The sequence below is a fragment of the Glutamicibacter sp. GQ173 genome, from assembly GCF_059759215.1.
The window spans coordinates 115,343-172,453 of record NZ_JCAXDT010000005.1 but is presented as its reverse complement, the minus strand read 5'-3'; the positions used below and the strand labels follow the sequence as shown (position 1 = coordinate 172,453).

Below are 57,111 nucleotides of genomic sequence, written 5' to 3'. Positions count from 1 at the left end.
GTGATCAGAAGAATCTGACTATCACCAAAGATGTGATGGCCAGCTACGAAAGGGATTATGACTGGTCTGTTGAGAAGCAGGTAGACCAGAGCCAATTCACCGTGGCCGGAGATGGCTCGGTCACCGCGCACTACACGGTGCAAGCCACCGCTGGAGACGCGCAGGATTCGTCCAAGCAGGTTTCGGGAAGCATCACCATTTCCAACCCGAATACCCAGGTGGGTGAATTGACCGGTACGGTCACTGACTTGGTATCCATCCCGTCGGCCAGCTGCACCATACTCGGTGCTGACGCCGATGAATCCATGGACGGCTTCCAGGTAGTGCTCGCAGACGGGCAAAGCATCGTGCTTGATTACGAGTGCTCGATACCGGCAGGTACCGATATCAGCTCGGTCTACGACAACACGGCTACCGTGACCTGGGGCCAGGAACGCCAGGCCCAGGATGTTGTGGAGTTCGAATTCGAGCAGGTCAAGCTCACCGATGACAGCGTTGAGGTCATCGATGACAAGACTGTACCCGGTGAAGAAGTTTCGCTGGGCACCGCCACCGTCCAGAATTCGCCGGTGACCTTCGAATACGATGTTCAGCTCCAGGGCGTGGCCGGCACTTGTACCGACTACACGAACACTGCCGTGGTCAACGAAGCAACGGAGCAAGGGGAAGAAAACACCGCAACCGCCACCACCACGGTGTGTGCCGGAGCGGATATGGACATCTCCAAGAACGTTGTCACCTCCTTCGACCGATCCTACATCTGGGGACTTGAAAAGGAACTGCTTTCCGGCGAACCGCTGGCGGCAAATCCGCAAACCGGCGAGGTCACTGCCGATTACCGGGTCACCGTTACTCCTGAAAGCCATGAAGATGGCAATTGGGCAATGAGCGGCGAGATCACGGTCAGCAACCCTAATGACTGGCAAGACGCGCCAGTCACGGTGCAGGATTTTGCTGATGTGGGCGGGGAAGTAGCCTGCACCATCACTTCGGTCCAGGGTGAAGCCGTAGCTGACATGTCTACGGAAGAGCCAGGATTCCAAACCGTGATACCAGCCGGAACCCAGTGGGTCATGACCTATTCATGCACCTTCGAGTCCCAGCCGGCATATGACGGCCACAACACCGCAACGGTGGACTGGGATGCCCAGGCGCTGAATACCATCAACGGTGATGACTCGGCCACGGTTGAAATCACCGAGGACGACTGGTCCCAGACACCGCTGAACGACACTGTCACCATAACCGACAGCCGCCACGAATTTGATCCTGAGTGGACGGTCATTGTTGAAGATGGAGTCCAAAGCCGGGACTACTCGGTGACTTGGACCGTAGACGAGGCGGGAACCTGCCAAGTCTTTGAAAACGTCGCCACCCTCACCGGTGATGACGGATTCACCGCCACGGACAATGAACTTGCCCAGGCCTGCCGCGAGGCAGCCCTTCAAATCAGCAAGAGCGTTGAGGCCAGCTACGACCGCACCCATCAGTGGACGATTGAGAAGTCACTGGCTGAAGGCCAGGACGACAAGGTCACCGTTGATGGCGAGGGGGCTGCGCCGATTGATTACGTGATCAACGTGGAAAACACTGGATACGAGGATTCGGGATGGATGTTGGACGGAGTCATCACGATCACCAACCCGAACCAGTACACCAGCATCGATGCCACAGTCCAGGACACCGTGGATCTGGACGGCATCATCTGCACCACGTCGCAGCCGGCGGTCACCATACCGGCCAACGGCAGCATAGACGTTGGATACAGCTGTGATGTCTCTGCCGGGGTGGATTCTTCCTCCTACAGCGGCGGCACCAACACCGCAACAGTCAGCTGGGGCGATGAAAGGGAGTCCAGCACGCAGGTGCCTATCGAGTTCGCGCTTGATGTCGAAACCGATCGGGAAGTGGGCATCTGGGACGACAAATCGAACCCTGACGAGCCGGTGCTATTGCGGAACGTCAGTGTGGATGACTCGCCAGTCACCATCGAGTACACCGTGGAGCATGAGGCACCTGCCGGCCAATGCGCCAGCTATACCAATACTGCGTGGGTCGATATCCAAGCAGGTGAGGATCCACGGGATGAAGTCACCGTAGAATTGTGTGGCTTGCTTGATTTGATGGTGACCAAGGATGCTGAAGCCAGCTTCGACAGGACCTACTTGTGGGACCTCGCGAAGAAGGTGGACCGCACGGAAGTCACGGTAGCTGAAGACGGAACTGCGGACTTCTCCTACACCGTGTCGGCGGTGCCAAAGGGCGTAGAAGATTCTGCGCACGAGGTCCACGGCATGATCACCCTGATCAACCCGAACCGGTTTGAATCAGCCTCCACGGTGGCAACCGTGGCTGATGAAATCAGCATCGATGGAGTCACCTGTACCATCCAGGCCGAGGACAGCGACCCGCAAACCGAAGGATTGCAGGTTCCGCTTCCGGTAGGCCAGGACGGCGATGGCGCCACAGTTCAGCTTCCATATAGCTGCACCGGAGAACCGCAAGAACTCTCCGGCAGCAATACGGTCACTGCCACCTGGGGCGAAGATTCCACAGTTGCCGCAACGGTTCCCGTTGACTACCTGTTGGATGAAGAAACCAACAAGCAGGTCACCGTCATGGATGACAAGACCAACCCTGATGAGCCAGTGATCCTGGGCGAAGCAATCTGGAATGCCGAGGGCACTCCAATTGATTTCGACTACACCCTGCGTCACCAGGCACAGGCTGGCACATGTACCGAGTTCACCAACACCGCGGTGATCGAGCAAACCGGTGCCGATGACTCCACAACGGTCACCCTCTGCGGACAGATGGCCCTGGGACTGGAAAAGACCGCCGAGGCTTTGGTGGATCTGGACTACGAATGGGACGTCGTGAAGCAGCTGGATCAAAGCCGCCTCGAATACAACGAGGACGGAACGCTCAACGCCCACTACAGCGTGGAAGCACGCAACACTGGGGTAGCCGAAAAGAACTTGCGGCTATCTGGAACAGTCCTGGCTTCGAATCCAAATGATTTTGATTCCATCACTGCTACGTTGGCTGATCAGGCCAATACCGCCGGCGTCACCTGCAGGATTGACGCAAAGGATGCCGATGAAGCCGCAGCTGGCCTGCAAGTTGTCATCAATGCCGGAGAAAACTTGGGGGCCCGGTATGAATGCGACCTGGCCAGCTGGCTGACCACCGAGGCCTTTGAAGGAGCCGTCAATACCGTGACGGCAACCTTTGAAGGACGAGAAGTCAGCGCTGAAGCATCGATTGATTTCGAAACTGATGAAATCACCGATGAGACAGTCACCGTCACCGACGACATGATGAACCCAGACGGAGAGCCGAAGGTTCTCGGCGAAGTTCATGTCCTGCAGTCGCCACAACAATTCGACTACGAACTCTCGGTCGAACCCGAGGAAGGAACATGCACGGTCTACACCAATACCGCAGCTGTCCACGAGGACACGGATGGCAACGGCAGAGACGAATCAAGTGTTGATTTGCAGGTGTGCATCGAGCAGGGCCTGATGGTGGCCAAGAGCGCCAATGCCCAGTATCTGCGAGACTACGATTGGTCAGTTCTCAAAGACGCCAAGCAGACGCAGTTCAAGGTCGAAGCCGATGGACATGCCAAAGCCGACTACACGGTTGAGGCCAAGCTGGAGGGATATGAGGATCAAGAATTCACCGTTAGCGGCGAGATTACCGTAGCGAATCCGAACGACTTCAAGGACACCGAAGTCCTTGTGGAAGACAAGATCTCGCTGGAATCGTCCACCTGCACCGTTGAGGGTTTGAACGACGGCAAGCTGACCATCCCAGCTGGGGAAACTATCACCTTGCACTACAGCTGCTCGTTCGACGAGCCTGTAGCTGAAGCCGACTACACCGGCCAAGAGAACAAGGTGAATATCAGCTGGAGCGATGAGAATGGGGATGCTCAGTCGGTCAGCGCCACTGCACCGCTGGACTTCAAAGCCGCTGAAGTCCAGGACGAGAAGGTAACCGTCCTCGACGATTACGCCAACCCGGATCACGCAAGGGAACTGGGCACCGTAACCGCCGATGAGAAGAGCAAGAAGTTCACGTACACCATGGACCTGGCCGGTGTCGCCGGCAAGTGCCAGACGTGGACCAATACCGCCACCGTTGAAGAATCCGCATCGCAAGATGAGAACAACTCGGATTCCGTGGACGTGGAGGTTTGCTCCGAAGCACCACAGGGTGCACCTCCGGCTCCGCCGGCACCACCTGCAGCACCGCCAGCCCGGCCATCGCCATTGGCCGCAACGGGCATGGATGAAGGACTGTTGTGGCTGGTTGGTTCAGCTTCGATGGTCATCATCGCGGGGGCATTGATGTTGCTCCGCTACCGCCGCAGGACGCACTAGCCTTCGGTAAATACAGCGAATGCCGGGTCAGCCACAAGGCTGACCCGGCATTCGCTGTGTGCTGGTCGTGTCTCGATGTCAGCCGTGTTCACACAATTTCGACATCTCGCAATAGCCAGGTGATGGATTAGTTATTGCCAGTTTGCTCATACGGTCGAAAACACGCCGAAAGAATTGACGAAGGGTACCTTAGAACCGTCGAGAAGTTCTCAAAAGAAATATAGGCAGAAGCTGATGCCAGTGGCAAAGAATCAAGGAAATTAGGACTCGAGCTTTTCCATAGGTTCGGCACTTTCTGGGCAGTTAGTGATTAGAGGATCAGAGCTCTTTTCTTCGGAAGGAAGATTCATAGCACTGGCAAGGATGTTACCTAGCCGCTTAGCCCCGTCTAAAGCTTCACCTTCAGAAGCCCACGAGTCGAATGAGAATACAAGGTTCTGATCCTTAGTGATAATTTCAAGTTTAGGTCCCCTTTTGCTCCGGTCCGAATAGCGAACATAACGGATGTCGGACAGCGGAGTGCGCTGCTCGATTTTGCCTTCTTTGATGAGATCACTTTGATCGGCTACAAAGAAGAAGCTGTCAGTAATTCCCAGATAGACATTGTTCGAGAGTAATCTTTCCTGATTCGCGTCCGCGATGGCCAGCAAGCGCGTTTGTTCAGGGAATGTCCATGTCAGGATATTTACCAAACCATCGGGCATGAGATCCTTGAATACGGTAATCACTGGCGACAATATTTTCCGTTGAGAACGCGATTGATTGCGCAATTCCGACACTGCCGATGCTAGAGCGTCAGCTATGGCTAGGGAGTTTTCGATGTCCTTACGCTTTGCAGTGAAAGGAAGACTTCGGGCGGCGGGCAATGCGGCAAGTAGGCGGATCTGGCCTTCGACATCTGCCAGTAGATTGGATATGTCCCGCATTGCTTCGGAATGCTCACTTTTAGTTGTATCGACATGGTGAGCGAGCAACCTTTCGTTTGCTATAGAACCCTGTGTGTCTTGACTAATGAGGATGCCTCGAAGAACTTGAAATCTATACCAAGCAAATTCGGCCATCAGCATGCCATGCGCGTCGGCGAGTATCTGGTCGAAATTTTGTTGGACATAGATTCTTCTGGATTTGCTATCGCTATCTAGATGCGTGAGATGTTTTTTCACATACCCAACGAAAGTTGCCTGACAATTGAGCAAGTCCGCTTTGCGCGATGCTAGTGGCTCGAAGATGTGTTGGTTTACCGTTCCAGCGGCTTCTGCCTCTTGCAGGGCTTGAAAGGTAGTTTCATAAAGTGAATTTAGGGTGTTCCATTGGTCTTCGTGGCTGGCCTTTAGCACCTCGCGGGTTAGCGAGATATTGACATCGACTTTTCTGGCGATTGATGCAAGTCGCATCTGTATTGCGAGAAGTACTGCTGCGGGGGCTAGAAGTGGGCCCAGAGATGCCGCCTGTGCTCCAGCGATGGGAAGGAAGCGCGCTTGCGCGACGACTATTCCGTTGTTATTGACGATGGATCCTAAGCTTTGGCCGGCGGACTGCATTAGAGAATGCCCGGGTTGATTCAGAATCGATAATGATTCAGGAGCCAGCCGAACTAGACCTTGCAATTGAGGTAAATGATCAAAGCCCATCGCGGTGATGCCACCTGCAGCGGTAAGCGCCGAGAAGCGATCCACTAGAATTTGGTTCGCATCGTTACCAAGTGGTGCTCGACCTAATAGTTCGAGGCCTTTGGGCGTATGGTCTGCGAAAAGCATTGCGTAACCATCGCCCAAGTCCAGCAACGCGATGTCCGATGCCTGCGAGGCAAGTTCCGAACTGGAATTCAGTTCTTGGTCCAACGCTGAAAAGTCTGCTTCTTCTGCATCTTTACTAGTCATTTAAACGACTTTCTAGGTGAACGGTTCTTAGCGCAAAATGGACATTGTTAAATCAGTCCTTGCGGGCCTGACCATGACATCAATAGTCTATCCGTCATTATTGAACAAGCGTCTTCTCGTATTTTGACGCTGGATACTGCACGTCACTAATTTCAATTCGGGGTAATGCTCGTCATTGATGCTGGAGATTTCATCCATCATTGGTTGAACCGACGGATTAATAACTTAGAAAAAGCGAATGCCGGGCCAGCCACAAGGCTGACCCGGCATTCGCTGTGTGCTGGGTATTCCAGCGGGGACTTAACTAGGCTTGAGCGCCAGCCCGTGCCGCGGCGGCTTCGCGCTCGTCGGCTTCGCGCAGTGCGCGTTCCACGCGGTCAACGTCGCGGACCGCGCCCTTGTCTGCGGACAAGGCCATGGCTGCATAGGCACGCAGCGCAGGGGAGACCACGCGCTCGCGGCTTGAAGGGCGGTAGCCGGTGGTCGCGATCAAGCGCTCGCGGCGTTCGGCCAAGACCTCTTCGGAGACGTTCAGGGTCAGCTCGCGGGTCGGGATGTCGATGGAGATGGTATCCCCGTCTTCCACCAACGCGATCATGCCGCCGGAGGCTGCCTCGGGCGAGACATGTCCGATGGACAGGCCCGAGGTGCCGCCGGAGAATCGTCCGTCGGTGATCAGCGCGCACGACTTGCCCAGTCCGCGTCCCTTGAGGAACGACGTCGGGTAGAGCATTTCCTGCATGCCCGGACCGCCCTTGGGACCCTCATAGCGGATGACAACAACGTCGCCTTCCTTGACCTGCTTGTTCAGGATCTTCTCCACTGCTTCATCCTGTGATTCGCAGACCACTGCCGGGCCGGTGAAAGTCCAGATCGATGGGTCCACGCCTGCGGTCTTCACCACGGCGCCGTCCACGGCGATGTTGCCGCGCAGCACGGCCAGGCCGCCGTCCTTGGAGTAGGCGTGCTCGACTGAACGGATGCAGCCGGCTTCCGAGTCGGTGTCCAGCGTTTCCCACTGGGCCGACTGCGAGAAGGCGGTGGAAGAACGCACTCCGCCTGGGCCAGCATGCCACAGGGCGCGGGATTCTTCGCTAGCGCTGCCGCCGCGGATATCCCATTCGTCGAGCCATTCGCCCATGGTGGCGGCGTGCACGGTGTGGACGGTTTCATCCAGCAGTCCGCCGCGGCGCAATTCGCCGAGGATGGCAGGAATGCCACCGGCACGGTGGACATCTTCCATGTAGTAGATCTTGCCGCCTCCGGCAGCGTTGGGAGCTACCTTGGCCAGGCATGGAACACGGCGGGAGACCGCATCGATTTCATCCAGGCCGAAGTCCACTTCGGCCTCGCGGGCCGCGGCCAGCAGGTGCAGGATGGTGTTGGTGGAACCGCCCATGGCGATATCCAGGGCCATGGCGTTGCCGAAGGCTTCGACGGTGGCGATGCTGCGTGGCAGCACCGAATTGTCGTTCTCGCCGTAGTAGCGGTTGGCGATGTCCACCACCACCTTGCCGGCGTTTTGGTACAGGTCCTTGCGGGCAGTGTGGGTGGCCAGCGTGGAACCGTTGCCTGGCAGCGACAGGCCCATGGCTTCGGTCAGGCAGTTCATCGAGTTCGCGGTGAACATGCCGGAGCAGGAGCCGCAGGTCGGGCAGGCCGATTCCTCGATGCGCAGCAGGTCTGCGTCCGAGACGTTTTCGTTCACTGCTTCGGAGATTGCATCCACCAGGTCCAAGGTGCGCACGGTGCCATCGACCAAGGTGGCGCGGCCGGCTTCCATCGGACCACCGGAGACGAAGACGGTCGGGATGTTCAGGCGCAGAGCGGCCATGAGCATGCCCGGGGTGATCTTGTCGCAGTTGGAGATGCAGATCAGCGCGTCGGCGCAATGGGCGTTGACCATGTATTCCACGGAGTCTGCAATGAGATCGCGGGAGGGCAGCGAGTAGAGCATGCCGCCATGGCCCATGGCGATGCCATCATCGACGGCGATGGTGTTGAATTCGCGGGGGATGCCGCCGGCAGCCTCGATGGCTTCGGAAACAATGCGGCCTACCGGCTGCAGGTGGGTGTGCCCGGGAACGAACTCGGTGAAGCTGTTGGCCACGGCGATGATTGGCTTGCGGCCAAGATCTGCGCCATTAACGCCGGCTGCGCGGAACAGTGCGCGGGCGCCGGCCATATTGCGGCCATGGGTAACGGTGTGTGAACGAAGTGTGGTCATTCTAAAATCTCACCACAATTTTGTTCCCAAACCCAGACGGTGACGATACTAGTAGTACTACTACCATGATATTGAGGTTTGGTTATGAACGCAGGTCAGCGCCGTCGCGAAGAATTGGCGGCATTCCTCAAGGACCGCCGTGCACGTGCCGACAGGGCATCGCACGGATTGCCGGAGGTTGGCCGAAGCCGGGTGCGCGGTTTGCGCCGCGAAGAAGTAGCCACCCTAGCCGGGGTTTCTGCCACCTGGTACACATGGCTGGAACAGGCCCGGGATATCAACCCCTCGCGCCAGGTGATGCAGTCGCTGGCGCGCCTTTTCCGCCTGAGCGCCATAGAAACCAGCTATCTCGTGTCATTGGCCGGGCACGGCGAAGTGGCACCGGAAGAATCCAGTGCCATGACCCCTGCCTTGCAGCGTCTCCTGGATGTGATGGATTTCCCGGCTTTCCTGCTCTCCGCCGACTGGGCCATCATCGGCTGGAACGCCGAATACGCCCAGCTGTATCCGCGGATCAGCACCGTGGAAGCCGAGGACCGAAACTTGCTGTGGCTGGTCTTCACCGATGCGCAGCTGCGCGAAATGCTTCCCGACTGGGAGAAGCAGAGCCGCGGATTTGTCGGCAGCTTCCGCGCCGAAACAAGAGGATGGCTCAGCCCCTCGGGAGAAACGGGAATTGTCGCGAGAGTCTCGGCAGCCTCAACACAGTTCGCAGCCATTTGGAATGAACGGGATGTCGCGGGCTTCCAAACAGGGGAGCGGCTCTTCCGCCATCCCATTAAAGGCCTGACCAAATACGAGCAGCACAATCTGACGCCAGCCGAAGCGCCGGACCTGACGCTACTGATGTACACACCACTTTAGGAACACTAAACTCGTTGCCAGTAGATAAATATAGGGCCGTGTCGCATAGATCATGACTCCAAGGAAGTAAGAATGACGCAAGTGCAAAAATTTATCAATAGTTTTCCAGCAGATGATCGCGGTACTCTTGAAAAGCTGCTATCGCGTCTGGAAATCATTGGGCTAAGTCAGCTCCAAGATGATCTTGTCGAAGCTCTTGTGCAACATATCTCATTAGAGAATAATTCTAAAATGAAATTTGTCATTGATCCTATTATCGGATCCGATGATCTGAAAGTATGGCATGCGGTAAATAAAGGCAGCTATTCGGTCGGAAAACTGCCAAAAAACCATAAAGAAATAAAGCTCTACTGTCATGCGCAACCTTCTACGATATTTCACGACGGATCAGGATCTGAACATTTTTCAGCCGTGGTACGTCGAGAAGTCAAAGCGCGACTAACTGTCGAGCAAAAAAATCGCGTCCTAGTGAACCCACTTGAAATCGATTCTTCCGCGGACCTGAACTTTATTTGTCTTGTAGACAACACCGCCTCGGGCACTCAGGTCATTAGATACATTACGCAACTAATAAACAGTTGGAAATTTATTCACCCGTTTCCTGGCCTGAGGAAGCTTACTCCGAAAATCACAATCATAGTCTGGGGTGCAACCAGACATGCCATTGAGAGAATAAACGATGAGTACAAGACAACCCCAGAGGGAATCAAAGTAGAATTAAAGTATTTAAATTACATTTATACATGTAGTGATTTTCAAGACGATAAACTTCGTCAAGAAGTCAAGGATTTCAATCAGAAATATTCAATTGTAAGTGACGATAGTAAATACTCTGCGATAGCCTCGCTCACGGTTTTTGAAGGTCACTCTTGTCCGAATAATTTACCGAACTTCCTATATAAAGATAGGTCTAAATATGAATTAGCGCTTTTTGAGAATCGCTATGTTGGTTCTCGGGTCGCATTCCAAATTCGGAAAAAATATTCTGATCAAAAAAAACCGGAACTCAAGGATTTGCACGAGGCAAGATTTCGTGCAAATGGATTTTTGAATGCGTGGCTTATTGCTAATTCGACCGGTAATCAGTTTATTAAATATCTATGTCTTCTTGCCGTGCGAGATGACGTTGAAGTTGCTATGGCAATGTTGACCGTTACTTACTCGGAAAAACTTATCATTTCAGCCGAATCTGTACGCCTAGATTATGTTGACTCCGAAGGAGGTATAACTTCGCGAGGCTTGCAAGCGATTCGTGGGTTCGAACGGTCAAATAGGAGAACAATTCGCCATTCTCATTGGGGAGGCTCATCGAAGATAATTGCATCTGAAGAGATATTATATTATCCTACAAGTATAGATGGGGTGGCGGTCCAACCTGGAATTACGTAATATTATTGCGTACACAAGGAACCAAGTTTACTTGGTTTCTACCTAGCATCAACGTTGTTAGTTGTCCGAAATTTAGTTCGGCGGCCCGTCCACGATGCAACACCTCGAAGTTAATATCACTATCACCGCTAGCAAGATCAAAAAGATCTGGCCGCCGATAGGAGTTCAATGGCAGGCGGATTGCCACCTCATCTGTACCTCGAGGGTCTTAAAAGTCGGAATGAACAATGGATCTCGGATGAGCAGATTGTTAATTTGCATCATCGTATAAGTGAGATTAATAGAAAATGCCGATCATCTAATGTTGTGCCGCTTTATACCTTGGCGCATCTTGCGATGCATTGTGATATCCCTTCCTATCTTTTAGATACACTGACAACATCCGTGGATACGAATTACAAAACATTCGAAATTCACAGACGATCCAAAAATAAGCCACCACGAATAATATCTGAGCCCAGTAGTCTTTTGAAAATGGTCCAGAGTCGGATTCTCCGCATAGCGTTGCCGTCGAAGGCATCACAATATTCGTACGCTTACTCACGAGGCATGAATACTAGGAAAGCTGTTGAACAGCATGTTGGCGCTGCCATGCTAATTTCTCTAGACATAAAGGATTTCTTTAATAGTTGTAACAGTTTTCAAGTTCAAAAACTGTTCAAATCTTTCGGGTACCCCAAGTTGTTGTCACTTCAGCTAGCGAGTTTGACGACTCGCGGAATGAATCTTAAGAAATTAAATCCTAGACGACCAAAGATCGACGGTCCGTATCTTTATCAAATGGGATGTTTGCCGCAAGGTGCCTCAACGAGCGGAATGGTCGCAAATTTATTATTAACCGATTTTGATGACACCATAGCGGACATAATCAGGCCTTTTGGTGGGGTTTATACGAGATATGCAGACGATCTTCAGATATCGTTTCCGAATCTATTGGATGAAGAGAAGATTGAATACATTCTTTCGTCTATCAGAGATTCGCTTCGGAAAAGGAATTTCTTTTTGAACGATTCCAAGACAAGGATTCAAAGAAACCCTAGTTCGTTTTCCATGCTTGGGTTCTCGATCGACAAGGGAATAATTAGAGTCAATGCTAAATATCGTTCACGGGTTAAATGCCTACTGCGCGCAGTTGATAAATATGGACTAGATTCTTTCGTTGATCTTCATCCAGGTACCCTGGAAGAATCTGTACTGGCAACTATAGAAGGTCATTTCATCTATATATCTGGTAACGACGCATATCTCGCTGACGAGATTCGCGATACTTATCACTCGATAATGAAGAAATACCGTTTTAGTTTCTGATTTCTATGTCGTGGTCATGCCTTTTGGTACGAAATTTGCCGGCCCTTTCAGCTCTCGAGGACGCTATATTCGCGTATCAATGGTGAGGTGTAAAGGTGATGAATTTTTCTAGTGGATCCGATTTCAGAGTTCAATAGAATTTATTCTAATTATAATTGTTTGCCGCTGGTTTACCGAGTTAGAAATATAAGGGCCTTCTCCTTGAATTCGCGGCTCGTCACCGCGTTGGCATGATTGCGTCCTGCCAGCCACAGCACCTCGTTGGGGGTGCCTGCATCCTTGAGCAGGCGTCGCAACCGCGGCATCGTAGTCGCCAGATCGTCCTGGTCGCCAGCTACCAAAAGCGTTGGCGCGGAAGGGACTTTCGCCGCGGGATCGTAGGGTTCAGTCTTGATCGCTTCGATCAGGTCAAACAGGGCCGCCAGCTCATTGCTCGGCTCCGCGGCAGCGATCTTCATGATGGTGGCGGTGTAGTCATCGTTGATCGGCTCGCCGGTGGCGACGTTGGCCTTGGCCTGGGTCAGCTCGAACGCGGCCAATGGGTCTGCGGCACCGGGGCCGCCTATTACAAGGTGCTCCACCAGGTCGGGGTTGAACGCCGCGAACTCCCAGGCGAGGCGGGATCCCAGCGAATAGCCGATGACGTCCACGGGTCCTTCATCCAATTCCATGACGATGGCGGCCAGGGCCTGGCGAATCTGGCTTGGCGCCCAGCTTCCCACATTGCGCCGGGGGTCGTTGCCATGTCCCGGGAGATCCACGAGCAGTACGTTGCGTCCGGCATCAGTGAAATATTTCAGCCATCGAGAACGCTCCCAATTCAATTCGCCGGATGAGGCGAAGCCGTGGATGAACAGCGCGGATGGGCCACTCACCTCAGCGTTTGCGCGTATCACTCGAAGATTAAGATCCAGTGTCATGCCTTAGATCATAGGCCATCGCCACTTGGTTCCAGGACCGGGGTTAGTGTCGCCAACGACTTAATGTCACAATGACTCTAACGATAATCGGCGCAGTGGAATTGAGGCAGAAAGAACATGTCATCGGCACCGGGATGGGCGAACGTCAACGAACGCCGCAACCTCCCACCCGCCCTGGCTGTCTCGACGGTCATCCTGGGCATCAGGGAAGGGCAAGACGGAGGCCCGGACAAGCTCTGCCTGCCGCTGGTGCGCCGAATTCGCCAACCGCACGCAGGATTGTGGGCACTGCCCGGAGGGCCGGTCGATGCCCGCGAATCCCTGGGCCAGGCAGCCGGGCGGAATCTGGCCGAGACCACCGGCCTGCGGCCGAGCTACCTTGAGCAGCTCTACACCTTCGGGGATATCGACAGATCTCCCACCCATCGACTGGTGACTATCGCGTACTTCGCATTGCTCAATGCGGATCAGGTCGGGGCGACGGTCCAGGACGAGAACGTGGCCTGGTTCGATATCGATGATCCGGGCATTGCCCAGCTGGCCTTCGATCACCGCAAGATTGTCGACTACGCGCTGTGGCGGTTGCGCAATAAAACTGAATACGGGCAAATCGCGCATCGGCTCTTGGGGGAGCGATTTACCCTGGCCGCCCTGCGTGGCGTCTATGAAGCCATCCTGGGCAGGAGGCTGGACCCGGCGAATTTCCGGCGCACGCTGAAAAATACCGCCACCATCGAGGCCACCGATGAATACCTTGCCGGCGGGCAGCACCGCCCGCCTCGCCTTTATCGCTACGCAGGCCATGGCCCCGACCCGCTGGAAGTCGACCCAGCGCAAGCCTAGAACTTTCCACCGGCTTCACCCTTATTCGCATGAAATGGACAACCCATGAGCACCCAACTCACCGGCAGCAACGAATCTGTCGCACAGAACATCACCCGGCTGAACCTCTTGGCCCCAGGCTCCACCTGCTCCACGGACCTCGCCGCCAACCCATGGGATACCCCGGCAGGATACGGCCCGGGCGCCTCCCAGGAAGACGACGTTCCTGCGGGCTACCCGGTGCAAGGTTCCATCCCGGAAGAGTACTTGAAGGCAGGCGATGCCGAGCTTGACGCCCGCATCCTGGCAGCCAAGGAAACCCTCGGCGACAAGGCAGTGATCCTTGGGCACTTCTATCAGCGCGATGAAGTGGTGAAGTACGCGGACTTCGTGGGCGATTCCTTCCAGCTGGCCAATGCCGCCTTGACCCGCGACAAAGCCGAAGCCATCGTCTTTTGCGGTGTGCACTTCATGGCCGAAACCGCCGATATCCTCAGCCGAGACGACCAGTCGGTGATCCTGCCCAACCTCGCCGCCGGCTGCTCGATGGCTGATATGGCGGACGGCCCCAGCGTCCAGGCTTGCTGGGATGAGCTCACCGCGCTGTACGCGGATGAAGAAGACGACGGCCGCATGCCGGTGATCCCGGTGACCTACATGAACTGCTCGGCAGAGCTCAAGGCCTTTGTCGGCCGCAACGGGGGATTGGTCTGCACCTCATCGAATGCAGCCACCGTCTTGGAATGGGCTTTTGAGCGCGGGCGTCGGGTGCTGTTCTTCCCCGACCAGCACCTGGGGCGCAACACCGCCAAGGCCATGGGCGTACCGCTGGAACAGATGCCCATGTGGACTCCGCGCAAGGAACTGGGCGGAAACGATCCGCAGACCATGCAGGATGCCAAGGTGATCTTGTGGCATGGATTTTGCTCTGTCCACAAGCGCTTCACCCCGGCGCAAATCACCAAGGCCCGCGAGGAATTCCCCGGCGTCAAGGTGATCGTGCACCCTGAATGCCCCATGGAGGTGGTTGATGCCGCGGACGCGGCCGGCTCCACCGACTACATCCAGAAGGCCATTGCCGCTGCCGCTGAGCCCACGGTCTTCGCCATTGGCACCGAGATCAACATGGTCAACCGGCTGGCAGCCCAGTACCCGCAGCACACCATTTTCTGCCTGGACCCGGTGATCTGCCCCTGCTCCACCATGTACCGCATCCACCCCGGATACCTCGCCTGGGTGCTCGAGGAACTGGTCGCCGGGCGGGTGGTCAACCAGATCACCGTGCCTGCCGAGCAGCAGGGCGACGCGAAAATTGCCCTGGAGCGCATGCTGGCAGCCAAGCCATGAGCCCTAGAACGCTGGCAATTATCGGCTCAGGCGTCGCTGGATTATGCGCAGCCCTGGAGGCGGCGCGCCTCGGCCTGCCGGCCATCCTGCTCACCAAGCAGCAGCTGGGTGACGGCAATAGCTCCTGCGCCCAAGGCGGCTTGTCCGCAGTGACCGCGCAAGGCGAAGCCGCAGGGGACGCCGTGGCCAGCCATGTCGCCGACACACTGCGTGCCGGAGCCTGGCACGGCGGGGCAGAAGCAGTCCAGGAACTCTGCGCTTCGGCAGCAGGCCTGGTGAACACGCTCGAAGGGCACGCGGTGCAGTTCGACAAGGACGCCTCGGGGAACTACCAGCTGGGCCTCGAAGCGGCGCACAGCGCCCACCGCATCCTGCATGCCGGAGGAGACGCTACCGGTGCCGGACTGGTGGCCGCCCTGACCGCGGCGGTGCGCTCGGCCGAGCACCGAGGGCAGATCGACGTCATCGAAAACGCGCTGGTGGTGGATCTGGACATCGCCGGTGCCCACCGGCGAACCGTGCATTATCTTCAAGGGGATCGTTCCCTGAAGCTGGATGCCGACGCGGTGCTCCTGGCCACCGGCGGACTGGGCTCGCTGTATGCCGCGAGCACCAACCCGCAGGGAGCCACCGCCGACGGCATCGGACTGGCCGCCCGCGCCGGGGCCGTGATCAGCGACCTGGAATTCATCCAGTTCCACCCGACCCTGGTTGACCCGCAGCTGCACCCGCAGGCCGGGATGATCAGCGAGGCTGTGCGCGGTGAAGGAGCGGTGCTGGTCAACGAGCTGGGCCAGCGGTTCATGCTCGAGCTGGACGAACGGGCGGATCTTGCACCCCGGGATGTTGTCGCCCGGGCAATCCACGCCCAGTACCAGGCAGGCCACCAGGTCTTCATCGATGCCCGCGAGGTGGAATCCCTCAAGGGCGCAGGGTTCCTGGCCCGCCGCTTCCCGTCAATCACTGCACGGTTGAAGGCCTCCGGGCTGGACATGGCCCTGGCCCCGATCCCCGTGGTGGCCGCCCAGCACTATGCCATGGGCGGGATCCACACCGATACCCGCGGGCGCACCAGCATCCCGGGGCTCTATGCCGCCGGCGAATGCGCGAACACCACGGTGCATGGCGCCAACCGGCTGGCCAGCAATTCGTTGCTGGAGGCCATGGTCTTCGCCCGCAATGCCGTGAACGCCATGGGATCCGATGCGCCAGGGCGCGCCTGCGGCATCGGCGAACTCGTGGTGGGCCAGCTGCCCGCAGTACAGGCCCAGGCTCCCCTGGAATTGCCGCAGCTCCAATCCCTGGCCAGCGAGCATCTGGGCGTTCACCGCACCGGCGAAGGAGCGGAACAGCTGATCAGGGTGCTCGATGCCGGTGCGCCGGTAGCCCAGGACCAGCGCGCGCTCGTTGAACTGGACAACCTCTACACCTGCGCACGGATGATCGCCTATGCGGCGAAACAACGAACCCAGTCCCTGGGTGCCCACCACCGGGTGGACGCGGCCAGCCAGGACAATACCGGGAACACCGTTCGCTACGGCTGGGTGCTCGATACCGCGCAGCCGATGATCCACCAGCTTGAAATCAAGGAAGTGCACGCGTGAACCAGCCAATCCATCCGGTGCCTGTCGCCGCCATCGACCGCATCCTGGCGATGGCCTTTGCCGAGGACCATCCCCGCGGGGACCTGACCGCAGACACCATCGTGCCGGTGGATGCCCGCGCCACGGCTGTGGTCAGCGCCCGGGAACCGGGAGTCCTCTCCGGCGGCCTGGTCTTTGCCCGGGCCATGGCAACGCTGAATCAGGACATCGAAGTCACCCAGTTGGTCGCTGACGGCGAAAAGTTCGCGGCGGGAGATGAGCTGCTCAAGGTCGAAGGCCCAGCAGCATCGGTGCTGAGCGCCGAGCGCGTGGCACTGAACCTGCTGCAGCGCATGAGCGCCATCGCCACCGCAACCCGCGAGCTGGTTGACCTCGTGTCGCATACCAATGCCCGGATTGCCGATACCCGCAAGACCACTCCGGGACTGCGGGTCCTGGAGCGCTATGCGGTGCGTTGCGGCGGAGGAGTGAACCACCGGGACAACCTCTCCGAAGCCTTCATGGCCAAGGACAACCACCTGGCCTTGCTCGGGGAAGGCAAAGAGCTCACCGCGGCCTTGAAGGCAGTCCGCGCCCGGCTGGGGCACACCACCGCAATGGAAGTTGAAGTTGACCGGATCGAGCAGATCCCCGCGGTCCTTGCGGCCAAGGTGGATATCATCATGCTGGACAACTTCGACCTGGCAGATATTCCGGCCGCCATCGAGCTGATCGGCGGGCAGGCAATCATCGAAGCCAGCGGCACCGTCAGCGCCAGCACCGCAGGAGCCATTGCCGAAACCGGCGTGGACATCATTTCCAGTGGCGCCATCACCCATTCGGTGCGGGCTATCGACCTGGGCTTGGATATGGTTATTGCATGATCTACATGGACGCGGCTTCCACCGCCCCGCCCCGCCAGGAAGTTCTCGACCTGATCACGCCGCTGCTCACCAGCAACTTCGGGAATCCCGCGTCGCTGCATGAGCTGGGACATCAAGCCAAACGGGCCAATGACTGGGCCCGGGCCCAGGTGGCCGGCCAGCTGGGTGTTGGCGAAAGCGAAATCTACTTCACCTCTGGCGGAACGGAAGGGGATAACACCGCTGTGATCGGTGGTGCCCTGGCCAACCCCCGGGGCAAAGTGGTCCTCAGCAGCGCCATTGAACATCCTGCGGTGATGGAAGCCTGCGCCTATCTGGCCGCAATCCATGGCTTCACGCACAAGCTGATCCCTGTCGACGAACATGGCATTGTCGATGTGCGCGCCGCCAAAGACCTGATTGACGACCAGGTCGCCCTGGTATCGGTGATGTCGGTGAACAATGAAGTTGGCACCATCCAGCCCATCAGGGAACTGGCCCAACTGGCGCATGATGCCGGGGCGCTCATGCACACCGATGCGGTGCAGGCCGCCGGCTGGCTGGACCTGGCTCAGCTGGCCTCGCACGTGGATGCGCTAAGCCTGTCGGGGCATAAAATCGGTGCGCTGAAAGGCAGCGGCGCACTTTACATCAGCAACCGGTGCGAGGTCGTCCCGCTGCTGCACGGCGGCGGGCAGCAAGGCGGCCAGCGTTCTGGCACCGAAAATCCGGCCGCGTCCGTTGGCATTGCCCGGGCGCTCCAGCTCTGCGCCGAGCAGCGCCAGCAAGGGGCCGGAGACAGCTACGGAAGCTATCTGATCGGCAGGATCACCAAGGAGCTGGAGGCGGTAGCCCCGGGATTGGTCCAGCTCACCGGCCACCGCGAGCAACGCATCGGCGGCATTGTTTCCTTAGTCTTCCCCCGCACCGCAGGGGAAACAGTGCTCATTGAACTGGAACGCCGCGGAGTGCTGTGCTCATCAGGCTCGGCCTGCTCCGCGGGGAGCACCGACCCCTCGCCAGTGCTCACCGCCATGGGCTACGACGAGCAGCTCGCGCACACCGCGGTCCGCTTGTCCTTCACCCGGGGCGCCAAGGAGAACGAAATCAGCCAGGTGGCCAGCGCCGTGGTGGCCACCGTGAAAGCCTTGGTGGCCGGAGCCTAGCGTCCGGAGACGAAGCGCTTGGTGACCGAAATGTCCCGGTCGCCCAGCCCGGCCTCAATGACCTCGTCGATCGCCTTGCGCAACGCCGGAAGCAGGACGGCATTGGTGCCCGTGGATTCTGCGATCTCGTGAGCCCCCGCCAGATCCTTGCGCATGTACTTGATCGCTCCCGACGGCGAATCATCTCCGCTGACCAGCCGATCCTGCCGGCTTTCGAGCAAGCGCGAGGCGGCATAGCCGTGGCCCAGCAGGTTCCACATTGATCCAAGTTCCAGCCCGGATCGCTCGGCCAGCACCGATGCTTCGCCCAGGGCGAAGATCGTGGCGCTCACAACCAGCTGGTTGCAGGCCTTCGCCACCTGCCCGGCGCCGAGCTCGCCGAGGCGTACCGGAGTTCCGCAAGGCGCAAGCGCCTGCGCCGCCCGGGCGCAGAGTTCCGCAGTGCCACCGAGCATGATGGACAGGGTTCCCTGCGTAGCTCCAACTTCTCCGCCGGAGACCGGGGTGTCGACGACCGCTATGCGCTCGCCGTGGCTGGCCTTCAGTTCATTGGCCAGGGCCCGCACGCCGGGCGCCGAGCAGGTGGAGCCAATCAGCAGCAGCAATGGCGGGGACGCGGGATCGCGGTGCTCGAGGCCAGCCAAAATGCCGTCGGGCGCTTCAAGCGCTTGGGAGATTTGCGGCAAGTCCGGGAGCATCAACAGGATTTCGTTGCATTCGGTGGCCAGCTGGGCAGGATCATCTGCCCAGAGAATGCTGCCGGGGCCAGCACCGGCAGGCAATGCGGAATTCAGATCTGCCAGGACAGATTCTCTGGGACGGCTCGATGCCACGCGGACCGTTCCGTGTGCTGCTGCCAGCAGGCGAGCCATGGGGCGTCCCATGGCACCCAATCCCATCACGCCGAGAATGGATGGGGGATTCGGGGATGCTGAATTCATCGACAACTCCTTTGTTGAGTGGTGGCAGTGCCATCATGACAGCAATGGTCAATATAGCGAACTCTGTTCAATATACTGTCCATAGCGCTATGCTGTCACTCGACGGAAAGAAAAGGAAGCGATGATGCCAACAACACAACGCCTGCGCGTGGGAATTGCCGTAGATCTGCCAGCTGCGGACCTGGAGCTGATGAGGGAACTCGAACCGCGTTTGGATTTCATTTATGAACCCGAACTCTACCGGCCGCAGCGCTGGCACGGCGACTGGGAAGGCGAGCCCTCATTCAGCCGCACGCCGGAGCAAGCAGAACGCTACCAGCAGATACTGGTCTCCTCGCAAGCGCTTTTTGGCATCCCGGATATGAATCCCGGGCTATTGCAGGAAACCGTCCGCGAGAATCCGGATCTTCTCTGGGTGCATACCACTGCCGCCGGAGGCGGCGCCCAGGTGAAGGCCGCAGGCCTGAATGCCGATGAGCTAGACCGCGTCACCTTCACGACAAGCGCCGGTGTCCACGGCTCGACCCTGGCGGAGTTTGCGCTCTTCGGAGTGCTGGCTGGAGCGAAAAATCTTCGAAAACTGGAAGCCGACCAGGCGCAGAAAAACTGGCCTTCGGAACGCTGGCGCATGCGCCATCTTGATGAGATGACGATTCTCGTCGTTGGATTGGGCGGAATCGGAAGGGCGGTTGCTGAACGCTTCAAGGCTTGCGGATCCACCGTCTGGGGCACCTCGCGCAGCGGCACACCGGTATCCGGCGTGGATCGATTGATCGACCCCTCGCAGCTTGCTGCCGCAGCCGCTGAGGCGGATGCCATCGTCGCAACGCTTCCAGGTACCGGGAGCACCGAAGGGCTGCTTGGCTCCGAGGTCTTTGAAGCTGTCCGCCGAGGAACGATTTTTGTGAACGTCGGCCGCGGAACAGTAGTGGATGAATCGGCCCTCATCCCAGCACTGGAAGCCGGGCGCATCGGATTCGCCGCCTTGGATGTAGTAGCGCAGGAGCCCTTGGCGCCTAATAGTGTTTTGTGGGATCACCCGAACGTTTTGATTAGCCCGCATACCGCGGCATTGAGCAACCAGGAAACCACTCGAATTGCCCGGCTTTTTGCGCACAATGCCACCTGTTTCCTTGACGGGCAGGTATTGCGCAACAAGGTGGATACCGTAGAATTCTACTGATGACAAGCGTAAACGAAGTAACTGATGGTGCTGGGGAGCGGAGTGCGCGAGACCCCGCGCCCGCGGTGACGCGCGCCATCGGAATCCTTGGCTTGCTCGCCGAAGCCGATGGCCGTGCCCTTTCGCTCAGCGAGCTTGCGCGCACTCTGGGCATTGCCAAATCCTCCTGCGCCAACCTCTGCCAGGCATTGGAAGATGGCGAGATGATCCGGCGCACCGGCGACGGTTTTGGGCTGGGGCGCCGCAATGCAGAACTCGGCGGAGCTTATTCCCTCCAGTTCAACCAGGTGCGCGAATTCTTCGGACTGATCTCCTCATCGCCGACCTTGCGTGGAGAGCTGGTGCAGATTGCCATGCTCGACGGTGCTGATGCACTGTATTTGGCCCGCCATGAAGGGCGCACTCCTTATCGCTTTGGCGCCCCTTTGGGTTCCCGACTGCCTGCGGCTTTCAGCGCCACCGGCAATGCGCTGCTGCTGTCGTTGGGTGATGACCAGCTCGCGGAGCTGATGGATGGCGTTCTGCCGATGCGCAGCGGCATTGATGGTCTTGAAGTGACCGCAAAGGATTTGCGCCAGCGCCTTGCTGTTGCGCGCGAGCGCGGATTTGCGGTGGATGAAGGGCATTCAACCAGCGGCGTGACCGGCGTAGCGGTGCCCCTGGCCGCCTGGTCGCCTGGGGATCCTCCCCTGGCCCTGGGAACCGCCATGCCTTCGGATCAGGCTGACCCGGTGCGTGTGGCCGCGATTGGCACCGCCTTGCGCGAAGTGGCTGCCCGGCTAGAAAATCCCTGGAGGGCGCGCACGGCACGCGACTAAATCGCCGCTAGGAGCCCGTCGGATAAGAGGTTCGCGGCGCCGCCCCATCGTCCCGCTTAATGCGGGCGGTGGGGCGGCGTTTTTTCGCGTTTTGGGATTCTCCGTAAATTTAAGCGTCCACTATGTTGTACACCGTTCGCTATGCTGGTATCTTCAATGCAGGAAGAAGTGATGCGATTCACTCGTCGAAGGAGACCTCCATGAATACAACACCAGAACGGGCCGCTGGCTCCGGTGGGGCAGCGCTCGATGCGCACTACGCCAAGAACCTGCAGCGGGCGACTCTAGCCTCCAGCATCGGTAGCGCATTGGAGTATTTCGACTTTGCTCTTTATGGCCTCGCCACCGCTCTGATTTTCAATGTGCTGTTCTTCCCCCAGGGGGACCCGGCCATGGCCACGGTTGCAGCATTCGCGACCTTCGGCGTCGGCTTTGTCGCTCGTCCTTTCGGCGGATTGTTCTTCGGAATGCTTGGCGACCGGCTGGGGCGAAAAATTGTCCTGATCATCACCATCATGCTCATGGGCGGAGCATCGACACTTATCGGCGTGCTTCCGACCTATGAAACGGCAGGCATCTGGGCGCCTGTCCTGCTTGTCCTGCTTCGTCTGCTCCAGGGCTTTGGCGCTGGTGCGGAACAGGCAGGTGCCACGGTCTTGATGGCGGAATACTCGCCAGCTGCACGCCGCGGATTCTTCTCGGCACTGCCATTTATCGGTATTCAGGCCGGAACCCTGCTGGCAGGCGTTGTCTTCTCATTGCTGACCATGCTTCCCGAGGAAGCGCTGATGAGCTGGGGCTGGCGAGTTCCGTTCTTGGCATCCTTTGCGCTGATCATCCTGGCCGTGCTCATCCGTTCAAAGCTGGAAGAAACCCCAACCTTTGTTGAGATGGAAAAGCGGGAACAGGTATCAGAGCACCCGCTGCGTGAGCTCTTCCGCACCGGCTTCCCGGGTGTGCTGGTGGGAATCGGTCTGCGCATGGCCGAAAACGGCGGTTCCTACATGTTCCAGGGGCTGGCCTTGAGCTTCTTCGTCACCGTTGTCGGTCCAGAAGCCGACAAGGGATTGCTAACCTGGGGTGTCACCATTGGTTCGCTGATCGGTGTGTTCACCGTTCCATTGGCTGGCGCACTTTCCGATCGTTTCGGCCGCCGCATCATCTACCGTGCGGGCGCAGTCTTCATGCTGGTGTACTCCTTGCCGGCATGGTGGGCACTGACCTTGGGCAGCCACGTCCTGGCTATCGCAGTGATCGCGATTGGTATTGGCTTCGCCGTTGCTACGATGCTTGGCCCACAGTGCGCCATGCTTCCAGAACTGTTCGGCAGCCGCCACCGCTACCTTGGCGTGGCCATGGCTCGCGAACTTTCGGCCGTCCTGGCTGGCGGCCTGGCCGGCGTGCTTGGTGCCTACCTGATTGCCATCACTGATGGCAACTGGCTGGTGCTGGGACTATACATGACGGTATTGGCTTCGATTACGGTGGCTTCTACCTTCCTCGTTCCTGAAACCCTGCGCAGGGATCTGACCCGTACCGATGACGCCGTCAAGATTTCATCGGTCGAGGCCGGCGATGACGTGTGGCTCAATGGGAGCCAGGGAACAGGAGCTTCTGCCGTATCCGCGCGCACTTCTTTCACTGTGGACCGAGACTCGATTACCGCTGACGAGCACTAGTCCACGGTACCGAAAAGCGTCAGAAATAACGTAGGAACTCCGGGCAACTCGGTTGCCCGGAGTTTTTGCGTTGACTCGACGTCCCGGTGGCTCAGCCCAGGAGCTCGGAAGTGCACACGCAGAATCCTTGTCCGCGAAGGCCATCCGGATCGTGGCCTCTGCTCAGCTGATTCAGCCGGATTTAGACTACTGAAAAGTAGCAAGCAGAATGCAATCCTGTTCATCAACCTCAGAATCAGGCGCTGATTTGGCTCATTGCAGGTGCGCGGACGGGCGAGATATGGCAAAGTTACAACAAGAACGTAGACCCATTTGGGGCACGATACCGGCGCAGTCTCGTGGCTGAGGCCAATACCAAGTCAACTCGCATCACTCTGGCCCGGGGAACGCTGCAACACGCGCGCAATGCGCAAAGAGTCAACCCCGATTCACGAAAAGAAGGACCTAATGAGGATTCCTGGACGCACCGCCGCTGTGGCGCTGGCCCTAACCATGAGCATCGGAACAGGCGTTCAAGCTAGCGTGGCTACCGCTGCGAATGCTGACGTTCCCAAGTCATTGCCTACAAGCAAACTGAACGTTGCCGCGGCGAAGTCCACTAGTACCAAGCGCACTACCGCGGACCTTCGCATGCGTGCCAAGGCGACGACTGCTTCGGCCACCTTGGCTGTTATTCCCAAGGGCACCAAACTCACAGTCTTGGCGACCAGTGGCAAGTGGAGCAAGGTCAAATACGCTGGCAAGACCGGCTGGTCATCCAATTCATACTTGGAAGCCGTCGCTTCATCGTCAAATTCAAGCACCGGCACCCTTCGCTACACCACTGCGAACCTGAACCTGCGTACCGGAGCGGGAACCGGGTATCGCACGGTGGGGATCATCCCCAAGGGCGAACGCGTTACCGTCCTGCAAACTTCAGGAGGGTGGGCCAAGGTTCGATCCTCCAAGGGGACCGGTTGGTCCAGCCTTGGCTACCTTAAGCCCGCGGCCAGCTCCTCTAACCCACCGAAGCCTAGCCCTGAATCGTCAATTACCACGGGATACACGACGGCCAGCCTGCACCTTCGAACCGGGGCGGGAACCACCTACCGCTCCGTGGGCGTGATTCCCGCGGGCGAAAAGATCAAGATTTATCGCTACTCGGGCAACTGGGCCCAGATATCCTCATCCAAGGGAACCGGATGGGTCAGCAAGGCCTATCTTGGCAAGTCCCCAGCGAGCCAGAAGCCACAGCCAGAAGGCACTTCCTCCACAGTGGCATACGCGTCCGTGGGCGTAAACCTGCGATCCGGTGCGGGCACCGGGTACCGGGTACTTGGCGTCGTCCAGGCGGGCGAGAAGGTCACCGTTCGCTCTTCCTCGAACGGATGGTCCAAGGTCTCCAGCCGGATCGGTAGTGGCTACATCAGCTCAAAATACCTCACCTCTTCGGAGCTGCAATCCGTGCGCAGCGATACCCAGCTGGTCATGAATACGGTTCGCCGGCTTTTCGCCGGCGACTTCACTACGCTGGGCACGATTCGTCCAGGCTCGTCCGGACATAGTTCCGGAAGAGCCGTGGACGTGGTAATGGCTAATTACAAGAGTGCGTCCGGCATTCAAGCTGGCGACCGCATTGCCCGGTTCCTCTTGGATAATCGCCAGCAGTTGGGGATCAGCTACCTGATTTGGCAGGACAAGATCTGGTTGTCTGCCAAAAAGGGCTGGGAACCTTACTCCACCTCTGGCAAGTACGGCACTCAATTCACCAATAACTGGACGGACACCACCAAGCACATGGACCACATCCACGTGGAAACTCATGGTGAATCGGCCACCGGCGGAGCATTGAATTACAGAGCGCTGAATTACTGATACTGGTTCTGGCCAACAGGCCATGACCAGAAAACCGTTCGCGAGCCAACCGCGAAAGTGCCCCCTCGCCAATAATGCTAAGGGGGCACAGTCGTAGTCCTATAGCTGGTTTAACGCAGGTATTTTCCCGAAACCCAGCCCGTCTTGGACGAGTACTTGACCTTGTACCAGCCCGGCTTCTGGGTGCCGGTCAAAGCCACCTTTTTGCCCTTGGGGATGGTGAGCACCACGCGATGATTTGTTCCTGCGCCGGTGCGCATATTCAAATTGGCGATGGTCTTCTTGGAGGCGGTCTTCGAGCTGGACTTCTGCTTCTGGCTCTTCGACTTTGGCGCCGAGTCGGAGAATCCACTCAGGTATTGGCCCGAAACCCATCCTGACTTGCCCGCGTACTCTATTGGGTACCAATCGGATTTCTTGGATCCGGTGATGGTCACCTGCTTGCCGCGAGGAATCGTCAAGATGACCCGGTTCCCCGTGCCAACTCCGGTGCGCATGTTCAGATTCGCAGTGGTCTGGGCGGACTTGGATTGCGTGCTCTTGGGCTTGTTGTCCTTGGAGCTTTCCTTTTTCTTCGTAGTGGAAGGCATCGATACGTCGCGCAGGTAGGTTCCGGATACCCATCCGGTCTTGGAGCTGTACCGCGCCTGGTACCAACCCGATTTCTTGGAGCCGGTCAGCTGAATGATATTGCCGCGAGGGATGGTGAGCAGAATCCGATTGTTCGTTCCCGCACCGGAGCGCATGTTCAGGTTCGCGGTGGTTTTTGCGGTGCCCTTGGACTTCTTGTCCGAATTGTTCTTGGTCCCGTTGCCGGCGACGCCGTAGTAGGCCTCGAGAGTTTTTGCGCCCGAGTTCTTGTAGCTCTTGGCCAGCGTGGTGCCAAGGTAGCGGAAATGCCATGGCTCGTAGGAGTAGCCGGTGACTGATTTTTGTCCCTTGGGATAACGGAGGATGAAGCCGTACTTGTGTCCATTTTTGGCGACCCACTTGCCCACAGGAGTATTGGCGAAGCAAGCCTGCAGGCCGCATTCGCGGTTGTGGTTGCCAACGTCGATGGCCAGCCCGGTTTGGTGCTCGCTGGTTCCGGGAATTGCCGAGATTTTGGATGCGTAGCTCTGGCCGTAGATGCGGGTGTAGTAGTTGTACAACTCAGCCTGGCGGGCGTAGGAACGATAGCCGCTGACGGCTCGAATGCGCACGCCATCCTTGGCCGCAGCTTTGACCATCTTGGAGTATGCGGAGGCTGCCGAGGATTTGAGCCGAACGTTGGTGCCCTTGACGGCCACGGTTTTCGGAGCATATTTTTTCGGGCTCAACGGGTAGTTCCTATTAACGAAGACATCCGTTTTGCCTGGATCGCGTTGGATCTTCTTCGAAGCAATCTGCACGACGGAATCCACCGTGACCGACTGCGCAGCAACTTCCGCTGGGGCGGGCGCCACCGGAGCAGCTGTTGCGGGGGATAGCGGCAATAAAGCGGCCATGAGCGCTGCTGATACGGTTGCGGACAATGTGAACTTGGCGGCACGCGACGGTTTCATTGGTTCTCCACTGCTGGTGATGAGCGATGCGAACTTTATTCCACCACCATTTGCCGGCCGTTACAAGGTTTCTGCAATTGGTTGATGATGAACGGACTAACCAAAATGCCCAACACCTGCGCTTGTTGGCATTGAGCACGGTGCCATGGGTTGGCGGTTGATGATTGCCCTGCTGGCGAGTGGTGACTGTCCTCAGAATCATTCCTCACCTGAGGTAACGCGATCGCCTTAGAGATGGCTTTGAATCGTGCGCAAGTGATCAACGAATAGAAGCCATGTCCCTTCTCGCTGGGTCCACGTTGAATTTCAAGCCCAAAAGTGAACCCCGAGTGAACAATTTGTCAGCGCTAGTAACCTGTTGGCATTGGTCTTAAAACCTTCTCGCGTCGTGCGTGTTAAGAATCGATCAAAACGCCGGCTGAATTTTCCTCGGTCGGCGAGGTTTGGTAGGTTTGCGATCATGCATATCCGTCCTGAAGTCTTTGATGACCGTGCAGCGGTGTATGCAGTAACGCATGCTGCCTTTGCTGGAATCGACCCAATGGTTGAGCCCGAGGAAGTCGGATTGCTTCAGAATCTGTTCGACTGCGAAGAATATGACTCGCGCTTCTCCCTGGTTGCCCTTGACGATTCAGTGGTCATTGGCCACGTCATTGCCACTTGGGGCATCATCAACGGTGAACCCCTGCTGGGGCTTGGCCCGCTGGCTGTTGCCCCGGAGTATCAACATCGTGGTGTGGGCTCGATCTTGATGCAAAGCATTCATGACCGGGCCGAGGCGGAATCCTTGAGCGGTATCGTCCTGTTGGGCGCCCCTGGGTATTATCGTCGATTCGGGTACGAACCGGCTGAAGCCCGCGGGATTGCCCCGAGCGATAGCAGCTGGGGCGAGCACTTCATGGTGCGCGTATTCAACGAATCAAAACTGCCTCAAGGCGGCTTCCAATACGCCAAGCCATTCGGTGTTTGACTAAGTAATCGGTGGGAAAAGCTCTGCAGCTATTGTCTGGATATGGCATCAGGCGTAGATATGGAATATGTCATCAGATGAAGAGCTAGAACAACTGTCATTTACCGTTTCGGGATTCATTTCCAGGGCGGTGACCCAGGTTTATGAGGCCGTCGCAGATCCCGCGCAACTGTCGAGCTACTTCACGACCGGTGGAGCGGAAGGTCGGCTGGAAGCCGGAACAACAGTCTCATGGGACTTCCACGATTTCCCCGGCGCGTTCCCGGTGAAGGTGGTCGACACCGAATTTCCCCGCAGGATCGTCGTGCAGTGGGGCGCAGAGCATGCCACTGCTGAAGACCAGATGACCACGGTGACGTTCGAATTCACCTCGGTGGATGACAGCACCAGAACCAAAGTGGAGATCACCGAAAGCTCGTGGCAGGCCAACCCCGCCGGCGCCAAGGCGGCCTTTGGCAATTGCATGGGCTGGACCGGCATGCTGGCCGCGATGAAAGCCTGGCTGGAGCACGGGATCAACCTCCGTGAGGGCTTCTACAAGTAAATCCCGAAGCCCTAGCGCCGACGCCGGTAGTACACGTGAGTGGCCAGCGTTGTTTCGCGACGCGAGTACCGGTCCATATGGGTTTCGATATTTTCTACGGTGATGGCTTCGCCTCGCCCCAACTTGATGGGCGCAATATGAAGCCGCAGCTCGTCGATGAGGCCCGCGTTCAGGAACTGCACGATGGTGTTGGCGCCACCGGCGATGGCCACTGGCTGTTCGCCGGCGGCTTCTTGTGCTTCGGAGAGCGCTTCGTGGATTCCCTCGGTGACGAACTGGAAGCTGGTCCCGCCGTCGAGGCGAATCAGCGGCCGCGGGTGGGTGCTGAGCACAAAAACCGGTGCATGGTATGGCGGGTTATCTCCCCACCAGCCGGTCCAGTCCGTTGAATGAATGCCAGGAGGCGGGCCGAACATGTGGCTGCCCATGATGAATGCGGCGGCTTCGGTGATTGCCGCGATTTCCTCGGCATTTTCTTCGGTGCGCTCGAATTGCCAGCGATGCAGTTCTTCTGCGCCCTCGCCGAGCGGGAACTGCATGCTCTGATGGGGTCCTGCGCAAAATCCATCAGAAGATACTGTCACATCGCAAGTAACTGGCCCCATCGCCTACTCCTCAAATCATCAACCGCAGTACTGGTTCTGTAGATATTCCTACAGTGAACCGGTCCCAGCGCAGATGCAAGCAGTATTGGGCGATGATTATTTTTCGGAGCTGTCCTGTTCATTGTCGCTGGAGCCATTCCACAATGTTGAGGAGTGCTTCTTGATGAGTGCAGCCTCTAAAAGCATGGCCGCTTTGCGGTGAACGCACGGCACCCACCGTACTTCCAGATTCAACCGGTCGATGGCTCGACGCGCCATGCGCTCTACGCTTTCGGGGCGACCGGCTTCGGCCTCGAGGACGAATTGGGCCAGCCATGCTGAATCGGCCAGCGCCAAATTCATGGCATATTTTCCAAGGCCCGAGGTGGCGCCTTTGCCGCTGGAGTAGACCTTCAGGCGTCCACGCAGGCCCTTGCCATTTCGCTCGCCGGCTTGCCCGATGTACAGCGGGGGATTCTGCTCTTGGCCGCGTTCCCGGACGACATAGACTCCGGGCAGAACTGGCGCTTGTTCGGCGGACTGTTCGAAGGCGATCCACTCGGACCATTCCAGCGCATCGAGGGTGGCATCATCGATGGGGAGCAGCGGTGCGTCCATACCGGGTGCCCCGGCAAATCGCAGTTGCTGCAACAGGCTTGGGTGCAGATGCCAATTGCCGCCGGGCTTATTGGGGATTTGGACCGCGCCTTTGGGGCGATGCTTTCTCAGGTAGCTTCGGAGATCTTTGGTTTCGACGCCGAATTGGCTGGCTGCTACGTCGAGGCTCAGCAGCTGCTCGTCCTTCAACACTGATCTTCCTTCTGTTTTGAACTGAACTTTCAAGCAACGCGTGTGCCTGCTCCCATGGTGCAAGAATACCCGGCAGGGAGGGTGCTGCACCCAATCCTGCCGGGCGATCTCCCGGGGATTATTGAACTGCGCGATGCAATTTGCTGCTCAAGCGGTTCAATTCGAGGAATTCTTCTTCGGATAATGCCGTGCCCAACAGTTCGTGCAGATGCTTCACATGCTCGCGGCCGATTTCTTGCTGCAGTTTCAGCCCCTTGTCTGTCAGCGAAAGCCGGGTCGCCCGATGGTCCACCGGGTCTGGTTCGCGCACGACCAGGCCTTGGTCTTCCAGCCGCACGACCATGCGGCTCAAGCTGGGTTGGGAAATGAGCAGCTGCTTGTTCAGCTCAACCATGCGGCTCTTGCCGCCCGGACAGGTGCGCAAGTTGAACAGCACGTCGTATTCGCGCATGGACAGCTTGCCGAACTCCGGCATGGCGGCGATCTGGCGCATGACCGCCACCTGCGCCCGGAAGAGGGACTCCCAGGCATCGGTGGTGACCTTCAAGGAGGCTACGGCTTTATTGGTCCCGGTCACTTGCTACTGGCTCCTCGGTGTCTGCTACGTCAGCTTCCAGTTTAGCCCGGTGCGCGGCGACCAGGCCTTCATGCGTCGGGGCCGGGGTCAGGTCGGCTGGTTCCCGGGACTCCATTTCCTTGCGCAGTTCGGGCAGCACGTATTCGCCAAACATGTCGAGCTGGTTCAGCACCGTCTTCAATGGCAGGCCGGCGTGGTCAACGAGGAAGAGCTGGCGCTGATAGCTGCCGAAGTATTCCTGGAAGGTCAGGGTCTTTTCCAGCACCTGCTGTGGCGACCCAACGGTCAGTGGCGTCTGGGCTGTGAAATCCTCCAAGGAAGGACCATGTCCGTAGACCGGGGCATTATCGAAGTACGGGCGGAATTCCTTGACCGCCTGCTGAGAGTCCTTGGCCATGTAGAACTGTCCCCCCAGTCCGACGACGGCCTGGTGGGCCTTGCCATGGCCGTAGTGCTCGTAGCGTTCACGGTAGAGGTTGATCAGCTGCTGGTAGTGCTCCTTCGGCCAGAAGATGTTGTTGGCAAAGAACCCGTCGCCGTAGTAGGCCGCGATCTCGGCTACTTGCGGGGTGCGGATGGAACCGTGCCACACGAAGGGAGCCACCTCATCCAAGGGGCGAGGCGTCGAGGTGAAGTTCTGCAGGGGAGTGCGGAACTTGCCCTCCCAGTTCACGACATCTTCATCCCACAGGCGGCGCAGCAGGTTGTAGTTCTCAACGGTCAGGTTCACCGAGTCCTGCATGTTCTTGCCGAACCACGGGTAGACCGGGCCGGTGTTGCCGCGGCCGAGCACCAGATCTACGCGCCCGCCAGACAGGTGCTGCAACATGGCGAAGTCTTCGGCAATTTTGACTGGGTCATTGGTGGTGATCAGCGTGGTGGCCGTGGAGAGGATGATGCGCTCGGTTTGCGCGGCTATATAGGCCAGCGTGGTGGTTGGGGAGGAGGAGAAAAACGGGCGGTTGTGGTGCTCGCCGATGGCATAGACATCCATGCCGATTTCTTCTACCTTCTTGGCAATGGCCACCGATGCGTCAATGCGTTCTTTTTCGGTGGGGATGCGGCCGGTGGTGGGGTCGCGGGTGATATCGCTGACTGAAAATACTCCGAACTGCATGTCCACTCCTGCTTGTTGTTGAATTGTTGCGGTGTACGCCTAAGTTCAATTTATATGCGTATGCATGTAATAACAAGTTGATGCGTCAAATATTCCCGGAGATGGGTAGTGCGATAGGGCACATCGCCGCCGCCGCGCAAAAGGTTCCAGCCACCATGACAACGGCATGGATGGCTGAAGGCCAAGGGGGCTGCAGGGGACAGCGCATGGCGGCAGCGGTCAGCAGCGGCCGGGATCGCTAGTTGACCATGCCTCCCTGATACGCGATCAATGCCGCTTCAACGCGGTTGCGCACACCGAGCTTGAGCATGATCGAGGTCATATGCCCCTTGACCGTGGCAGGAGTCAGCACCAGCTCTTTGGCGATTTCCGCATTCGAATCTCCGGCCCCGACAAGCGACAAAACATCACGTTCACGCGGCGTGAGCTGTGCAATCAGCGACGTTGCCACGGTGCGCCGCCCATGATCCAGGCTGCGAACCTTGTCGACCAGGCGCTTGGCAATGCGCGGGGAGAGCGCCGCTGCGCCATCGGCTACCGAATGGACGGCCCCAATCAACTCCTCGGGGCTGGAACTCTTGAGCATGAACCCGGCGGCACCGCCGGCCATGGCGCGATCGATATACTCTTCCTCGCCAAAAGTTGTCAGGATCAGCACCTTGGCCTCCGCGTCCCCGGCCAGGATGCGCTCCATTGCACCGAGCCCATCAAGCTGAGGCATGCGAATATCCATCATGGTCACCTGGGGGCGAAGCCGAGCAGCCAATTCGATAGCGCGGATCCCATTCTCTGCTTCGCCCAGGATCTTGATCCCCGGGTCGCTGGCGAGGATTGTCCCAAGCCCTGCGCGGATCAGCGGATCATCGTCAACAAGCAGTAGTCCTACCGGATGTTCTGTGCCCATGTATTGATCCTATGACGCGGGGTAGAGGTGGTCGGCGGATAACAGGACATCATTCGAGAAGCAGAGCCGGAACATCTCGCTGCCCAGATCCAACACCCCGGTGCGCGCAGCGTAGTACCGGCACTGGCCGCTGGCTGGTAGCCGGGATTCATCGATAACCGGAAGCGGCTGCTCCAGACCCTTGGCCTGGACATGCTCAGCGACTTCCTCCCGGGTCATCCCCATCGCGAGCTGCTGGAAATCAGCCGGGCTCAACGCCGTGGCCCGGAAGGTCGCCAACTGCAAAAAGTACAAGCCCAGCACCATGGCCGCAACCGTAAGGACGGGCACCAGAACCAGCAGCCATCGTGAAGAGGCTTTGCCGGAACCCGGCTTAGGCGGCAATCCGGAATCCGGCTGGATCCGGCCGATCGTGGCCACTACTTCAAAGGAATCATCGGAACGGTTCACGCGCAAGGATCCGCCATGCAAGGCTAATGCCGCGCGCAGGGTGCGCAGACCCGTGGCCCCGGCCCGCGCCGGGGGCGGGGAACCGTCCAGCGGATTGCTGATCCGCAAGGTCATAGGATCCGCACTGCTATCAAGCTCCACGTCCACCATGTGCTGCGGCGCGTATTTCGCCGCATTGGTCAGCGTCTCCTGCAGCACCTGATGCAGGACAACACCGGAAGGGGAGCCGGGCGGGGTTGCGGGGTCAGGACCTGCCACCTGGTAGTTGATCTGCATGCCCCGACTGCGTGCCTGCGATATCAGCCTTTCCAAGGATTGCTCCTGGGGGCTCAACGATGCATTCTGAGTCGGATCATGAAGGACTTCAATAATCTCGCGCAGGTGCTCAACGGCCTGATCAGCCTGGGCGCGGATGCGCACGGCGAAATGGAAAGCCTCCGACTCCCTGTCCAGGGCCATCTGCAGCCCACCGGTAGACAGCGCCAACAGCGCCATGTCATGCCCCAATTGGTCATGCATCGCCTCGGCAATGCGCGCTCTTTCGCGAAGCCCGGCCTGGATCACTGCATGGTGGCGTTCCTGGGCCCGGAAGGACAACGCATTGCGCCTGGCCCGTCCTGCCCACCAGGGCAATAGGACGAACAAGACCACCCCGGTCGAGAGATTCAAGGCAAAGGTCAGCACGCTGACATGAGTGGAAAAAATCAGCGTAATCCCCGCAGCGAGCGCTCCGGCCGCCAAGGCAATGATGCCATGGACCACCGAGTCCACGCGGCGCCCCGCAAAAAAGCTGCCGACGGCGGCTAGCGGGGCCAGGAACAGCCACGCTCCGCTGGCAGACAGCGGAAGCAGGTACGCGCTCAGCGCGAGAACGATGAGCAGCAGGACCTGCTTCCAGTGGATAGCCATGATGATCATGCTACGCAAGACCGGTAGAAGCTGACACCGACCAAAGTCGGGGGAGCCCGACCCGGAACTGCAGACCATCAGCCGGTGTGCCCGGCTTTGCGCGATGACAGAGTTGAGCCCAGGAAAAGGAGTTCACCATGATCAAGCTCGAAGCACTCACCAAGGACTACGGCAACACCCGCGCCGTCAATGAACTGAGCGTTGAGATTCAACCGGGAAGGGTCACCGGTTTCCTCGGACCCAATGGAGCCGGCAAATCCACCACCATGCGCATGATTCTCGGGCTGGACGCTCCTACCAGCGGCCAAGCCCTGGTCAACGGGCAACGCTACGGCCAATTGGCTTACCCCATGCATACGGTGGGAGCCCACATCAGCGGCACGGCAGGGCATCCGGGGCATACGCCCAGGACATTCCTGCAGGCGCTGGCCCAAAGCAACCGCATCTCCGGGCAGCGAGTCGACCAGGTGCTCGAAGAATCCGGACTGGCAACCGTGGCCTCCAAGCGCATCGGGGGTTTCTCCCTGGGCATGCGCCAGCGCCTTGGCATCAGCGCCGCATTGCTCGGCGACCCGCAAATCCTCATCCTTGATGAGCCGATGAACGGGCTGGATGCACAAGGTATCGCATGGATCCGGCAAATGATGCGCATCCGGGCGGAAAACGGGGGAACCGTCTTTGTCTCCAGCCACCTGATGAGCGAAGTGCAGCAGGTAGCAGACCAGCTGATCCTCATCGGCCGCGGCCAGCTCATTGCCAATGCCGCCACCGAGCAGCTCATCACCGAGTTCACGCAACAGGTTGTCACCGTGCGTTCGCCGCAAGTCCAGGCGCTCGCCGAGCTGCTCGGGCAGCAAGGTGTCCAGGTGCAGCCCGCGGGAGCTCAAGCAGTGCGGGTCACGGGCCTGGCGGTGGAAGAAATCGGAGCGCTGGCCTTTGCCCAGCACATCGAATTGCACGAATTGAGCGCTGCCCGCGGTTCGCTGGAATCGGCTTATAACCAGCTGACCCACGACTCGATGGAATTCACCGCACCATCCCCAGCAAGGAGCTGAACCCTTGAAAACACTTGATCTTGTTCCGGAGCGCCAGGTATCCAGCGTTGGCCCGTTGCTTGCTGCGACGCGAGCCGAAATCACGAAGTTCCGCGGCTCGCGTTCTCTCACAGGATTGTACGCAGCAGGAATCCTCGCCACGATTGCGCTGGGCTGGCTGCTGGGCGCCAGCGCCAAGGCCAGCGGCGACAACGGCTTCGACACCGCGATGCCCGCGCCATTGCTGGTCTTTGCCACGCTGCAGTTCGGGCAGCTGTTTTATGCTGCGGCAGCGGCGCTGCACATGACCGGCGAGTACTCCAGCGGCACCATCACCAGCACCTTGCAGGCGGTGCCGCGCCGCGGAATCATGGTGGGCTCCAAGGCTGTGGTCCTGGGCGCACTCGGCATGGCCACCGGACTGGTGCTGATTCCGGTGGCCACGATTCCCACTGCCTTGGGCGCCGGGCAGTACGGACAATTTGCCTTCGCGGATCTGTTCTCGGCTTCCCTGGGGGCAGGAACCTATTTGGCCCTGCTGAATCTGATGGTGCTCGGGCTGGGACTGCTGTGCCGGAATTCGGCCGGAGCCCTTGTCTCGCTCATTGCGCTCGTGCTTGGCCTGCCGCAAATCCTCCAGCTGATACCCATGGACTGGGTGCAGACGCTGATCCAGTACCTGCCGACGAATGCTGCAACTTTCATGGCCACAGGTGCCACCGAACCTTATGGGCCAGCGATGGCGTTCGTGATTCTTGTAGCGTGGAGTGCTGCGCTGCTGGGTGCTGGCACGGTGGCCTTGAAAAAGCGCGACGCCTAGGCTCACACCGCTTGCACAGGAATTCTGGCCCACTACAGGGTTCGAATTTCGATATGGTTGTGGGTATGGGTAGCAAGAGCAACGCGATGCAACAAGGACAGAGGCGGATTCCTCCTTTGGCCTTGTTGCAATTGGCGTTGCTCGTTGGCGCCGTATTTATCGGATTGCTCTCGATGCATGTCTTGATGTCTCCGACGACGCCATCGGCGGCACCGATGAGCTCATCCGGGCAGGGCATGATCGCTCATTCTTCGGCCCATGATTCCGATATGGTGCCAGCTGGCGGCGACGAAGGCCACGGGTGTGAAGAGTGCCCGATGGATCATGAAATGTCGGCTGCCGGATGCGTCCTCGCGTTGCTGGCTTTGCTGCTGTTTTTGCGTCCGCCGGGAATTCTGTCACGTGCCAAGAAGCTGGCGATGAGCCCGGAGGCTTTGACGCTTTGCCGCCCGCGGTTCCTTCCGTCCAGGCCGGACCTGATGGCTTTGGGGATCTGTCGAACGTGATGAGCTGGCAAGCGCCTTGTCGCTTGCCTGCACATTTTTTTGTGCCCCCTTCGAGCGGCACTTTAATCTTTCACGCAACACAGGAGAATTCCATGAAGCACAAGACCTTATGCGTTGGCGCCCTGGCGCTGAGCACCCTTATCGCGCTGACCTCATGCGCAGCAGATCAAGGCCGGGAAGCCCAGGCCACATCCGAATCCCACGGATCGGAACACCAGATGCCATCACCGTCGGCGTCGGCTGCCGGTGAGGCCAATGCGGCGGACATGAGCTTCGCCAGCGGCATGAAAGCGCACCATGAACAGGCCTTGGAGATGTCCACGGACCTGCTGGGCAAAGAGCAGATCCCGGGCGAGGTCAGGAAGCTGGCGGAACAGATCAAATCCGCGCAGACCCCGGAAATCGAGCTGATGGAGCGCTGGCTGTCCGGATGGGATATGCCAGAAGGCATGGACCACGGGCAGATGAATCACGGCGAGGGAATGATTTCGCAGGAGGACATCACGTCGTTGAAGGAGGCCACCGGCCCCACGGCGGCAAAACTGTTCCTTGAGCAGATGATCGCGCATCACGAAGGCGCGGTCGAGATGGCCGAGACGGAGATTGCCGATGGCTCGTACCCCGAGGCCATCGAATTGTCCAAGAATATTGTTGAATCCCAGTCCCTGGAAATCCAGGAGATGAAGGACCTGTTGAGCACGCTCTAGCCAGAGCGCTGGATCATCGGGGAATGAATAGGGGTGTGGGGCGGGTTCCAGATGGAACCCGCCCCATACCCCTGAAATCTCCCGAGCGCCCCTAGCTCTTGGTCCGGAGCTGATCCCGGTCGCGCCATGCGCCGGTGGCCCACAGAGCCAGGGCGATGAGCACCGGCTGGAAGAAGAGCCGGGCTAGCCGCTTGCCGTCGGTGTCGAGCCCAAAGGCATCCCGGTGCTCAAGCAGCTGGGCAATGTTGCCAGGGAACACGGCAACGAAGAACAAGGCAACGATCCAGCCGACGTGCACGCGCTTCTTGAGCAAAGCCAGCAAGGAGACGCCAAGACCCACCTCGGCCACACCCGAGACGATGACCACCAGATCCGGATCCAGCGGAAGGCTCGGCGGAACCTGCGCCTGGAACTCTTCGCGGGCAAAGCTCAGGTGGCTGATGCCGGCGTAGGCCAGGAACGCGCCCAATGCCAGCCGGGCTGCGTGCCTCGGGTTGCTGAGCTGTCTAGTCATCGGAGACGGTGACGGTGACGTCGATGTTTCCGCGGGTGGCGTTGGAGTAGGGGCAGACGGCGTGGGCTGCGTCGGCAAGCTCCTGCGCTGCCTCGTGGTCCATGCCCGGGATGACCACTTCAAGCTCAACCGAGAGCTTGTAGCCTTCTCCTTCGCGGTGCAGGCTGACCCGTCCGCCGACACTGGAATCCTCAACCTTGATTTTGCGGGCGCGGGCCACGGTGTTCAGTGCCGAATGGAAGCAAGCCGAATAGCCTGCGGCAAAGAGCTGCTCCGGGTTGGTGCCGATGCCGCTGCCGCCCAATTCCTTCGGGGCAGTGAGGACCAGGTTAAGACGTCCATCCGGGGTCTGGGCGCGGCCCTCGCGTCCCTGGCCGGTGGATAGTGCTTCTGCGGTGTACAAGGTTTCCATTGTTCTGCCTTTCTTAGGGGTGGACGTTCTTCGGGGACCGCCGGGATTCAGCGGTCCGCCAGGGGGAGGGTTTGCATCGTTTGGGTGATTCGATGCAGCGAATTCACGAGCGCTGTGGCGCTTTCGACGTCGGGAAGCCCCGTGCCGCAGGCGATTTGTTCTGGGATATGTGCCAATTCCTGGCGCAGCTCAGTCCCCGATTGGGTCAGTGCCACGTTGACGACCCGGCTGTCGGCTTCGCTGCGCTGCCGCTGGATGTAGTCTTTGCTTTCCAGTCGCCGCAGCAGCGGAGAGAGCGTCCCGGAATCAAGCTGGAGCATATCGCCGATTTCCCGCACCGGCTTTGGTCCTTCATTCCACAACACGACCAGCACCAGGTACTGGGTGTAGGTCAGCTGCCAGGGGGCCAAGAGCTCCGCGTACGCCCTGTTGGTTGCCCGGCTTGCCGAGTACAGGGAGAAGCACACCATCTCATCAACTATCGCCATGACTCAATGATTGCACACAATTGAATTGTGCACAACTTAAAATTGCAAGAAAGTGCACTGCCGCCGTTTTTGCCTTGAATTCCTGCGGGGGATTGAGGGAAATTGCCTGTCGAAAATAGCCCAGGGCGAAGAACAGGCGAGTCGGAAACCTCCAAAAAGGTTTCCGACTCGCCTGTTCCGGTCAGGAATCTTCTGCAGAATCCTTGGCCGACTTATTGATCATCTCTTCGATCGCCCGCCGTTCCTTGCGCGTCGTGGGAATCTGGCCGGTGATAGGGTGGACTACCGAAGCGCCGGGCCCCGCATCTGGCTGGGGGTTGCGGACCGTGGTTTCCGGTGCCTTGGAAGCCGCGCGTGCCGCCGGGGCAGCCGCGGCGGGCGTAGCGATCTTGGCGCTGGCAGTATCCATGGCCACAGCTAGATCTGCAGCGTCGGTGCCCTGTTGTGCCGAGTGCTTGCGGTTGGCACGGCGCTTAGCGCGCTTTTCCTTGCCCGACTCGACCAGGCGGTAGAGCACCGGAACCAGGACCAAGGTCAGCAGGGTAGAGGAAACCAAGCCGCCGATCACCACCACTGCCAGCGGCTGCGAGATGAATCCGGATTGGCCGGTCAGTCCCAGGCCCATTGGAATCAGTGCGAAGATGGTGGCCAGCGCAGTCATCAGAATCGGGCGCAAACGCTGGCGGGCACCGTGCATGATCGCATCATCCAAGCTCATCGCCGGACGCTCGGGTGTTGCCGCGCGGTACTGGTTGATCAGGTCAATGAGCACGATGGCGTTGGTGACGACAATGCCCACCAGCATCAGCATGCCAATCAGCGACGGCAGGCCCAGCGGGATGCCTGAGATCAGCAGCAGCCCGATGGCGCCGGTGGCAGCAAACGGAATGGATACCAGCAGAACCAGCGGCTGGATCAGCGACTTGAACGTCGCCACCATGATCACGTAGACGATGGCAATCGCTGCAAGAAGTGCCAGATACAGCTGGTTGAAGGATTCCGCCTGCTCGGTGGCCGCGCCGCCAACCTCTGCGCTGGCACCCTGGGGAAGTTCAACCGTGTCCAGAGTCTTGGCAACCGCCGTCGAAACCCTGCCCAGCATGTTCTCTTCGGGAGCCAAGGTTACCGTGGCAATGCGTTCACCATTGGAGGTCGTGACCTGCTGGACCACGTTGGCGCGATCCACCTTGGCGAGATCCTGCAGCTCATGCACTCCGGTGGCCGTAGGGATCTTCAGCTCGCGCAGCTTCTGCAAGCTGTCCAGCTTCAGTCCCTCGCCGATCTGCACCGTCAGATCCGTGTAATCCAGTCGCAGCGTGCCCGCGGGCACGGGGGAGACCTGGCCTGCCACCATGGAAGCCAACTGCGATTCGGTCAGCCCGGCGGCGGCGGCCTGATCGGCATCAATGTCGATAGATACCTGTTCGCGTTCTGCCGAAAGGTTATCGGTGATGCCCGTGACGTGGGCGGTATCCTTCAATGCCTCGCGCATCTGCTGCGTAGCCTCGCGCAGCAGGGCCTCATCCGGAGCCTTGATTTGCACGGTGACATCGCTGGAGGCCATGGCCGAGGAATTGGAGCCAAAGGTGACGGCCATATCTTTCGAAAGATCGAGCCCCTCCACCTGCTGGCGCACCGTAGTGGCCAGTGCTTCCTGATCAGCGCCGGGGTCGGTGATGGCCGTGAAGCTGGCGGTATCCGAGCCCGAAGCGAACATGGCAGCCATGCCGCTGGCGGTGCCCACCGTCATCTGCACATCTTCAACACCTTCGATCTCGCGCAGCTTCGATTCGATCTTTCCCGCTTCTGCCACCGTGGTGTCCAGGGCCGTGCCGGAAGGCATCTTCGCGGTCACGGTGATCGAGTTTTCACCGGTGGAACCCAGCAGGTTGGTATTGAGCAAGGGCGTCATGGCAACGGTGCCGGCAAGAATGAGCACCGAGGCCAGCAGGGTGATCACCGGATGCTTCTGCGTTTTCTTCAGCACCGGCAAGTACGCGCGCTGCATCCAGGACTTGTCCTCGGCTGCGTGAACCGTGCGCGCCTTATCGGTTCCCGGGCGATGCGGAAGGAACCAGTAGGCAAGGACCGGGACGATCGTGAGCGACACCAGCAGGGAAGCCAGCAGTGCAATGGTCATGGTCAACGCAAACGGGCTGAACAGCTCGCCGGCCATGCCGCCGACCAGGGCAATGGGGAGGAAGACCGCAACAGTGGTCAACGTGGCTGCGGTAATAGCTCCGGCAACTTCCCTGACGGCCAGCAAGATGGACTGCGCCTTGGATTCGCCGAAGGACAAATGCCGCTTGATGTTCTCGATGACCACAATCGAGTCGTCAACCACTCGGCCGATGGAGATGGTCAGCGCACCGAGGGTCAGCATGTTCAGCGTGTAGCCGAAGACGTTCATGCCGATGAAGGTGACCATCAGCGAGAGCGGAATCGAGATGGCGGTGACCAGCGTGGAACGTACCGAGAAGAGGAAGACCAGGATGATGATGACAGCAAAGCCCAAGCCGAGGGCGCCTTCGATCGCCAGGTGGCTGATCGAGTCCTCGATGAAGGGCGCCTGATCGAAAATCGTGGTCATGGTGGCCTTATGGCCCAATTCCGATTCAAGGTCAGCGACCATGGCCGCTACCGCGTGGGAGATCGCGACAGTATCGCCATCCGGGGTTTTGGTGACCGAGATGGACAGCGTTTCCTCGCCATTGGTGCGAGTGACGCTGGTGGCGTCATCGGCCTTCACCGAGACGTCGGCAACGTCCTTGAGCAGCACCGGACCGTTGTCGGTCACCAGGGGAATGTCCTTGATGGCATCCAAGTTATCCGGGGTGGATCCGGCAATGACCGGAAGTTCCAATCCGTCCACGTCCATATTGCCCACAGGGATGGGCGAGCCTGCATTTTCAATGCCGTCCTTGAGATCTCCGACATTGAGCCCTGCGCGAGTCATCTCGCTGTCCTTGGGGATCACGGCGATGTGCTGGGAGGCGCCGCCGGACACGGAGGCTTCGCGCACGCCGTCAATTTTCTGGAGCTTGGGAAGGGCAATGCGCTCGACATCGTCATTGAGCGCGTCGAGGGACTCATCGGATGACACCGCAAGCATCAAGACCGGCAGATCGGCAATGGAGCCAGCCAGGGCAGTGGGCTCGACATCGTCTGGCAATTGCTGTTTTGCGTTGGAGATGGCGCGCTCAACCTGCGAGCGGGCACGGTCCATGTCGGTCCCGTATTCGAAGGTCAACGCGATGCGGGTGAAGCCGGCCTGCGAGGTGGCGCTGGATGATTCAAGCCCTTCAACCGCCTGCAGGGCTGTTTCCAGCGGAGCGGCGACCTGTTCATCGATGACCTCGGGGCTGGCGCCCATCTGGGTGGCCATGACCGAGATCTGGGGAAACTCAAGGGATGGAATGAGCTCCTGTTTCAGTGATCCCATGGAGATCACCCCGAACACAGCAGCGAAGATCGTAACCAGCGCAATGAGCGCCCGGTTCTTCAATGACAGGATGGCCAAGCGTTGCATGCGGGTGTAGTCCTAGCTAGTTCGCAGTACGGAAGAGGGCTTGGAATTAAGTCTATGTGGTTGTTGAAGCGCAACCGTCCGTTCTGGGGCCAAATGGGCAAAGATCATCCGAGAGGAGTAGTACGACAGCAAAGCCCCTTGAACGCGGTTGCGTTCAAGGGGCTTCAGCTGTTTCAGAAGTGCGTGGCCAAGCAAATTATGCCCGGACGTTTCCTCCTGATTCTGCGGCGAACTGGTCGATGGTGGCCAATTCTTCGGCCGAGAACTCGAGATGATCGACTGCAGCCAGCGAATCTTCCAGCTGCTTCACGCTGGAAGCGCCCACCAGTGCGGAGGCGACCGGAGTGCCGACCGGCTGGTCGCGCAGAAGCCATGAGATCGCCATTTGAGCCAAGGTCTGCCCGCGCTGTTCCGCGATGCCGTTGAGCCCTCGGATGCGGTTCAGGATTGGCTCGGTAATGGCGGATTCGGAAAGGAAGCGCCCCTTGGTGGCGCGGGAGTTTTCTGGAATGCCGTTCAAGTACCGGTTGGTGAGCAAGCCCTGGGCCAGCGGGGAGAACGCGATTGATCCGGCGCCAGCCTGTTCCAGGGCTTGGAACAGATTTGGTTCCCCGGCTTCGGTCCACCGGTTGAACATGGAGTAGCTCGGCTGGTGGATCAGCAGCGGGGTTCCCAGCTCCTTGAGGATGCGCGCAGCTTCAAGGGTCTGCTCGGGGGAGTACGACGAAATGCCGGCGTAGAGGGCCTTGCCGGAACGCACCGCCTGATCAAGCGCCCCCATGGTTTCTTCCATTGGGGTTTCCGGGTCGGGCCGGTGGCTGTAGAAGATGTCCACGTACTCCAGTCCCATGCGCTCCAACGACTGGTCAAGGCTGGAGAGCAAGTATTTGCGCGAGCCGCCATCCCCGTAGGGGCCCGGCCACATGCGGTGCCCGGCCTTGCTGGAGATGACCAGCTCATCGCGGTAGGGCTTGAAGTCCTGGGCGAGGTGCCGCCCGAAATTGGTTTCGGCCGTGCCATCCGGGGGACCATAGTTGTTGGCCAGGTCGAAGTGCGTCACGCCGAAGTCAAAGGCGCGGCGCAGGATTGCGTTCTGCTCGTCGAAGCGCTTGTCATCACCGAAGTTGTGCCACAGGCCCAGTGAAATCACGGGAAGTTTCAGGCCGCTTCGTCCAACGCGGCGGTACGGCATGGATTCATAGCGGTTTTCCGCTGCGGAGTAAGACATTGATACCTTTCAGCAATGCGTCTGGCGTGTTTTGTGCGAAACAGCATTTCCGAGAATACCGGTAATAAGTGACCTGCGACTCCATCTTCCTGAACAAGTCGTGACTCGTGAAACCCCGGCACATGTATTGGTGAACCCCGTGGCATTCCCGGCGGTTCCATCAGGCGGTGTCGACATCGCTCAGTCACGACGTCGCTAGGAGCACTACAAGGCAATTATTCAGTTCAGGACTGATGCGCTCCTGCCCAGACGCGACCGTTCAAGGCCTGAACTATTTCTGTCCGTGATCCGATAAATAGAGACAGGTCGAGGTCATAATGGAATGTATTTGATTAAAATGCGCACGTAATAGAAAAAGTCTCGTGAACCAGAATATTCTGAAATGCAATAATAAACCGGGAAATAATTGAGATGCAGTTGGCTGATCTTCTTGTGTGTGATTGAAGTGTTCGTACTTTGAAACTGAATTTATTTTTCTTTAGTTCTCCAAAATGTCCGTGAAGGGACGTACGCTTAGTGCTACTTGAATGGGAGCAATTTTTGCCATCAAGTTCATTCGAGATTTGTTCCAAGGAGGATGCGTTGTCTATTCGCTTCAATCCACCGCCAGCCTGGCGGCCATACCTTCCAAATGACTTTAATCCCGATGTCGCGTGGATTCCTGAGCGGTCATGGGGTGCTCCACCAGTGGGGTGGCCATTGTGGATAGATAGCGGTACAGGTCAAGCCGCCGAGCCCCCAATCGAATATTCACAGAATCCCTATTTGTTTATCTCAGTCATGCCTGATTGGAAAGCTGAAGAGAGCGCATCAACTGAGGCGAAACAAACCGGGCAAGAAGCTGGGGAGGGCAGAAAACGACTCAGCCGTGGAAAGAAAATTGGGCTAGGCCTTGCGAGCGGAATCGTCATCATCATGATCATCGCCGCGCTCAGTGGAGGCGGAGATGACGGAGGAATCGCACCTGTTGCGGGCGCCAGTGCCAGCCCTTCGGATGCTGTTGCGAGCGCGGAAAATTCCGAAGATCCTGTTGCTGCTTCTTCTCAAGATTCACAAGCCGAAGAAAGCGCTAAAGCTGCGGCGGAAGCAAAAGCAGAGGAAGAAAAAGCCGCCGCGAGTTCCGAAGCTGCAGCTGAAGAAAAAGCCCAAGCTGAGGCTGATAAGAAAGCGGAAGCTGAAGCAAAGGAAAAAGCAGAAAAAGAAGCATAGGCTAAAGAAAAGGCCGAAGCCGAGGCGGCAGCCAAAGCGGAAGAGGAATCTGGTACCGTTAGCCAACAGAATGCACTGGGAAAAGCGGCGGATTACCTGGATTACACCGCGTTCTCAAAGTCGGGACTTGTTGACCAGCTTGAATTTGAGGGTTTTTCTAAGAGTGATGCGACGTGGGCCGTGGAACGATTGGACGTTGATTGGAATGAACAAGCTGCCATAAAGGCCGCAGATTACTTGGACTATTCATCGTTCTCAAAATCGGGCTTGATTGACCAATTGATGTTTGAGGGCTTTACAAAGAAGCAAGCGACATACGGAGTGGGAACAACCGGCCTATAGTGTCAACCAGCATTGCCCGACCAAGGGATGAACCGGATGTGTTGAATGCATTGATCTTAGTTTAGTTCCAGGACTCAAGGGCCCAAGGCTAAGGGCCCGCCCACCTGACGGTGGGCGGGCCCTTAGCGATGCTGATATTAATTCAGGCGCAATACCTTATCGGTGGCTGCCTTGACCTCGGCGTAAAGTGCCGGGTTTTCGTTCAGCTTCTGGCCGTAGGAAGGAATGACGTCCTTCAGCTTCGACTCCCAGCCCGCGAACTGCTTCGGGAAGCAGCGCGAGAGCAGGCCGATCATGATCGGGGTAGCAGTGGAGGCTCCCGGTGAAGCGCCGAGCAGGCCGGAGATGGTGCCGTCCGAAGAGGTGATGACCTCGGTGCCGAACTGCAGCACGCCGCCCTTCTTGGCATCCTTCTTGATGACCTGTACGCGCTGGCCCGCGGTGATCAGTTCCCACTGGGAACCATCGGCGGCCGGGAAGTACTCGGCCAGTGCCTCGTCCTTCTTGGCGCGGGACTTGAGAACTTCCTTGATCAGGTAAGTGGTCAGGTCCAAGTTGTCCTTGCCGACAGCCAGCATCGGGATGATGTTGTGCGCACGCAGCGACAGCGGCAGGTCCAGCTGGCCGGTGGACTTCAGGAAGTTCATTGAGAAGCCGGCGTAAGGGCCGAACATCAAAGAGCGCTTGCCATCAACAAAGCGGGTGTCCAAGTGAGGCACCGACATTGGAGGGGCGCCCACCGATGCCTGGCCGTAGACCTTGGCGTTGTGCTGGTCGATGACCGACTCGTCGGTGCAACGCAGGAACTGGCCGGAGACTGGGAAGCCGCCGAAGCCCTTGATCTCGTCAATGCCGGACTTCTGCAGCAGCGGCAAGGCGCCGCCACCGGCGCCAACGAAGACGAACTTGGCCTTGACGTTCTTGACTGCGCCTGAGGCCTTGTCCTTCACGGTCAGTTCCCAGCCGGCACCGGAGCGCTTGAGGTTCTGAACCTTGTGCCCGTAGTTCACCGAGGCGCCAGCGGCGCTCAGCGAGTTGGTCAGGTCGCTGGTCAGCCGGCCGAAGTCAACGTCGGTTCCTGCCACAACGCGCGAGGCCGCTACGGTCTGCGAAGCATCGCGTCCCTGGGCAACCAATGGAGCCCACTGGTTGATGGTGTCCAGCTCGGTGGTGAATTCCATGTCCTCGAAGAGCGCGTTAGGCTTCAAGGCCTCATAGCGGGTCTTCAGGTACTTGGAGTGGTCTTCGCCGATAACGAAGGACATGTGGGGCAGTGCGTTGATGAAGCTGTTGTCAGCTGCGCGCTTGTTCTCCACGGCCCAGGAGAAGAACTGGCGGGAGATCTGGAACTGCTCGTTGATGCCAATGGCCTTGGCTGGATCAACTGAACCGTCCGCCGCGGCCGGTGCGTAGTTCAACTCGCACAGGGCCGAGTGGCCGGTTCCAGCGTTGTTCCAAGGGGAGGAGGATTCCTGCCCTGCCTGGTCCAGGTTCTCAAAGAGACCAATGGACCAAGTTGGTTCCAGCTGGTTGATCAGAGTGCCAAGGGTGGCACTCATGATGCCGGCACCGATTAGTACTACGTCAAAAGATTCGGTTGACGTTTCAGAAGGCACGAGGATCTCCATCGACAGTGATACTTTGCTCTATCCCAGAGTAGACCTAACCCCCCTAGGGTCAGAAATCCATAACTGGGTTAGCGGTCATTAACTTGAGATGGCTGGAGAATTCGTCATCTGGACGTCGGCGAAGCATTCGTTGAGCATCGGAGAAGGCGGATAGAAGGTGACATTTCCGTTAAATGCCAGCGCAGAGATTGGAAATACCAGCGGCAGCAGGGGGAGGTCCTCGTTCAGCGTTTTCAAGATGCTCGCGTAGGCTGCGGTGCGTTCTTCGCCCGACGGGATCGATCGAGCGAGCATGATTTGTGAGTCAAGTAACGTGGACTTGTATCCGAACTCATTGCCCTTGTTGGCCAAGATGCCCGAAAGGAAGTCGTCGGCTGACCGGTAGCCGCCAGAAAAACCGAGCAGGTGCAGCCCGTTGAACTCGCTTGACAGGACAGTTTTGGCATAGCCGTCGGTCCAGGCGATGGGACGGGGCTTGATCCGGATGCCCGCCTGGGCGAGATCTTCAGCGATTTGCGCGAAGGTGCGTTCAGGCAGCGGCAAGTAGTTGCGCGAGACCCGCAGCGGGTAGGCGAACTCGATTTCCTCGCCCTTGTAGCCAATCCCGGCCAGCAGCTCCTTGGCCAAGGCCACATCATGAGTTGCGGTGTCCTCCGGGTTCGGAATGCTCAGTGATGGAGGCAGGATGGTTGCCGCATATTTGGAGCCCTGGATGAACAACTTGTCGGCCAGTGAGCTTCGGTTCACTGCGTGGGCTATTGCATGGCGGAATTCTGGCTTGGCCAGCCAATGGTTGCGCTGGTCCATCCCGAGATACAGCACGGAAAAAGGGTCACGCTGCACGACGACCTTGGCGCTTCGCACCAGGGTGCGCATGGTGTCCACCGAAACCATGTCAAAACCGTCAATCTCATCGGCCAGCAGGGCGCCTTCTCGATTATAGGGAGAGGGAATGGAAGAGACGAGAACGACTTCAGGATGCTGCTTGTTGTCGGTCAAGCGTGCCGGATTCCAGTATTCAGCAAAAATCTCCAGCCGGACAACGTCATTTTCGAGGGAAACGAATTTATAGGGACCGGTGCCCATGGGCTTGGCAGTCAACGATTGCGCAGGGTTGTCCTTGGGGCCTCCGGTGAGCGCGCTCGGAGCGGCAATCGCCAAGCCCGGAAGCGTCAGGGCTTCAATCAGGTCCGGCAGCCGGCGCCGCAAGTTCAGGGTGACGACATACGTATCAGTGGCCTTGATGGATCTGAAGTGGCTTGCAGAACCACCCTCGGATTTGCCTTTGAAAAGATCCGTGGTGAATTGCTTCTCCAGGTCGGCAAGTTCCTGGAGGCGCTGCTGCTCTGCTGCGAGTTCTTCAGGTGTGGCGTTCTCTTTTTCCTTGGCCGGGATTTCAAGATCCTTGGCCTTGGGCAGTGTGGGAATGTTGTTGTCGTAGTGGAATACGCCGAAGAAACCCTGGGTTGACTGTCTGCTCAGCGATGCCGGGAGCGATTCCCACCGCTTGAAGTTCGCAACTACCGCCTGGGCATTGAGTTCGGTGCCGTCATGAAAATGCACGCCTTGCCGCAAGGTGAAGGTGTAGGTCAGGCCGTCATTGCTTTCAGTCCAGGATTCGGCCAATCCGGCGACAGCTCCGCCGGTATCCGGATCAATATCGATCAGCGTTTCATAGACCTGGCGCGTGATGCGGAAGGACTCGTTGTCGGCCACAATGGCCGGATCGAGCTTGATGGGGGGAGCGGCGGCTGCCAATCTCAGGGTGCGAGGAGCCGGCTTGGCGGACGCGCTAGCTGCAGCGGTGCTTGAAGCCGTGCCCGCGGTGTTTCCAGTGCAAGCAGTTAATGCCAGCGCAGTTGTCGCTAATGTACCGGTCAGCACCGCGCGTCGAGATACGAAACCTAGTGGCAAATCGGGCACTGGGATGGCTCATCTTCCTTTTAGCAAGCAGTTGGCAATTCCACGCACCACCAGAACCGGTGGTGATGTATTGGTATTTATCAAAGATAGCGCACCAAAGCTTAGGCCCCGGGGGCTGAAACTCCCGGGGCCTGGAACTGTCGCCGAATCGTTAGCTACGGTGCACTTGATTCTCGCCGGGCTGCCCGGCCGACCATGCGGCCAGCTGGCGGTGCAGCAGCTTGACCATGCGAGGGAAGAAAGCCGCCGTATTACCGCCATTGTGCGGAATAATCAGTGCGTTGGGGCATTTCCACAGCGGATGATCCCCGGGCAAGGGCTCCGGGTCGAAGACATCGGAGGCGACATGGAGGCGTCCGGACGCGACTTCGGCCACAAGGGCCTGGGTGTCGACCACCGGGCCACGCGCGACGTTGACAATAGTGGCGCCATCGGGGAGTTGTGCAAGCAGCTGTGCATCCACCAAGTGATGGGTGGAATTGTTCAATGGAACGATCAGGATCAGCACCTCGATCTTTGGCGCATAGGCAGCAAGGTCGCTGGCGGCGAGGATCTCGCCATGGTCATCTGTGCGAGCCATGGAGCCAAAGCGCAGCAGATTGACCTCAAAAGGTTCCAGCCGCTTGCGGATCTCCTCGCCGATACCCCCGACGCCAACAAGGCCCACGGTCCGATCGGCCAGTCCTGGCCACTGCTGCGGATTCCAGCGCGCGTCGCGCTGATCGCGGACGGCCTGCGGGAATCCGCGCAGCGAGGCGATCGCCAATCCGATGGCCATCTCTGCTGTTGAAGCCGCGTGGACACCTGCCGCGGTGTTGATATCTGCTCGATCGCCGATGAGTTCCACCATGCCGTCATATCCGGTGGTCTGCGTCTGCACGATTTTCAGGTTCGGCGCTTTGCGGACATTGCGCAAGGCCGCGGGGGCTGCCATATATGGCATCACCGCGATCTCGATGTCTTCGAGGGGTACCTGCGGGTCGGTCTGGAGGTCCCAAAGCACGGGTTTGAGGTTTTCGGGCAAGGAACCGACGGCATCGATGAGTTCTTGGCTTGGGAAAGAAATGGTTCTTTGGGCGCTCATGGATTCACTCTATAAGTGCCGCCAAGACTTGAGAAGTAACCCCTAGTCATATCCTGTAATGAAGGTCACCGCCCATCGGAGCCCATTGAATTTGCGCTGGGGAATAAAGCTGGTAAAGTTTTATCTCGTTGCGAAAGCGCGGAGCTCAAAAAGCTTCTAGAACATCGCAGCGGGCGCCTCTAGCTCAATTGGCAGAGCAAATGACTCTTAATCATTAGGTTCCGGGTTCAAGTCCCGGGGGGCGCACCAACATATTTCTTGGTTAAGCCGATAAGTGTGTTCAAAAAAATAAATAAGCGCCTCTAGCTCAATTGGCAGAGCAAATGACTCTTAATCATTAGGTTCCGGGTTCAAGTCCCGGGGGGCGCACCAAAATCAAGGTTCGAATAGTTGCCACTCATGGCAGCGGTTCGGACCTTGTTTGCTTTCTTTTGAAGTGAACTTCTCCCACGCCCGCCGCCCTTGGCCTGGTGCTATGGCGCACAAGGGAATCCGCGGCATCCAATTCACTGCAGTGGCTGCGTCGAGGTGGCGGGCCCTATCTGCTAATCGTTCACCGGGATGCCGCTTGCGAATAATCCTGGTTGGCGCTCCCGATTCCGGGCATTCCCCGCAAGCCGTTGGCCCGCGGAAAAATTATTTGTGTCTTGGGTTACTAATATTCGCGCCGGTAGTCCAAAAAAGGCTTTGACCTGTTGTTTTGCGTTAATTGACCAGCCGGGCGCCGATTTTTGATTTTGAGCAGTTTCTGTCTATGATTATCTACGTTGCAAAGACGGGTCGTGAAAACGAACTAGTCAGAGCGATATGCGCCTCTAGCTCAATTGGCAGAGCAAATGACTCTTAATCATTAGGTTCCGGGTTCAAGTCCCGGGGGGCGCACAGTTGATCCGATCTGATTCTTCAGATCGGATTTTTTGCATACCGCGATGAGAAGAGGTTCAGCTATGAGTACTTCCGAAGCAACCGCACGCCTGGCTGTAGGCGACCAGGCTCCTGACTTCACCTTGAGTGATGCTGCCGGCAACGCGGTGGCACTGGCCGATTACCGTGGCCAGAAGACCATCATCTACTTCTACCCGGCCGCATCAACGCCTGGCTGCACCAAGCAGGCCTGCGATTTCCGCGACTCGCTGGAGTCGCTGAAGGCGTTGGGGTATCAGGTCCTGGGAATCTCGCCAGACAAGGTCTCCAAGCTCGAAAAGTTTGTCGCCAAGGAAGAGCTGACCTTCCCGCTGCTTTCCGACGAAGACCACGCAGTGGCTGAAGCCTATGGCGCTTGGGGTGAAAAGAAGAACTACGGCCGCGTTTACGAAGGGCTGATTCGTTCGACGATCGTCCTGGATGAACAGGGTGCGGTAACCCTGGCCCAGTACAACGTTCGTGCCACCGGACACGTCGCAAAGCTGCGCCGTGACTTGGGGATTGATCCAAAGTAGGTAGTGGTGGTGCCCGATTTCATATCGGGCAGAACTTCCGTTACACTAAATGAGGTCGCCTTCAAGGATCGTGGTTCTTGGCGTCGCGCCAGCGAGTATGGCGGAATTGGTAGACGCGCTGGATTTAGGTTCCAGTGTCTTCGGACGTGAGAGTTCAAGTCTCTCTACTCGCACCTGATAACCCTGCGGTCCAAGCAATTGGATCGCAGGGTTTTTGCATGCCTCATGGCGTGCCAGTCAGGCGTAGTATCAAAGGACACGGACAGCGAATGATGGTGTCTCTGGACCGGGCAATGGCATGGGGAGGACGATATGGCAGTAGAGCGGTTGCCTACAACCTACGGGCTTGCTGAATCGGATCCAGAGCAGGTACTGATTGACCGGCGGGGCGTTGCCCCTGAGGATCTGGCCCAGATCGAGCGGATCATGGCCGAGATGGGCCGCATGCGGCAGGTTGAGCGCAAGATCATGCGCAGCTCGCAGCGCTACATGCAGTTGAACGAGACCGACATGCGCGCGCTTCGCCAATTGATTGCCGCAAAGAATGCGGGAAGGGTGACCACCCCCAGCGATTTGCGCGCTTATCTCGGGATCTCCAGCGCCTCCGTGACAAAAATGATCGACCGGCTTGAAGCCAATGGGCATGTTCGGCGCAGCCAGCATCCGACGGACCGGCGTTCCCAGTGCATCGAGGTCACCGAGCAGACGCATCTGGCCGCGCGCGAGCAAATGGGGCGGCACCATGCCAAGCGCTTCGATGTGGCCAATTCCCTGACCCCCGAAGAGCGCGAGGTAGTGATCCGCTTCCTGGCGCAGACTACCGACGCCCTGGAGTGGAGCCTGGAGAAGTCAAGCCCCCAGGAGTCCTAGCCGCCGCTAGGGCCGGGGATCGCTCCGTGCTTGTTCTGCGTCTTTCGCGATGTTGGCGATGGTTGCCGGGAAGATGACCCCGTGGAACGGGTAGACGGCCCACCAGTAGCAGCGTCCCCACAGGCCGCGCGGGAAGAATACCGCCCGCTGGATGAGCTCCGTCTTCCCGTTGGCTTGCCGGCCAATGGAGTATTCAAGCCAGGCTTGCCCTGGCACGCGCATTTCCGCCCGCAAGCGCAGCAACTGGTCCTTCTCCAGCGCCTCGACGCGCCACCAGTCCACCACATCGCCCAGGGCCAGGGTGCTGTTCGAGCGGCGGCCCCGGCGCGAGCCCACGCCGCCGGCCAGCTTGTCCATCACCCCGCGCAGCCTCCAAAGCGTCGGGAAGGCGAAGTATGGCGAATCGCCGCCGAGCCGCTGCACCACCTTGAATAGCGCCTGCTCGGTGGCCGTGGTGGTGATCCTGCGCGTATCGGTGTAGCTTTTGCGCCCGGCCCATTGCGGATCCGAAGGCAAGGGCTCGGCCGGGGCCGAGATCGGATGGGCTGTTGCCCAGGTGGTTTCCACCGCGTCCGCATTGATCTTCTCCAGAGCCAAGTGCACCGCTCTGGGGTAGTCGCAGAGGCCTTGCTCAGGCGGCGGGATCAGATCATCAATTTTTCGCGATTGCATCACGCAGTCGTGCTGCAAGGACGCGACCAGTGCCGAGGCCAGGGTGCGGGGCAGTGGCGTGACCAGATTAACCCAATGCGAGGCCAGCCGCGGGGTCAGCAGCGGAAGCGCCCAGACCGCAGGTTCGCGCAGCCCTGCCACGCGGGCGTAGATCTGCATTAGCTGGGCATAGCTGTAGGCTTGCGGGCCGCCGATGTCATAGGCGCCATGGACTGGCTGCTGAAGCTGCGCCGCGGCCACCAGGTAGTGCAGGGCATCGCGAATGGCTATGGGCTGGACCTGGTTGCGCACCCAGCGCGGTGCCGGCATCACCGGCAGCACATCGCTCAGGTGCCGGATCATCTCGAAGCTGGCGGATCCCGACCCGATCACCAGTCCCGCCTGCAGGATCAGCGTGTTCACCGAAGCGGACAGGATCTCGCCCACCGCAACTCGCGATTCCAGATGCTCGCTGAGCTTGCCCGAGGGGTGCAGCCCAGAGAGATAGACCACCTGGCCAACACCCTGCTGCAGTGCGGCTCGTGCCATGACGGAGGCGCAGTTCTTCTCCTGCTCGGCGAAATTGCGGCTTCCGGACATGGAATGCACCAGGTAGTAGACGACCTCGGCTCCGTAGCAGAGCCGGGACACCGCCTCGAGATCCGCCAGATCTCCCTCGATGATTTCCACCTCGGCATGCCAAGGAACGTCGCGCAAGCGCTGGGCATCGCGGGTGAAGACCTTGACCTGGTGCCCCTGGCTCAGCAGCCGCGGGACCAGCCGGCCCCCGATGTAACCGGTGGCACCGGTGACAGCGATCCTGCTCATCGCGGGCCTCCGTTACCACCCGATTTGCCGTGCCAGGCGATCGCGCCGGCTCCCGCCAAAACGGCTGCCGCGCAGCCAAGCGCCGCGAAGCCAACCAAGGCCGACTCGTTGGCGCCGCTCAGGCGGCCAACCCCGATCCACGCTAGGCCCCAGCAGATGGCCACAGGGGCAAATAGATTGCGTGCGTAGAAGCTGATGGCCAGGGCGATGAGGACGGCAACTGCCAGGAGCGCGACGGCCAGCCCGGGGGCCCATGCGGCATCGCTGCCGAAGCCCAGCGACAAGAGCCACGCCGCGGTATTGGCGATGCTGGCCACGGCCACCCATCCGAGATAGAGGCCGAAGGTCAGCCACATGATCCAGTACTCAAGACGCGAGGACGGCGTTCCGGCAAGCATGATTGCCATCATCCACGCCAGCACGGCGACGAGGGTGAAAATAATGGCAACGCTGAATCCCAGCCAGCCAAGCTGCACCACGCTGATCCAGGCCGCATTGAGCAATGCCGAGAGCATCGCCGGACCGCGCAGGGACGCTGCCCAGGCCGAGCGCCGGCCCGAGGGCGTGAGCTGGAAAATGCCATAGACCGCCAGGCCGGCGTAGATCACGCTCCAAATCGAAAAGGCGGGCCCTGCCGGCGCCAGCAATGTCGCGTCAGCGCTGAGATAGCCCCCGGCCACCTCCTGCACCGGGGTGCCGCCCAGCGCGCCGCTGCCGATGAAGGATACGGCGATGGCCGTGATCAGCGAGATGGCCGTGATCACCGGCCAGGTCCAGCTCGGATTGGCAGCAGGGCCTGCGCCCTGCCGCAGTGCGGGTTCATGTGATCGGCTCATGGGGCTGCTCCTGGGGTCGTGGAAACTTTTTTGGGAATCCGGCTCGACAAAACTATATAGTTAAACCATGATGTATCTAGATAAGCTAAATATCAACCCAGCGAGATAAATGATCATGGCAAGTGCACCTCCCTTCCGGAGCTCGGATCTTTTCCGCGCTCTCTTGCGGCTTCAGCGGGCCCATGCGCTCTATGAAGTCCGATGGCGCGCCCGCCTCAATCTGAACGACACGGATCTGAGGACCCTGAACCTCATCCGCTGCTTGAGCGCACCCAGCCCTGGCGAGCTGGCCAAGGAGCTGGGCGTTTCCTCGGCCGGCATCACCGCGGTGCTGGATCGGCTCGAAGCGCGCCACGTGATCCAGCGCCAGCAGCATGCGACGGATCGGCGGCGCACCGTGGTCCATCCCGGCAGCGGCTTCCCCGAGACCACCGGCGAGGGGATCGCGGTGCTGCGCAGCCTGCACAGGTTCTGCGACCAGCTCGATGAACCCTCCCGCCTTGCGTTGCGCGCACTGCTGGGGGAAATCCTGCTCACGCTGCAGGCCGCCGGCACTGGGCCAGCCGATCATTCCACCCCACCAGATTCCCGGAGCAGTGAACTATGACAACGCACGCCAGCACCGATCAATCCCCGCCGGCCGGCCCGCGCATCATGGGCAGCGAAAACGGACTCATCGACGAGGCCACCCGGGCCGCCATCAGCCAGCGGCTTTCGCAGATCGGCTCGCAAGCGCAGCAGCGCACTGCAGCCTATTCCAGCCAGGGCGCTGTGCTGTGGTCGCAGATCACCGGCCGCCTGGCTACCGGCAAGCTGATGCGCCCGGCCTTGGCCATGCTCGGCTACCGCGCCTTCTCGGGCCGCAATGAGCCCCGCGCCATCGACCTGGCCTGCGCCTTCGAGCTGCTGCACAGCGCGCTGCTGATCCACGATGACGTGGTGGACAAGGACTTCGTGCGCCGCGGAGAAGCCACCATCTCGGCGCTCTACCGCGATCAGGCCCTGGCCAGCGGGCGCAGCCTCCCCGATGCCGAGCATGCCGGGAATTCGGTGGGGATTATCGCCGGAGACCTGCTGATCAGCGAGGCGATCAAGCTCGCCGCCCGCGCCGCAGCCGGCACCGACAGCGAGTCCGTCGTGGAACAGGCGTTCTTCCAGGCAATCGAGCAGGCCGGGGCAGGAGAACTGGAAGACCTGCTCTACTCCCTGGGCTCGGCGCCGGCGACCACCAGCGAAGTGCTGCGCATGGAGCAGCTGAAAACCGCCTCCTACTCCTTCCAGCTGCCGCTGCAAGCCGGGGCGCTGTTGGCAGGGGCTTCCATGGGCCAGGCCGAAAACATCGGCACCGTGGGTTGCCAGCTCGGGGTGGCGTACCAGGTCATCGACGATGTGCTCGGGACCTTCGGGGACCCGTCGCGCACCGGCAAATCCGTCGAGTCCGACCTGCGCGAATTCAAGAGCACAATCCTGCTGGCCCTGGCCGCCGAACAGCCCGAATTCGCCCAGATGCTCAAAGAATTCCGCTCCGGCAAGGTGCCAGCCGGGCAAATACGCGACGAGCTGGCCAGCCAGGGCACGGAGCAATTCGCCCGGCAGCTGGCCGAAGCGCTGTGCAGCCGCGCCACCGGATCGGCGGCCTTCCGCGACTTGCCCGAGGGCGCCCAGCAGCTGCTGCGCACCTGCAGCCACCTCATCCTGGAGCGAAGCCGATGAACGCCATGGACCCGCGCGAGCTCGACCCCCGCACCCCGGCACTGCACCTGTATTCGCGCACCGCGCAACGCAGCTCGAAGGTGCTGCTCCGCCAGTACTCCACCTCCTTCTCGCTGGCCTGCCGGTTGCTCGACGCTGACAGCGCGACCCGCATCGCCAATATCTACGCCCTGGTGCGCCTCGCCGATGAAATCGTGGACGGGGTGGCCCTCCAGGCCGGACTCGAGCCGCGTGCCATCGCCGCGTGCCTGGATGACCTGGAAGCGGAAACCGAACGCGCCATGGAACGCGGCTACAGCACCAATCTGGTGGTGCACGCCTTTGCGCTCACCGCGCGTTCCACCGGCATCGGGCCGGAGCTGACCGCCCCGTTCTTCGCCTCGATGCGGGCCGATCTGACCACCGGGGAACACGATGCGCGCAGCCTCGAAGACTATATCTACGGCTCCGCCGAGGTCATCGGGCTGATGTGCCTCCAGGTGTTCATGGCCATGCCCGGCGCCATGCCACTGGGTGCGGAGCAAGAAGCCCAGGCGAAACTGGCAGCCCGCAGCCTGGGCGCGGCCTTCCAGAAGGTCAATTTCCTGCGCGACCTGATGCAGGACAGCCAGGAACTGGGACGGGCCTATTTCCCCGGCATCGACCCCGAAGCCTTTGGCGAGCAGGACAAGCAGCGCCTGGTGGAGCAGATCGATCAGGATCTGGACAAGGCGCGTGCCGGGCTTGCGCTGCTGGCGCCAGCCGCAGCGCGCGCGGTTCGCCTGGCCCACGACCTGTTCCAGGAATTGAACCGGCAGCTGGCCAAGGCCCCGGCCGAGGTGCTGCTGCGGACCAGGATCTCGGTTTCCCCCGGGCGCAAGGCCATGATCGCCGTGCGGGTGCTACTGGCCAGGCAGGGAAAGACGCAAATCAGCCACATCATGGAAGGAGGGCACTAGATGGCCAGCGAAGCACGGGACGTTGTAGTCATCGGAGGGGGATTCTCGGGCTTGGCCAGCGCCGGCCTGCTGGCCGCGCGCGGGTGCAATGTCACCTTGCTGGAACAGCACCCAAGCGTGGGCGGCCGGTCCGGGCGCATTGAGCGCGCCGGCTTCCGCTTCGATACCGGTCCCTCCTGGTATCTGATGCCGGAGGTCTTCGAGCACTGGTTCGAGCTCATGGGAACCAGCGTCGGCGCGCAGCTGGAGCTGCGCGAACTGGACACCGGATACCGCACGTTCTTCCAGGGCCGGCAGGCTCCGGTGGACGTGGGCACCGGGCCGGGCGTCCGCGAGCTCTTCGAATCCCTGGAACCGGGTAGCGCCCCGGCGCTTGAGGAGTACTTGCGCACCGCTGGCAATGGCTATGAACTGGCCTTGAAGCACTTCCTCTATGATGACTTCAGCTCGCCCCGGTCGCTGATGGATCCCCAGCTGCTGCGCCTGCTCCCGCAGCTGGCCGCCTTGCTCGGATCCAGCCTGGAAAGCTATCTCGCTCGGCGTTTCCAGAGCAACGAAATCCGCCAGCTGCTGGGCTATCCTGCCGTATTCCTGGGCTCCAGCCCGGAACGCACCCCTGCGCTCTATCAGCTGATGAGCCACCTGGACCTGGCCGATGGCGTCAAGTACCCGATGGGCGGCTTCGCGGCGGTTGCCGATGCCATGGCAAAGGTGGCAACCGAGCAGGGAGCCAGCATCAGGGTCGGAGCCACCGCCACTGCGATCGAGACC

General features: G+C 59.2%; 50 protein-coding genes and 4 tRNA genes (2 of these 54 only partly in view). 33 read left to right on the top strand and 21 right to left on the bottom strand.

The features are described 5' to 3' along the window. Window positions 1-4,388 carry the 3' portion of a prealbumin-like fold domain-containing protein gene (locus tag AC6CHO_RS10005; RefSeq protein ID WP_498214869.1) on the top strand. Its footprint begins 2,971 nt before the window's first position, so only the last 4,388 of its 7,359 coding nucleotides appear in the window; its start codon lies beyond the left edge, outside the window; it ends in the stop codon at window positions 4,386-4,388. Between the two features lie 260 nt (window positions 4,389-4,648). Here AC6CHO_RS10005 and AC6CHO_RS10000 read toward each other — a convergent pair whose 3' ends face one another. Together AC6CHO_RS10000 and ilvD are read right to left on the bottom strand one after the other, a co-directional pair. After that, window positions 4,649-6,268 (bottom strand): PH domain-containing protein, encoded by a 1,620-nt coding sequence (locus AC6CHO_RS10000; RefSeq protein WP_498214868.1) that lies wholly within the window; start codon window positions 6,266-6,268, stop codon window positions 4,649-4,651. A gap of 304 nt (window positions 6,269-6,572) precedes the next feature. Further along, entirely contained in the window at window positions 6,573-8,495 is a 1,923-nt protein-coding gene (gene ilvD / locus AC6CHO_RS09995; RefSeq protein ID WP_498214867.1) for a dihydroxy-acid dehydratase, read from the bottom strand. Between the two features lie 84 nt (window positions 8,496-8,579). Between ilvD and AC6CHO_RS09990 the strand changes: the two genes are divergently transcribed. From AC6CHO_RS09990 to AC6CHO_RS09980, 3 genes are all read left to right on the top strand, one after another. Further along, window positions 8,580-9,359, top strand: coding sequence for a helix-turn-helix transcriptional regulator (locus tag AC6CHO_RS09990; protein WP_498214866.1), 780 nt, complete (start codon window positions 8,580-8,582; stop codon window positions 9,357-9,359). Window positions 9,360-9,431: 72 nt separating this feature from the next. Continuing rightward, window positions 9,432-10,748 (top strand): phosphoribosyltransferase-like protein, encoded by a 1,317-nt coding sequence (locus tag AC6CHO_RS09985; protein ID WP_498214865.1) that lies wholly within the window; start codon window positions 9,432-9,434, stop codon window positions 10,746-10,748. A 168-nt stretch (window positions 10,749-10,916) separates the two neighbouring features. Next, the gene (locus AC6CHO_RS09980) at window positions 10,917-12,056 is read left to right on the top strand and encodes a reverse transcriptase family protein (RefSeq protein WP_498214864.1); all 1,140 of its coding nucleotides are present in this window, start codon (window positions 10,917-10,919) and stop codon (window positions 12,054-12,056) included. A 170-nt stretch (window positions 12,057-12,226) separates the two neighbouring features. Here the strand turns inward: AC6CHO_RS09980 and AC6CHO_RS09975 are convergent, their stop codons facing one another. Continuing rightward, complete coding sequence (locus tag AC6CHO_RS09975) at window positions 12,227-12,976, bottom strand: alpha/beta fold hydrolase (RefSeq protein WP_498214863.1); 750 nt, start codon at window positions 12,974-12,976, stop codon at window positions 12,227-12,229. Window positions 12,977-13,093: 117 nt separating this feature from the next. Here AC6CHO_RS09975 and AC6CHO_RS09970 point away from each other — a divergent pair, with 117 nt between their 5' ends. Genes AC6CHO_RS09970 through AC6CHO_RS09950 form a run of 5 tightly spaced genes read left to right on the top strand, consistent with a single transcriptional unit; the run spans window position 13,094 to window position 18,757 of the window. Further along, on the top strand, window positions 13,094-13,819 hold the full coding sequence (locus tag AC6CHO_RS09970) for an NUDIX hydrolase (RefSeq protein WP_060701357.1): 726 nt from the start codon (window positions 13,094-13,096) through the stop codon (window positions 13,817-13,819). A 45-nt stretch (window positions 13,820-13,864) separates the two neighbouring features. Further along, window positions 13,865-15,145 carry a quinolinate synthase NadA gene (gene nadA, locus AC6CHO_RS09965; protein ID WP_498214862.1) on the top strand — a complete coding sequence of 427 codons (1,281 nt, stop codon included), beginning with the start codon at window positions 13,865-13,867 and terminating at the stop codon, window positions 15,143-15,145. After that, window positions 15,142-16,749: an L-aspartate oxidase gene (locus AC6CHO_RS09960; RefSeq protein ID WP_498214861.1), complete on the top strand. Its 1,608-nt coding sequence runs from the start codon at window positions 15,142-15,144 to the stop codon at window positions 16,747-16,749. The genes nadA and AC6CHO_RS09960 overlap by 4 nt, the downstream gene beginning before the upstream one ends. Next, entirely contained in the window at window positions 16,746-17,612 is an 867-nt protein-coding gene (gene nadC, locus AC6CHO_RS09955) for a carboxylating nicotinate-nucleotide diphosphorylase (protein WP_498214860.1), read from the top strand. The genes AC6CHO_RS09960 and nadC overlap by 4 nt, the downstream gene beginning before the upstream one ends. Beyond that, the gene (locus tag AC6CHO_RS09950) at window positions 17,609-18,757 is read left to right on the top strand and encodes a cysteine desulfurase family protein (protein WP_498214859.1); all 1,149 of its coding nucleotides are present in this window, start codon (window positions 17,609-17,611) and stop codon (window positions 18,755-18,757) included. The genes nadC and AC6CHO_RS09950 overlap by 4 nt, the downstream gene beginning before the upstream one ends. Here the strand turns inward: AC6CHO_RS09950 and AC6CHO_RS09945 are convergent. Next, complete coding sequence (locus AC6CHO_RS09945; protein WP_498214858.1) at window positions 18,754-19,698, bottom strand: NAD(P)-dependent oxidoreductase; 945 nt, start codon at window positions 19,696-19,698, stop codon at window positions 18,754-18,756. The two genes, AC6CHO_RS09950 and AC6CHO_RS09945, sit on opposite strands and share 4 nt — an antisense overlap. A 124-nt stretch (window positions 19,699-19,822) precedes the next feature. On the opposite strand from AC6CHO_RS09945, the gene AC6CHO_RS09940 reads away from it, so the two are divergent. The 4 genes from AC6CHO_RS09940 (at window position 19,823) to AC6CHO_RS09925 (ending at window position 25,232) form a co-directional block, all read left to right on the top strand. Beyond that, window positions 19,823-20,881 carry a D-2-hydroxyacid dehydrogenase gene (locus AC6CHO_RS09940; protein ID WP_498214857.1) on the top strand — a complete coding sequence of 353 codons (1,059 nt, stop codon included), beginning with the start codon at window positions 19,823-19,825 and terminating at the stop codon, window positions 20,879-20,881. Further along, a complete protein-coding gene (locus AC6CHO_RS09935; protein WP_498214856.1) occupies window positions 20,881-21,699 on the top strand; it encodes an IclR family transcriptional regulator in 819 nt (272 codons plus the stop codon). Before AC6CHO_RS09940 ends, AC6CHO_RS09935 begins: the two co-directional genes overlap by 1 nt. A gap of 200 nt (window positions 21,700-21,899) precedes the next feature. Further along, the gene (locus tag AC6CHO_RS09930) at window positions 21,900-23,378 is read left to right on the top strand and encodes an MFS transporter (RefSeq protein WP_498214855.1); all 1,479 of its coding nucleotides are present in this window, start codon (window positions 21,900-21,902) and stop codon (window positions 23,376-23,378) included. Window positions 23,379-23,825: 447 nt separating this feature from the next. Then, window positions 23,826-25,232, top strand: coding sequence for an SH3 domain-containing protein (locus tag AC6CHO_RS09925; protein WP_498214854.1), 1,407 nt, complete (start codon window positions 23,826-23,828; stop codon window positions 25,230-25,232). A gap of 110 nt (window positions 25,233-25,342) precedes the next feature. Here AC6CHO_RS09925 and AC6CHO_RS09920 read toward each other — a convergent pair whose 3' ends face one another. Beyond that, window positions 25,343-26,719: a D-alanyl-D-alanine carboxypeptidase family protein gene (locus AC6CHO_RS09920; protein WP_498214853.1), complete on the bottom strand. Its 1,377-nt coding sequence runs from the start codon at window positions 26,717-26,719 to the stop codon at window positions 25,343-25,345. Here AC6CHO_RS09920 and AC6CHO_RS09915 point away from each other — a divergent pair. From AC6CHO_RS09915 to AC6CHO_RS09905, 3 genes are all read left to right on the top strand, one after another. Further along, entirely contained in the window at window positions 26,718-26,861 is a 144-nt protein-coding gene (locus AC6CHO_RS09915) for a hypothetical protein (RefSeq protein WP_444664357.1), read from the top strand. The genes AC6CHO_RS09920 and AC6CHO_RS09915 overlap by 2 nt on opposite strands. Window positions 26,862-27,236: 375 nt before the next feature. Continuing rightward, a complete protein-coding gene (locus AC6CHO_RS09910) occupies window positions 27,237-27,746 on the top strand; it encodes a GNAT family N-acetyltransferase (RefSeq protein ID WP_195181749.1) in 510 nt (169 codons plus the stop codon). Between the two features lie 67 nt (window positions 27,747-27,813). Then, window positions 27,814-28,290, top strand: a complete 477-nt coding sequence (locus tag AC6CHO_RS09905) for an SRPBCC domain-containing protein (RefSeq protein ID WP_060701367.1) — start codon at window positions 27,814-27,816, stop codon at window positions 28,288-28,290. Between the two features lie 11 nt (window positions 28,291-28,301). Here AC6CHO_RS09905 and AC6CHO_RS09900 read toward each other — a convergent pair whose 3' ends face one another. The 4 genes from AC6CHO_RS09900 to AC6CHO_RS09885 form a co-directional block, all read right to left on the bottom strand. Next, window positions 28,302-28,895: a dihydrofolate reductase family protein gene (locus AC6CHO_RS09900; protein ID WP_498214852.1), complete on the bottom strand. Its 594-nt coding sequence runs from the start codon at window positions 28,893-28,895 to the stop codon at window positions 28,302-28,304. A 96-nt stretch (window positions 28,896-28,991) separates the two neighbouring features. Beyond that, a complete protein-coding gene (locus tag AC6CHO_RS09895; RefSeq protein ID WP_498214851.1) occupies window positions 28,992-29,684 on the bottom strand; it encodes a hypothetical protein in 693 nt (230 codons plus the stop codon). A gap of 118 nt (window positions 29,685-29,802) precedes the next feature. Next, window positions 29,803-30,261, bottom strand: coding sequence for a MarR family winged helix-turn-helix transcriptional regulator (locus AC6CHO_RS09890; protein WP_498214850.1), 459 nt, complete (start codon window positions 30,259-30,261; stop codon window positions 29,803-29,805). Further along, the gene (locus AC6CHO_RS09885; RefSeq protein ID WP_498214849.1) at window positions 30,245-31,378 is read right to left on the bottom strand and encodes an LLM class flavin-dependent oxidoreductase; all 1,134 of its coding nucleotides are present in this window, start codon (window positions 31,376-31,378) and stop codon (window positions 30,245-30,247) included. Before AC6CHO_RS09885 ends, AC6CHO_RS09890 begins: the two co-directional genes overlap by 17 nt. A gap of 101 nt (window positions 31,379-31,479) precedes the next feature. Here AC6CHO_RS09885 and AC6CHO_RS09880 point away from each other — a divergent pair, with 101 nt between their 5' ends. Beyond that, on the top strand, window positions 31,480-31,620 hold the full coding sequence (locus AC6CHO_RS09880) for a hypothetical protein (protein WP_498214848.1): 141 nt from the start codon (window positions 31,480-31,482) through the stop codon (window positions 31,618-31,620). On the opposite strand, the gene AC6CHO_RS09875 is transcribed toward AC6CHO_RS09880, so the two are convergent. Continuing rightward, window positions 31,617-32,282, bottom strand: coding sequence for a response regulator (locus tag AC6CHO_RS09875; protein ID WP_498214847.1), 666 nt, complete (start codon window positions 32,280-32,282; stop codon window positions 31,617-31,619). The two genes, AC6CHO_RS09880 and AC6CHO_RS09875, sit on opposite strands and share 4 nt — an antisense overlap. A 9-nt stretch (window positions 32,283-32,291) precedes the next feature. Then, a complete protein-coding gene (locus AC6CHO_RS09870; protein ID WP_498214846.1) occupies window positions 32,292-33,641 on the bottom strand; it encodes a sensor histidine kinase in 1,350 nt (449 codons plus the stop codon). Window positions 33,642-33,778: 137 nt separating this feature from the next. Between AC6CHO_RS09870 and AC6CHO_RS09865 the strand changes: the two genes are divergently transcribed. The 4 genes from AC6CHO_RS09865 (at window position 33,779) to AC6CHO_RS09850 (ending at window position 36,708) form a co-directional block, all read left to right on the top strand. After that, entirely contained in the window at window positions 33,779-34,696 is a 918-nt protein-coding gene (locus tag AC6CHO_RS09865; RefSeq protein WP_498214845.1) for an ATP-binding cassette domain-containing protein, read from the top strand. Between the two features lie 4 nt (window positions 34,697-34,700). Continuing rightward, on the top strand, window positions 34,701-35,495 hold the full coding sequence (locus AC6CHO_RS09860) for an ABC-2 transporter permease (protein WP_498214844.1): 795 nt from the start codon (window positions 34,701-34,703) through the stop codon (window positions 35,493-35,495). A gap of 65 nt (window positions 35,496-35,560) precedes the next feature. Then, window positions 35,561-36,001: a hypothetical protein gene (locus AC6CHO_RS09855; protein ID WP_498214843.1), complete on the top strand. Its 441-nt coding sequence runs from the start codon at window positions 35,561-35,563 to the stop codon at window positions 35,999-36,001. 92 nt (window positions 36,002-36,093) lie between these two features. Then, a complete protein-coding gene (locus AC6CHO_RS09850) occupies window positions 36,094-36,708 on the top strand; it encodes a DUF305 domain-containing protein (protein ID WP_498214842.1) in 615 nt (204 codons plus the stop codon). 91 nt (window positions 36,709-36,799) lie between these two features. Here AC6CHO_RS09850 and AC6CHO_RS09845 read toward each other — a convergent pair whose 3' ends face one another. The 5 genes from AC6CHO_RS09845 to mgrA all read right to left on the bottom strand — a co-directional run bounded on the left by AC6CHO_RS09845 (window position 36,800) and on the right by mgrA (window position 42,879). Continuing rightward, window positions 36,800-37,222, bottom strand: a complete 423-nt coding sequence (locus AC6CHO_RS09845; RefSeq protein ID WP_195181315.1) for a DoxX family protein — start codon at window positions 37,220-37,222, stop codon at window positions 36,800-36,802. Next, window positions 37,215-37,634 (bottom strand): organic hydroperoxide resistance protein, encoded by a 420-nt coding sequence (locus tag AC6CHO_RS09840; protein ID WP_498214841.1) that lies wholly within the window; start codon window positions 37,632-37,634, stop codon window positions 37,215-37,217. The genes AC6CHO_RS09845 and AC6CHO_RS09840 overlap by 8 nt, the downstream gene beginning before the upstream one ends. A gap of 47 nt (window positions 37,635-37,681) precedes the next feature. Further along, window positions 37,682-38,122, bottom strand: coding sequence for a MarR family winged helix-turn-helix transcriptional regulator (locus tag AC6CHO_RS09835; RefSeq protein ID WP_498214840.1), 441 nt, complete (start codon window positions 38,120-38,122; stop codon window positions 37,682-37,684). A 181-nt stretch (window positions 38,123-38,303) separates the two neighbouring features. Continuing rightward, complete coding sequence (locus AC6CHO_RS09830) at window positions 38,304-41,651, bottom strand: efflux RND transporter permease subunit (protein WP_498214839.1); 3,348 nt, start codon at window positions 41,649-41,651, stop codon at window positions 38,304-38,306. A 196-nt stretch (window positions 41,652-41,847) separates the two neighbouring features. After that, window positions 41,848-42,879, bottom strand: a complete 1,032-nt coding sequence (gene mgrA, locus AC6CHO_RS09825) for an L-glyceraldehyde 3-phosphate reductase (RefSeq protein WP_498214838.1) — start codon at window positions 42,877-42,879, stop codon at window positions 41,848-41,850. 582 nt (window positions 42,880-43,461) lie between these two features. Here mgrA and AC6CHO_RS09820 point away from each other — a divergent pair. After that, window positions 43,462-44,088, top strand: a complete 627-nt coding sequence (locus AC6CHO_RS09820; RefSeq protein WP_498214837.1) for a hypothetical protein — start codon at window positions 43,462-43,464, stop codon at window positions 44,086-44,088. Window positions 44,089-44,163: 75 nt separating this feature from the next. Further along, window positions 44,164-44,430 (top strand): Ltp family lipoprotein, encoded by a 267-nt coding sequence (locus AC6CHO_RS09815; protein WP_498214963.1) that lies wholly within the window; start codon window positions 44,164-44,166, stop codon window positions 44,428-44,430. Between the two features lie 137 nt (window positions 44,431-44,567). On the opposite strand, the gene AC6CHO_RS09810 is transcribed toward AC6CHO_RS09815, so the two are convergent. The 3 genes from AC6CHO_RS09810 to AC6CHO_RS09800 all read right to left on the bottom strand — a co-directional run bounded on the left by AC6CHO_RS09810 (window position 44,568) and on the right by AC6CHO_RS09800 (window position 49,065). Next, a complete protein-coding gene (locus tag AC6CHO_RS09810) occupies window positions 44,568-46,058 on the bottom strand; it encodes a malate:quinone oxidoreductase (protein ID WP_498214836.1) in 1,491 nt (496 codons plus the stop codon). A gap of 78 nt (window positions 46,059-46,136) precedes the next feature. After that, window positions 46,137-47,981 (bottom strand): ABC transporter substrate-binding protein, encoded by a 1,845-nt coding sequence (locus tag AC6CHO_RS09805; protein WP_498214835.1) that lies wholly within the window; start codon window positions 47,979-47,981, stop codon window positions 46,137-46,139. 151 nt (window positions 47,982-48,132) lie between these two features. Continuing rightward, window positions 48,133-49,065, bottom strand: a complete 933-nt coding sequence (locus tag AC6CHO_RS09800; protein ID WP_498214834.1) for a 2-hydroxyacid dehydrogenase — start codon at window positions 49,063-49,065, stop codon at window positions 48,133-48,135. A 173-nt stretch (window positions 49,066-49,238) separates the two neighbouring features. Between AC6CHO_RS09800 and AC6CHO_RS09795 the strand changes: the two genes are divergently transcribed. From AC6CHO_RS09795 to AC6CHO_RS09770, 6 genes are all read left to right on the top strand, one after another. Further along, window positions 49,239-49,314 (top strand) — tRNA-Lys (locus AC6CHO_RS09795). Between the two features lie 47 nt (window positions 49,315-49,361). Continuing rightward, window positions 49,362-49,437 (top strand) — tRNA-Lys (locus AC6CHO_RS09790). Window positions 49,438-49,874: 437 nt separating this feature from the next. Beyond that, window positions 49,875-49,947: transfer RNA gene (locus AC6CHO_RS09785), tRNA-Lys, on the top strand. Between the two features lie 65 nt (window positions 49,948-50,012). Next, window positions 50,013-50,504 carry a thioredoxin-dependent thiol peroxidase gene (gene bcp / locus AC6CHO_RS09780; protein ID WP_498214833.1) on the top strand — a complete coding sequence of 164 codons (492 nt, stop codon included), beginning with the start codon at window positions 50,013-50,015 and terminating at the stop codon, window positions 50,502-50,504. A gap of 91 nt (window positions 50,505-50,595) precedes the next feature. Further along, a tRNA-Leu gene (locus tag AC6CHO_RS09775) sits at window positions 50,596-50,677 on the top strand. 139 nt (window positions 50,678-50,816) lie between these two features. Next, a complete protein-coding gene (locus AC6CHO_RS09770) occupies window positions 50,817-51,374 on the top strand; it encodes a MarR family winged helix-turn-helix transcriptional regulator (RefSeq protein ID WP_060701386.1) in 558 nt (185 codons plus the stop codon). A gap of 6 nt (window positions 51,375-51,380) precedes the next feature. On the opposite strand, the gene AC6CHO_RS09765 is transcribed toward AC6CHO_RS09770, so the two are convergent. Both AC6CHO_RS09765 and AC6CHO_RS09760 read right to left on the bottom strand, forming a co-directional pair. After that, complete coding sequence (locus AC6CHO_RS09765) at window positions 51,381-52,853, bottom strand: SDR family oxidoreductase (protein WP_498214832.1); 1,473 nt, start codon at window positions 52,851-52,853, stop codon at window positions 51,381-51,383. After that, the gene (locus AC6CHO_RS09760; RefSeq protein WP_498214831.1) at window positions 52,850-53,689 is read right to left on the bottom strand and encodes a TspO-related membrane protein; all 840 of its coding nucleotides are present in this window, start codon (window positions 53,687-53,689) and stop codon (window positions 52,850-52,852) included. The genes AC6CHO_RS09765 and AC6CHO_RS09760 overlap by 4 nt, the downstream gene beginning before the upstream one ends. Before the next feature lie 115 nt (window positions 53,690-53,804). Between AC6CHO_RS09760 and AC6CHO_RS09755 the strand changes: the two genes are divergently transcribed. The 4 genes in view from AC6CHO_RS09755 to crtI are tightly spaced (each overlapping or abutting the next) and all read left to right on the top strand, a layout consistent with a single transcriptional unit that may run on beyond the window. Beyond that, entirely contained in the window at window positions 53,805-54,296 is a 492-nt protein-coding gene (locus AC6CHO_RS09755; RefSeq protein WP_171919880.1) for a MarR family winged helix-turn-helix transcriptional regulator, read from the top strand. Next, window positions 54,293-55,402, top strand: a complete 1,110-nt coding sequence (locus AC6CHO_RS09750) for a polyprenyl synthetase family protein (protein WP_498214830.1) — start codon at window positions 54,293-54,295, stop codon at window positions 55,400-55,402. Before AC6CHO_RS09755 ends, AC6CHO_RS09750 begins: the two co-directional genes overlap by 4 nt. Continuing rightward, window positions 55,399-56,340 (top strand): phytoene/squalene synthase family protein, encoded by a 942-nt coding sequence (locus AC6CHO_RS09745; protein ID WP_498214829.1) that lies wholly within the window; start codon window positions 55,399-55,401, stop codon window positions 56,338-56,340. The genes AC6CHO_RS09750 and AC6CHO_RS09745 overlap by 4 nt, the downstream gene beginning before the upstream one ends. Beyond that, a protein-coding gene (gene crtI, locus AC6CHO_RS09740; protein ID WP_498214828.1) for a phytoene desaturase family protein crosses the window boundary here: on the top strand, window positions 56,341-57,111 show its beginning. Its footprint extends 822 nt past the window's final position; 771 of the gene's 1,593 nt are visible here — the first part of the coding sequence; the start codon lies at window positions 56,341-56,343; its stop codon lies off the right edge, out of view.

Coding starts and splice junctions, on each gene's coding strand:
- AC6CHO_RS10000 (WP_498214868.1), bottom strand. CDS start 6,268: ATGACTAGTAAAGATGCAGAAGAAGCAGACTTTTCAGCGTTGGACCAA.
- ilvD (WP_498214867.1), bottom strand. CDS start 8,495: ATGACCACACTTCGTTCACACACCGTTACCCATGGCCGCAATATGGCC.
- AC6CHO_RS09990 (WP_498214866.1), top strand. CDS start 8,580: ATGAACGCAGGTCAGCGCCGTCGCGAAGAATTGGCGGCATTCCTCAAG.
- AC6CHO_RS09985 (WP_498214865.1), top strand. CDS start 9,432: ATGACGCAAGTGCAAAAATTTATCAATAGTTTTCCAGCAGATGATCGC.
- AC6CHO_RS09980 (WP_498214864.1), top strand. CDS start 10,917: ATGGCAGGCGGATTGCCACCTCATCTGTACCTCGAGGGTCTTAAAAGT.
- AC6CHO_RS09975 (WP_498214863.1), bottom strand. CDS start 12,976: ATGACACTGGATCTTAATCTTCGAGTGATACGCGCAAACGCTGAGGTG.
- AC6CHO_RS09970 (WP_060701357.1), top strand. CDS start 13,094: ATGTCATCGGCACCGGGATGGGCGAACGTCAACGAACGCCGCAACCTC.
- nadA (WP_498214862.1), top strand. CDS start 13,865: ATGAGCACCCAACTCACCGGCAGCAACGAATCTGTCGCACAGAACATC.
- AC6CHO_RS09960 (WP_498214861.1), top strand. CDS start 15,142: ATGAGCCCTAGAACGCTGGCAATTATCGGCTCAGGCGTCGCTGGATTA.
- AC6CHO_RS09950 (WP_498214859.1), top strand. CDS start 17,609: ATGATCTACATGGACGCGGCTTCCACCGCCCCGCCCCGCCAGGAAGTT.
- AC6CHO_RS09945 (WP_498214858.1), bottom strand. CDS start 19,698: ATGAATTCAGCATCCCCGAATCCCCCATCCATTCTCGGCGTGATGGGA.
- AC6CHO_RS09940 (WP_498214857.1), top strand. CDS start 19,823: ATGCCAACAACACAACGCCTGCGCGTGGGAATTGCCGTAGATCTGCCA.
- AC6CHO_RS09935 (WP_498214856.1), top strand. CDS start 20,881: ATGACAAGCGTAAACGAAGTAACTGATGGTGCTGGGGAGCGGAGTGCG.
- AC6CHO_RS09930 (WP_498214855.1), top strand. CDS start 21,900: ATGAATACAACACCAGAACGGGCCGCTGGCTCCGGTGGGGCAGCGCTC.
- AC6CHO_RS09925 (WP_498214854.1), top strand. CDS start 23,826: ATGAGGATTCCTGGACGCACCGCCGCTGTGGCGCTGGCCCTAACCATG.
- AC6CHO_RS09915 (WP_444664357.1), top strand. CDS start 26,718: ATGAGCGCTGCTGATACGGTTGCGGACAATGTGAACTTGGCGGCACGC.
- AC6CHO_RS09920 (WP_498214853.1), bottom strand. CDS start 26,719: ATGGCCGCTTTATTGCCGCTATCCCCCGCAACAGCTGCTCCGGTGGCG.
- AC6CHO_RS09910 (WP_195181749.1), top strand. CDS start 27,237: ATGCATATCCGTCCTGAAGTCTTTGATGACCGTGCAGCGGTGTATGCA.
- AC6CHO_RS09905 (WP_060701367.1), top strand. CDS start 27,814: ATGTCATCAGATGAAGAGCTAGAACAACTGTCATTTACCGTTTCGGGA.
- AC6CHO_RS09900 (WP_498214852.1), bottom strand. CDS start 28,895: ATGGGGCCAGTTACTTGCGATGTGACAGTATCTTCTGATGGATTTTGC.
- AC6CHO_RS09885 (WP_498214849.1), bottom strand. CDS start 31,378: ATGCAGTTCGGAGTATTTTCAGTCAGCGATATCACCCGCGACCCCACC.
- AC6CHO_RS09880 (WP_498214848.1), top strand. CDS start 31,480: ATGGGTAGTGCGATAGGGCACATCGCCGCCGCCGCGCAAAAGGTTCCA.
- AC6CHO_RS09875 (WP_498214847.1), bottom strand. CDS start 32,282: ATGGGCACAGAACATCCGGTAGGACTACTGCTTGTTGACGATGATCCG.
- AC6CHO_RS09870 (WP_498214846.1), bottom strand. CDS start 33,641: ATGGCTATCCACTGGAAGCAGGTCCTGCTGCTCATCGTTCTCGCGCTG.
- AC6CHO_RS09865 (WP_498214845.1), top strand. CDS start 33,779: ATGATCAAGCTCGAAGCACTCACCAAGGACTACGGCAACACCCGCGCC.
- AC6CHO_RS09855 (WP_498214843.1), top strand. CDS start 35,561: ATGGGTAGCAAGAGCAACGCGATGCAACAAGGACAGAGGCGGATTCCT.
- AC6CHO_RS09850 (WP_498214842.1), top strand. CDS start 36,094: ATGAAGCACAAGACCTTATGCGTTGGCGCCCTGGCGCTGAGCACCCTT.
- AC6CHO_RS09845 (WP_195181315.1), bottom strand. CDS start 37,222: ATGACTAGACAGCTCAGCAACCCGAGGCACGCAGCCCGGCTGGCATTG.
- AC6CHO_RS09840 (WP_498214841.1), bottom strand. CDS start 37,634: ATGGAAACCTTGTACACCGCAGAAGCACTATCCACCGGCCAGGGACGC.
- AC6CHO_RS09835 (WP_498214840.1), bottom strand. CDS start 38,122: ATGGCGATAGTTGATGAGATGGTGTGCTTCTCCCTGTACTCGGCAAGC.
- AC6CHO_RS09830 (WP_498214839.1), bottom strand. CDS start 41,651: ATGCAACGCTTGGCCATCCTGTCATTGAAGAACCGGGCGCTCATTGCG.
- mgrA (WP_498214838.1), bottom strand. CDS start 42,879: ATGTCTTACTCCGCAGCGGAAAACCGCTATGAATCCATGCCGTACCGC.
- AC6CHO_RS09810 (WP_498214836.1), bottom strand. CDS start 46,058: ATGGAGATCCTCGTGCCTTCTGAAACGTCAACCGAATCTTTTGACGTA.
- AC6CHO_RS09800 (WP_498214834.1), bottom strand. CDS start 49,065: ATGAGCGCCCAAAGAACCATTTCTTTCCCAAGCCAAGAACTCATCGAT.
- bcp (WP_498214833.1), top strand. CDS start 50,013: ATGAGTACTTCCGAAGCAACCGCACGCCTGGCTGTAGGCGACCAGGCT.
- AC6CHO_RS09770 (WP_060701386.1), top strand. CDS start 50,817: ATGGCAGTAGAGCGGTTGCCTACAACCTACGGGCTTGCTGAATCGGAT.
- AC6CHO_RS09765 (WP_498214832.1), bottom strand. CDS start 52,853: ATGAGCAGGATCGCTGTCACCGGTGCCACCGGTTACATCGGGGGCCGG.
- AC6CHO_RS09760 (WP_498214831.1), bottom strand. CDS start 53,689: ATGAGCCGATCACATGAACCCGCACTGCGGCAGGGCGCAGGCCCTGCT.
- AC6CHO_RS09755 (WP_171919880.1), top strand. CDS start 53,805: ATGGCAAGTGCACCTCCCTTCCGGAGCTCGGATCTTTTCCGCGCTCTC.
- AC6CHO_RS09750 (WP_498214830.1), top strand. CDS start 54,293: ATGACAACGCACGCCAGCACCGATCAATCCCCGCCGGCCGGCCCGCGC.
- AC6CHO_RS09745 (WP_498214829.1), top strand. CDS start 55,399: ATGAACGCCATGGACCCGCGCGAGCTCGACCCCCGCACCCCGGCACTG.